The sequence below is a fragment of the Actinomycetospora sp. TBRC 11914 genome (genome assembly GCF_012933465.1).
In the GTDB taxonomy this organism is placed as follows: domain Bacteria; phylum Actinomycetota; class Actinomycetes; order Mycobacteriales; family Pseudonocardiaceae; genus Actinomycetospora.
In genome coordinates, this window is record NZ_JABBND010000016.1 from 115,343 (window position 1) to 172,544 (window position 57,202).

Below are 57,202 nucleotides of genomic sequence, written 5' to 3' on the forward strand. Positions count from 1 at the left end.
ACCTGCGGGTCATCCGACGGGGGTGATCCGGCGGGGTAGGAGCCGGGTCACCCGTCGCTGCGTGCCACGATGCGGCGACGCCGCGTCCACGCCCCGGACCGGCCGCTCGGGAAGGGGAGACGCACGAGGTGACCCGTGACCTGGCGGTGCTGATCGTGTCGTACCGGCGGGCGGACCTGCTCGAGGCCGCCCTGCGCAGCGTCGAGAAGCACCTGCCGGACACCCCGGTCCACGTCTGGGACAACGCCTCGTCGGGCTCGGAGCAGGTGCGCGAGCTCGCCCACGCGTGGCCGGAGGTCCACTGGACGTTCTCCGACACCAACGTCGGCTACATCACCGCGATGAACCAGCTCGCGGCGCAGGTGCCCGACGCGGACATGCTCCACCTCAACCCGGACGCCGAGCTGCTCGGGCCGCTCACGGCGGCCCGGGCCGCCCTCGCGCAGCCGCGGGTCGCGGCCGTCTCGCCGACGGTGGTCGACCCGGAGGGGCGGGAGCGGCCGTGGGACGTGGCGCACCGGGCGCCGTCGGTGCTGCGGACCCTGGCCGACGCCGCCGGATACGCCCGCCGGCTCAGCGACCACCGCTGGCTCTCGGGGCTCTCGGACCTCTACCCCCGCCCGCCGCACGAGGTGGACGGCTTCATGGCCGGCTGCTGCCTGCTGATCTCCCGCGAGGCCTGGACGGCGCTGGGTCCGTTCGACGAGCGGTTCTTCGTCTACGGCGAGGACGCGACCTGGCAGCCCTCGGCCCGCCGGGCCGGATGGCGGCTCCTGCTGGTGGACGACGACGGCCCGCAGGTCGTCCACACCCCCGCCGGGACCCAGACCGACGACCCCCTGACCGCGCAGCGCGGCACCGACCTGCTGAAGGCCTCCCAGATCATGTTCCTGGGCAACGCGCACAACCGCGGCCCCGGCACGGTGTTCTCGCTCGGCTCGGCGACCCTGGAGCGGGTGCAGCGCTCGAAGCGGTCCGTGCGCCGCACGCGGCTCACCCTCCAGCGCGACCGCGCCGCGGGCCGGCCCGGGGTCCTCGTGACGACCAACGACCTCGACCTCGGCGGCGCGGAGCGCCAGCGGGTGCTGCTGGCCAACGCCCTGGTCGACCGCGGCCACCCGGTCACCGTGGTGTGCCTGCAGGGACTCGGCCTCTACACCGCGGAGCTCGACCCGCGCGTGCGCCTCGAGTTCTCGCCGTGGTGGCAGCCGGTGGTGGACGTCGCCGGCGACGAGGCCGTCGTCGTCGGGGGCGTGACGAACACCGAGGTCGGCTTCGCGACGACGTGGCGGGCGCTGGGCCGCGGGAACCGCGGCCTCGGTGGGCAGCGGCGCTGGTGGATGCCGGCGACGCACGACCCCGCCGAGCTCGACCGCCCCACGTACTCCGGGGCGCTCGCCGCGGCCCTGCGCCGCGCCGACGGGCTGCTCGTCCTGTCCGCGCAGCACCACACCGACCTGACCCGCCACCAGCGGCTCACCGACCTCGTCCTGACCGCGCCGAACGGCATCCCGGCCGCCGACCCGCGGCCCTTCCGCCCGGCGGCCGACCCGGCGATGCCGGTGCGGTTCGCGATGCTGACCCGCCTCGTCGAGTACAAGAACCCGCTGCTGCTCATCGAGGCCCTCGACGCGCTGGACCGCGAGGACTGGACGCTCGACGTCTTCGGCGACGGGCCCGACCGCGACCGGCTCGTGGCGGCGACGCCCGCGCACCTGCGCGACCGCGTCCGCTGGCCGGGCCAGGTGGCCGGCCCCGACGCCGCGTTCGCCGAGACCGACGTGCTCTGCGTGCCGAGCGGCTTCGAGGCGTTCCCGCTCGTCATGGTCGAGGCGATGACCCGCGCGGTGCCGGTGATGGCGTCCGCGAGCGGGACGGTCCCGGAGATGCTCGACGACGGCGCGGCCGGCGTCGTGGTCCACCCGACCACCGTCGAGGCCTGGACCGCGGCCCTGCGCGGCGTCCTCGACGACCGCGACGGGCTCGCGGCCCTCGGCGAGGCCGGGCGGGTGCGGGCCCTCGCGCACTACACCGACGCCGCGATGGCCGACGCCTACCAGCAGGCCATCGCCCGCCTCGTCGGGCACTCCTTCCCGGGCGCCCCCGACGAGCCCGCCCGGGAGATCGGAGCCGCCCGATGAGGATCCTCTGGCTCTCGCCCTGGCTGCGGACGCTGACGCGGGTACAGGTCGACGCGCTCCGGGCCGCCGGGCACACCGCGCTCGTCGTCACGACCGACCAGCACTACGAGAAGGTCACCGCGCGGCCCGACGAGCGCGTCCTCGACCCGGCCATCAAGGACCCCCGGACGCTGCCCGCGCTGGCGCGGGTCACGGCCGAGGCCCGGCGGTTCGCGCCCGACGTCGTCGTGTCGGAGCTGATGCACGACCCGCGCTGGCTGCCGATGACGCGGCTCGCGCCGCTCGTGCAGGTCGTCCACGACGACCGGCCGCACGGCGCCGACGAGGAGCGGCCCTGGTACCGCGACGCCGTCCTCGACCACCAGACGCGCGCCGCGGCGGCCGTCGTCGCCCCCAGCGCCCACGTGGCGGCCGTCCTGTCCGCGCGCTTCGGGCGCCGGGTCGACGTCGTCCCGCTGACCTCCGACGTGCCGGAGTCGGACCTGCCGCCGGTCCCGGTGCCGGCCGCGGAGCGCCGCGACGTCGTGCTCCTCGGGCGGATGTCGCCCTACAAGAACGTCGACGTGGCGCTCCGGGCGTGGGCGGCGCACACGGCCTCGCCCTCCTACGCGGGCGACCGCCTGCTCCTGCTCGGCGACGGCCCCCTGGACCGGATGGCGCTGCCCGAGCACGTCGAGTGGCGGCGCGAGCGGTTCACCTACGCCGACGTGCTGCCGGTGCTGGCGCGGGCCAAGGCCTCGCTCGCGCACTACCGGCTCGCCACGCAGAGCGGCGTGCAGGTCCTCTCCATGCAGCTCGGTATCCCGACGGTCGTCTCCGACTCCGGCGGGCTCCCCGAGTTCGCGCCGCCCGACCTGCCCCCGCTCGGGATCGACGACGTCGAGGGCCTCACCGCGGTGCTCGGCAAGCTCGCCGACCCGGTGACCGCCGCGGGACTCGGGGCGTCGGCGCGGGAGCACTACGGGCGCCACTTCTCGGCCGACCTGGCGGCGTCGGCGTGGACCGAGGTCTTCACGCGGATGGGGCGGCGCTGACGCGGCGCGGTGTGGCTGGGGTCGGGCCGAGTGGGACACCAGGCAGGCCCACCGTCCGGTGGAGCTGCCCCACGTACTCCTGATCAGCGGCCTGGTCGGGCGCCGCTCGTCGTCCATGCGACGGATCCCGGGCCGGACACACCTCCGCCCGGCCCCGGACCCGCGAGGGCCCGGTGACCGGGCGGTGAGGCGGGGCGGGGGCTCAGCCGTCGCGGGAGCCGCGGTCGGTGTCGGTCGAGGCCGACGAGCCCACGCGGTTCGGGGCGCCGTTGGTGCGGGGCCGCGGTGTGGGGCTCGGGCCGCCCTTGCGGCGCATATCGACGGCGACCGTGTCGGCGTCGAGGCCACCCGGGCGCGCCGGGGGCGTCCCGCCCTTCGGGGCGGGCGTGCCGGCGGGGGTGCCCTTCGGCTTGATCGACACCGGCTTCCCGGGCGCGGGGAACCGCGGGGTCGGCGAGGCGGCGCCCGCCGTCCCGACGGTCGTGGTCGGGGCGTCCGAGCCGGCGGCCGAGGCCGACGAGGCGGCCGGGCCGGGCTTCGCGCCCGGGCTCGGCTTCGCGCCCGGGCTCGGCTTCGCGCCCGGGCTGGGCTTCGCGCCGGGGCTCGGCGCTCCGGTGCGGGACCCGTTCTGCGCGGAGCCGTTGCGGTTCGCCGCCGAGCCGTTCTGGGCCGAGCCGTTCTGGGCCGAGCCGCTCTGGGCCGAGCCGTTCTGGGCCGAGCCGTTCTGCGGGGATCCCTTCTGCGGCGGCCCGTTCTGCGCGGACGCATTCTGGGGCGAGCCGTTCTGCCCCGAGCCGGCCGACGCCGGGCTCTTGGGAGCCGGACCACCCTGCGACGGGCCACCCTGCGACGGACCACCCTGCGACGGGCCCTTGCCCGCGGCGGGGCCCGCCTGGCCCGAGCTCTTCGGCGCGGCGGCCCCCGGCGGCTTCGGCCCGGCCGGCTGTGCCGGGGAGCCGTTCTGCGCGGGCTTGGCGTTGGCGGGGCCGCCGGCGGCGGAACCGCCGCCCGAGGGCCCACCCGTGCTCCGCGCGGCGGCCGCACCCGCGGCACCCGCCGCACCCGCGGCAGCGCCGGCCGCCCCCGCGGCCTTCGCGGGTGCGGACGACGGACCACCCTTCGGCGCACCGGAGCTGCCCGGGCCGGGCGACGGACGGCCGTTCTGGCCCGACGGCGAGGGGCTCGGCTTCGCGGGCCCGGCGGCGGGCTGCGCGCCGGCCGAGCCGGAGGACCCGGAGCCGCTCTGCGGGGTCGGCGAGGAGGGGGTCGGCTTCTGCGCGCCGCCGGCGCCCCCGGAGGACGCGGGCTTCGGGCCCGGCTGCCCGTTCTGCTGTTGGGACCCCTGGCCGGGTCCCGAGCTCGCGGACTTCGCCGCGGCGGCGGCCGCTGCCGCCGCGCCGCCCGCGGTAGCGGCCGCGGCGGCGTCCTTGCCGGAGGTCCCGCCGGGCTTGCCGGCCTGCTGGCCCGACGACTGCCCCGGAGCGTTCGCGGGCTTCGGACCGCTCCCCTGCCCGGAGCCGGAGCCCGGGCCACCCTGGCCCGACCCGCCGGCGTTCGGTCCGGCACCGGACCCGCCCGCCGAGGCACCGGCCGACGCGGCGGCCGCCCCGGACGAGGAGCCCTCGCCGTCGCGCGCCACCCGCTGCGTGGCCTCCGACGACCCCGGACCGCCCGTTCCCAGCGAGCCCAGGGCGACGGGGGTGGTCGGCGTCGGGTCGATCGCGGGCCCGGGAGGCGGCGGCCCCATCGGGCGGGGCGGCGGGGGCAGTGGGCGTCCCGGCGGCGGGTAGTAGCCGGGCGGCGGCGCCATCATCGGGTTCGCGCCCGTGGGCGGTCCGACCACGCGGGGCGCGCTGCCCGGGTCGCTATTGATCCAGGAGCGCACCCGGCCCCAGAGACGGCGCAGGAACGGCGCGAAGAAGAGGGCCACCGCGAGCAGCACGAGCAGCAGCCCGACGACCGCGCCGACCAGCACGAACACCACCGCCGGCGGCATCGGCCGCTCGGTGGGCGTCGACGGGTCGGAGATGACCTGGGTGTTGACGCGCGGCGGCTGCCCCGGGGGCGTCTCGAGCGCGCCGATCGCCTGGGTGAAGGCCTGGGTCTCGGCCTGACCGGCCCGCACCGCGTCCTGGGGGCTCGAGCCCTTGACGCTCAGCGTGATGACGGTGGTGTCGCCGTCGATGCTGCCCGTGACCCGCTGCGCCAGGTCGGTGCTGTCGATGCCGAGCTGCCGGGCGGCGGGGACGACCACCTGGTCGCTCGACGCGAGCTGCGCGTACGTCGACATCCGCTGGTTGATGTACTGGTTGGTGTTGTAGGCGCTGTCCGACGAGTCCGAGGACCCGCCTCCGGAGATCAGCACCTGTGAGCTCGAGGTGTAGTCGGCCCCGGCGAGCCGGAGGTCGACGACGAGCCCGACGACGGCACCGAGCACGGCACCGAGCACGAGCACCCACCACGCCTTGCGCAGTGCGGACGACACGGTCATCGGTGAGCTCACTCCTCCATGGTGCCCGCGCGGGCCGCGGGCCTTCTCGGGGGGCTCGGTACGGGGCCGGACCGGGGTCGGCGATCGGGACCGGGACCGGGACCGCCCGCCCCGACCCCGGGGCGGCGTGGTGCGGGGGCGCCGGGCACGGGCCAGGGCGTCCACGTCGCGAAGGCCGACGCGGCCGCCATGAGCGTGACGACGATGATGATCGACGGCCGGTCCACGAGCATGGTCTGCAGGCTCGCCTGCGCCGCGAGGCACGCGATCCCCATGCCCAGGACCACGACCATCGGCGCGCCCGGTGTCCGGCGTCTCCACGAGGTCACGACCACGGAGAGCACGCGGACCCCGGCGAAGGCGTACGCGAGCAGGCCGAACACGCCCATGTAGAGCCAGATCCGCAGGTACTGGTTGTGGATGTAGGGCCGCGGGTCGACGACGGTGCGGCTGTGCTCGTCGTCGTAGGTGATGAGCTCGCCGCCGTAGTACTGGCCGACGCCGACGCCCAGCCACGGCTGTCTCTCGAGCGTCGCGTACGCGGCGGCGTTTTCCCGCAGCCGGTCCGGGAGGCTGTCCTCGCCGTACGCCTGCCCGGTCACGACACTGGAGGCGCGCAGGGCGATCTGCTTGGCCTGGCCGCCGGCCAGCCCGGTGAGGGCGATGCTGAAGCCGATCGCGCCGATGACGACGAGCACGGCCGCGCGCCGCACCAGGCCCTTGGGCCCGTGGGTGACGGCGGCGACGGCCACGATGAGCAGGACCAGCGGTGCCCAGGTGGACCGGTTGAAGCTCGCGGCCTCGTGCGCGATGCCGATGAGCAGCAGGCCCAGCCAGACCCACCGCGGCTTGCGCGGCATGAGCGCCGAGAGCAGCAGGACGAGCAGCGGGGCCCAGAGGTTCAGGGTCGGGCCGGAGAGCCGGGCGACGTCCGACGTCGACGAGCCGGTGATCACCGAGCTGCGCTCGTCGACCAGCAGCCGGCTCCAGCCCGCGGCCGCCGCGACCAGCACCACCGCGCTGCAGACGCCCGCGAGGTAGAGGAGCACGGACACCAGCTGGTGCGGGCGGCGGGCGAAGGCGAAGTAGACCGGGAAGAACGCCGCCACCATGAGCAGCGCCCGGTAGTTGTCGATCATCAGGCCGAACTCGCCGCCGAGCGCCAGCGCCGCGACCGCGCCGATGGTGGCCGCGACGAGGATCGCACCGGCCGGGCCCGCGAACACCGAGCGCGGGGCGAACCCGACGCTGCGTCCGCGCAGGGTCAGCAGCAGCGCGAGCAGCAGGGCGACCTCGAGCACCGTCGGGGTGACGGGTCCGAGCTTGACGACGTCGACCTTCTCCGGGAACACGCCGACGCCGGTGAACAGCAGGGCGACCGCGGACCAGCGCGGGTCGGCGGTCCGCCACGACCACACCGCCGCGGCCAGCACCGCGAACAGCGGGAACACCATGGAGCCGGTGATGCCGTACCCGGCGATCGCCACGGCGGCGACCCCGACGGTGATCTTGCCCTCGGGACGGCGGAGACCGGCCAGGAGCCCCCGCATCTCGTCGCCCATCACGGTGGCGTTGAGCTCGACCATCCGGCGCCGCGACCGCACGGTGTGCGGCGGGAGGTCGCGTGCCCAGCGCCCGGGGCGCAGCAGGGAGCAGGCCAGCAGCGACACGATGAACCCGGCGACGCCGCCGAGGACGCCCCACCAGCGCGCCTCCTGCACGCCGTGGTCGACCACCGGCCCGCCCGGGTTCACCAGGGTCCCGGCGATCTTCGACTGCTGGGTGCCGGGGTAGCGCTCGCTCGCGACGATGACGTCGATCGTCGCGCGCGCCGCGGTGGTCGCGTCGGCCGCGACCGTCGCCCGGTCGTTCGACGTGGCGGTGACCTGGAGGACCTCGGTGCCCGACAGGTGCTTGCCGGTGACGGTCACGGTGGCCGGGTCGAACGGGGTACCCCCGCCGGTCGCGGCGATCTGGACGGCGCGCTGCGCGACGGCCTCGCTGCCGGCGACGCCCTCCCAGCTGGTGATGCGGTCCTGCACGTACCGCGAGCCCTTCGCGATGTTGTCGTCCGTCGTCATCGTGTTGTTGAAGACGATCTCGGCGGTGCTCTGGTAGTGCCCCACCGTGCTGAGGAAGGCCGCGAAGGTGGCCAGCCCGGCGACGAGGGTGGTGACCACGACGACGAGGGCGGCGACCCGGACGTGCGAGGAGGGGCGTCGCGGGGGCGTGGGCGGATTCCCGCCCGGTCGGCCCGGACCACCGGGACCGGGCTGCGCGCCCGTCGCCCGGGGGGCCTCGACTGCCGTCATGCTGCCCATCCCATCGCTCGCTCGGGGCCATCCTGGTCGTCGCGCGTCCAGGCGCTGTCAGATCCTGCTCCCCGGTCCGGGGTCCTCATCGGATCCCGGGCCTCCACGGTCCCCACGGACGACCACCCGCCCCGGGAGTCTAGGGCGGCCGTCCGACGGCCGAGGCACCCGCCGTCGTCGGGAGCAGTCCCGCCCGTCCACCACAAGACGCCGCGCCGCGTGGCGCGGTGCGCCCCGAGTGAGACGTGCCTCAGCTCACGCCCGTCTCATGGACGGGGTCCGCGACCTTCACCACCGGGTCGACGACGACCCAGCGCCCGCCCGACGATTCCACCTCCGGCATGCGGGAACGCATCTCGCCGAGCAGGTCGGTGACGAACAGGACCACCTCGTCCGGGCGGCGCCGGACGACCTCGTCGGGCGCCACGATCGGCACGCCGACGCCGGGGAAGCGCCTGCCCTGCTTGCCCGGGGAGCCGTCCGCGACGGCGGGCAGCAGGTCGGGGCCGATGCGGGCCCGGTTGAGCAGCGGCACGGCCCGCGAGGCCGCCGCGTACCCGATCACCGACCGGCCCGCCTCCGCGCCCTCGGCGAGGTGCGCGCGGAGCGCGTCGGCGCTGGCGGCGGTGGCCGCATCGAGCCCCGCGACCACGGCGGGGTCGAGCACACCGGCTTCGAGCTCGCGGGTGACGAGCCCCTCGACCGACGGCACGTCGGCGGGGCCCGGCACCCCGCTCCGGCGCGCGGCGAGGAGCACGGTGCCGCCGTAGAGGTCGAACCAGAAGGCGTGGGTGGCCTCGAAGCCGACGGCCGCGAGCATGCGCACCAGCACCGGCGTGGAGTAGTAGGCGAAGTGGCCGTGCCGCAGCGCGTTCCACCCGCCGTCGGCGACGATCGCGGCGAGGCTGTGGAACTGCAGCAGCAGCGTGCCGCCCGGCGCGGTCGCGGCCGCCCGCTCGGCGAGCCCGGCCGTCTGGTCGGCGGCGTGCATCAGCCCGAAGCAGTCGACGACGACGTCGGCCGGCTCGCTCGACGGGGCCTCGGTGAGCCCGACGGCCGCGAGCAGGTCCAGCCACGACCCGCCGTGCGGGCTGCCGAACTCGGTGACGGTGCGCCGTGGCGCACCGTCCGGTCCGGCGAGCAGGCCCGCGGCCTGCACCCGGGCGACGGCGTCGCGGGCCTGCTCGACCATCGCGGCCGGCTCGGCGCCGCGCGGCTCCTCGGGCGTCGTGGGGTCCTCCGCGAGGTTCCCCAGCCCGCACTGCGCGCACAGCCACATCCGGAGCGGGTGCACCGGGTCGGGGCCCGGGTCGTCCGCGGCGGGGAAGTGGTCGGCCGCGGGCTGGTCACCGAGGTCGAGGACGACGCTGCCGTCGGTGCTCCCGCACCAGCGGCAGGTCACGGGCTGGGGGCTCGGCACGGGTCGGGGTCCTCTCGGGCGGTGGTGGGAGGCTTGCGGGCATGGAGGTTCGCACGAGCGCGATCGACGGTGTCCTGGTGTTCGTCCCCACCCCGCACCGCGACGACCGGGGACTGTTCACCCGCACGTTCGACACCGCGATCGCCGCCGAGCACGGCGTCGACCTCGGGCCGGTCGCGCAGGACAGCCAGTCCCGGTCGCGGGCCGGGACGATCCGGGGCATGCACGGCCGCCGCGGAGCCGGCGAGGCGAAGCTGGTGCGGGTGGCGCACGGCGCGGTCCACGACGTCCTCGTCGACGCCCGGCCGACGTCGCCGACGTTCGGCACCGTGGCGGGCTTCCGGCTCGACGACGTCGACTTCCACCACCTCTACGTGCCCGCCGGCCTGCTGCACGGGTTCCAGGCCCTCACCGACGCCGACGTCTGCTACCGGATCGACACCCCGCACGCGCCGGGCGAGGACGTCGGGGTGGCGTACGACGACCCGGACCTCGCGATCTCCTGGCCCCTCGAGGTCACCGCGATCTCCGAGCGCGACCGGACGGCGGGCTCCTGGAAGGACCTGCGGGCCCAGCTCGGCGCCTGACCCGACGCCGCGAGGGGAGGATCCGGCCGCTCTTGTCGACCGAGGGTTCCCCGCGCGCGGCGGGCCGTCAGGAGACCGGGCGCAGCGTGGCGTCGAGCGTCCCCGCCGCCTGGCGGTGGGCCAGCACCGCGAGGCGGGTGAAGCGCTGGTCGAACGCCTCCTGGGTGAGTCCGCGCTCCCGGTACTCCCGCAGCAGCTCGGCGGCGCCGTCGGCCACCGACCACGCGCACCGGAACTCGGGCAGCATCTTCTCGATCTTGGTGAAGTCCACGCGGTAGGAGCGCGGGTCGCCGCCGGTCTCGCCGGTGACCAGCAGCTCCGCCTCCGGTACGACGACCTTGACGGCCTCGGCGATGTCGCGGACCTGCACGTTGTTCTCGGTGCTCCCGACGTTGAACGCCTGCCCGCGCACGACGTCGGCCGGCGCCTCCATGGCGGTGATCGCGGCGGAGACGATGTCGCGGCCGTGGCAGAGCGGGCGCCACGGGGTGCCGTCGCTCATCACCTTGATGACCCCGGAGAGCACCGCGTGCCCGACGAGGTTGTTCAGCACGATGTCGGCGCGCAGTCGCGGCGAGAAGCCGAACGCGGTGGCGTTGCGCATCGACACCGGCACGAAGTCGTCGTCGGCCAGGTCGACCAGGTCGGCCTCCACCCGCACCTTCGACTCCGCGTACGGCGTCACCGGCTTCATCGGCGCGTGCTCGTCGAGGATGTCGTCGGTGCCCGAGGCGCCGTAGACCGAGCACGTCGAGGCGTAGACGAAGCGCCCGACCCCGGCCTCCTTGGCCAGGCGGGCGAGACGCGTCGAGGCGTGGTGGTTGATGTCGTAGGTGTGCTCGGGGGCGAGGGAGCCGAGCGGGTCGTTCGACAGCGCCGCCAGGTGGATCACCGCGTCGAACCCGCGGAGCGCCTCCACGGTGACGTCGCGCAGGTCGACCTCGAGCGCCGGCGGGTCGGGCTGCTCGAGCGACCCGAGGACGCAGTCGGCGTAGAGGCCGGAGTCCAGCCCGGTGACCTCGTGGCCGGCGGCGGCCAGCATCGGCGTGGCGAGCGTGCCCAGGTACCCCTGGTGGCCGGTGAGCAGGACGCGCATGGCGCGGTCTCCCTTCGTCGTGGGCGGTACCAGCGTGGCTCAGGCCGGTGCACCCACGAGCAGGCGGGTCGGGTGGAAGCCCTCGGCGTAGCGGCGGCCGGCCTGGACCCCGCGGATCCGCGCGAGACCGCGGAAGGCCTCGTCGTCGAACCAGGTCCGGCCGGTCTGCGAGGGGTAGTGCGCGTGGAGCAGCCGGATCTTCTCGTCGACGACGTCGGGCTCCAGCGGCCAGAGCACGGCCGGCTGGGCCAGGTCGGGCTCGGCCTTGAGGATCTCGTAGCCGAGCGCGAGGTGGTCGCGGAAGACGGTGGGGACGAGGCGGGCCAGCTCCCGGTGGTCCTGGTGGTCGTCGCCGCGGTGGCCCGCCAGCACGAGGTCGGGCTCGCAGGTCCGCCGGAACGCCTCGAGCGCCTCCTTGGCCCACTCCCAGTGGGTGGGCAGGCGGCCGTCGGGCATGTCGAGCACCGTCACCTCGAGGTCCGCGCCCGGGCAGAACGCCGCCAGCGCGGCGCGTTCCTCGGCCTCGCGCGGGGTGCCGCCGCCGGCGAGCACCAGCGCCCGCACGCGCAGCCCGGGCCGGGCCCGGCACAGGGTCAGCACGGTGCCGCCGGCCCCGATGGGGATGTCGTCGCAGTGCGCGCCGAGCAGGACCAGCTCGTCGAGCCGGGCCGGGACGAGGGCGTGCATCAGCTCAGCAGCTGCTGCTCGACGAGCCGCTCCAGCGGGGCCACGTCGGGCTTCTGCTCCCAGAGCATCCACGGGCGGGTACCGGCGCGGAACGACGCCTCGAGCTCGTTGCGCTCCTTGAGCGTGTCCGCGGGCTGCCAGAAGCCCTCGTGCGGGTAGCCCAGGAGCTTGCCCTCCTTGGCGAGGGCGGTGCAGGCGTCGCCGACGAGGTCGCCGCCCTCGGGGATCCGGTCGATGACCGACGGGCGCAGCACGAAGTAGCCGCCGTTCTCGCGGACGCCCATGTCCGTGACCGGGTGGATCGAGGTGATCCGGTCGTCCGGGCCCGGCTCCACGATGTGGAACACCGCGGTCGGCGACACCGCGAGCAGCGCGGCCTCGGCGTCGGAGGCGGTGAACCGCTTGACCATGTCGTCGAGGGGGGCGTCGGTGAGGACGTCGGCGTAGTTGGCGAGGAACATCTCGTCGCCGTCCACGAGGTGGCGCACCCGGCGCAGCCGCTCACCGATCGGCGACTCGAGGCCGGTGTGGACGAAGTGGATCGTCCAGTCGCCGATGTCCGAGCCGTTGAGCTGGATCTCGCCCTGGCGCAGGACGAAGTCGTTCGACTCGGTCTCGCGGTAGTTGAGGAAGTAGTTCTTGATGTGGTGCGCGCCGTAGCCCAGGCACAGGACGAACTCCTTGTGCCCGAAGTGCGCGTAGTACCGCATCACGTGCCAGATCAGCGGCCGCGGGCCGACCATCTGCATGGGCTTGGGGACGTCGGAGTCCCCCTCGCGCATGCGCATGCCGAAACCACCGCAGAACAGGACGACCTTCACGCCGGATTCCTCACACCATGGGGGACGGGGTCACCGCGCGGCCGTCGCCGCGGGCGAGCCCCCGACGACCGTCCCCGTCGCGGGGTCGACGATCTCGAGGGTCGGGATCGGGAAGACGAGCCGCCCGCCCCACGCGGCCACCGGGGCGAGCTGGGCGGTGATCTCGTCGCGCAGGTTCCACGGCAGCACGAGCACGTGGTCCGGCCGGTCGGCGTCGATGCGCTCCGGCGGGTGGATCGGGATCCGCGTCCCCGGGGTGTAGCGGCCGTGCTTGTAGGGGTTGCGGTCCACCGTGTACGCGAGCAGGTCGGGCCGGATGCCGCAGTAGTTCAGCAGCGTGTTGCCCTTGCCCGGCGCGCCGTACCCGACGACGGTCTCGCCGCGGTCGGCCGCGTCGATGAGGAAGCGCACGAGGTCGTTGCGGATGCGCGAGACGTCGCGGGCGAACCCGGCGTGGCCCTCGACGGTGTCCAGCCCGGCGGCGGCCTCGCGGGCCAGCACGTCGGCGACGGCGGGCGACGCGGGCTCGTGCAGCCCGCTCGGCCGCGCCCACAGCCGGATCGAGCCGCCGTGGGTGGGCACCAGCTCGACGTCGACGAGGTCCAGCCCGCCGGTGGCGAGGGCCCGGATCGCCGTGCCGACCGTGTAGTACTGGAAGTGCTCGTGGTAGATCGTGTCGAACTGGCCCAGCTGCACCAGCGTGAGCAGGTGCTGCACCTCGATCGACACCCAGCCGTCGTCGGCGACCATGGCGCGCAGGCCCCGGGTGAAGCCGACGACGTCGGGGATGTGCGCGTAGACGTTGTTCGCGACGACGAGGTCGGCCGGCCCGTGCTCGGCGCGCACCGCCGCCCCGGTCTCCTCGGAGAGGAACGCGGTGACGGTCGGGACGCCCTTGGCGCGGGCGGCGTCGCCGACGTTGACGCTGGGCTCGACCCCGAGCGCGCGCATGCCGTCGGCGACCACGTGCTGGAGGAGGTAGCCGTCGTTGCTGGCGGCCTCGACGACGAGCGAGTCCGCCGTCAGCCCGGCGCGCTTCGTCGCTGCGGTGACGAACCGGCGCGCGTGCTCCACCCACGAGGTCGAGAACGACGAGAAGTAGGCGTACTCGGTGAACGTCTCGTCGGGGTCGATCAGCGGCGGCAGCTGCACCAGCAGGCAGTTCCGGCAGACCCGTGGGTGCAGCGGGAACGTCGGCTCCGGGGCCTCGAGGGCGTCGGCGGTGAGGAAGAGCTCGCAGGGTGGCGTGGCCCCGAGGTCGACGAAGCTCTCGAGCTCGACCGACCCGCAGAGCCGGCAGGTCAGCGGGGGCGCTCCGGCCATCAGCAGCCTCCCGTCGCTTCGCTCGCCCCCATCAGTAGGCCCCGTCGCCGCGGAAGACGGCCGACACCGTCTTCCACAGGATGACCAGGTCCATGGCGGGCGACCAGTTCTCCACGTAGCGCAGGTCCAACCGGACCGACTCCTCCCACGACAGATCCGAGCGGCCGCTGACCTGCCACAGACCCGTCATGCCCGGCCGCACCAGGAACTTGCGCTTGGCGGCGTCGGAGTAGGCGTCGACCTCTCCGGGCAGCGGCGGGCGGGGCCCGACCAGCGACATCGAGCCCCCGACGACGTTGAACAGCTGCGGGAGCTCGTCCAGAGAGTAGCGGCGCAGCAGCGAGCCGATGCGGGTCACCCGGGGGTCGCGGCGCAGCTTGAACAGCGGGCCGGACCCGTCGTTGCCGGTCGCGACCAGACCGTCGCGCAGCCGGTCGGCGTTCGGCACCATCGAGCGGAACTTGACCATCTCGAAGGTCCGGCCGCGCTGCCCGACGCGGGTCTGCCGGTAGAACACCGGGCCGCCGTCGAGCTTGACGAACAGCGCGACCAGCAGGAACACCGGCGCGAGGCAGAGCACGAGCGTCGCCGAGGCGACGCGGTCGAAGAGCAGCTTCCCGATGCGCGGGACGCCGGACAGGCGCGGCTCGGTGAGGCGCAGCAGCGGCAGCCCGTCGACCGGGGCGACGTGCAGGCGGGGCCCCGCGACCTCCATGAGGCCGGGGTCGACGACGAGCTCGGAGCCGGTGCCCTCGAGGTCCCAGGCCAGGCGGTGCAGGCGCTTCGGGCTCCAGCCCGGGGTGGGCGCCACGGCGACGACGCCGAAGCGGCCGCTGCGCACGCTGGAGGGCAGCGAGTCGAGGTCGCCGAGCACCGGCACGCCGGCCACGTGGCCCTGACCGTCCTCGCCGAGGCCGGTCGGGGTGCAGGCGCCGGTGACGACCCAGCCGATGTGCGGGACGCGGCGGGTGCGCTCGATGAGGTCGCGCACGGACTCCTCGGTGCCGATCGCGAGGACCGGCAGCAGACCCCGGCCGCGCTTGCGGGCCTGGTGCAGCCAGCGGCGCAGCGTGTAGCGGCCGGCCATCGACAGCAGCCCGGCCACGGGCAGGATGCCGAACACCCACGGCCGCACGCCGGTGCGCTCGAGCACGAGGCCGGCGAGGGCGAGCACGATCGCCGCGCTGACGTACGCGCGCATCAGCCGGCTCCACTCCTCGGAGCCCTGGCCGAGCACGCGCGGGTCCCAGGCGCGGGCGGCGCCGATGGCGATCGGCACCAGCAGCATGCAGACGAGGGCGAGGCCCCAGGGGTTGGTCCCGTCGTCGCCGCTGCCGGCCCCGAAGCCGATGAGCGCGCCCAGCAGGGCGCAGACCGCGAGGACGAGCAGGTCGGACGCGGCGACGGCGAGCGCGAACTTGGACTGCCAGCTCGTCGCGACGGCGACGCTGCCGGGCTGGCCCGGGCCCTCGTCGTCCCAGATCCGGATGAAGCCCGGCGCGGTGGGGTCCGGGTCGACGAACGGGGCCGCGTCGGCCTCCGGGGCGCGCCCGGCCGGGGTGCCCGGCGTCGCGGGCGGTACCGAGGCGCGCGACGGGGCCGGCCCGCCGTGCGCCGGGATCTCGCCGGTGTCGCCCGGGTCGGTCCTGCCCTCGAGCTCGGTGCCGCTCACGCGTTCGCCCCTGTTCTGAGCGCTCCGGCGACGTGGCCCTGGGGCCGCGTCCCGGACGCCCGACGTCGCTCGTCGCCCGTACGCGGCAGTGGTCCGGGACGGCTCACGTGCCGCGGAGGGATCTCCGCGGGCCCGGTCGCAGCTCGGTCGACCACTGCCACCTCCCCTCGTACGGCGTCCGCCCGGCGGCGGATCGGCTTCTCCACCACGTTGGACGCGTGCGTCGCGGGCAGGTTGCGTGCCGGTCACGGGTGACACGCAGCACGGCCCCGCCACACGCGCATCCGCCGCACATCCCGACGACGTCCAACGAGGTCGCCGTCACACGGTCACGGGCCGTCCCGGGGGCGCCGGCCCGCCGCCGGGGGTTCGTGCAGGTCGGGGCGCCGGGCGGGCGTCATGTCACCATGGTCGGCAGCGGGACCACCCGCGATCCGCCGTGGTGTAAGGGCAACACCTCGGATTTTGGTTCCGATGATCCAGGTTCGAATCCTGGCGGCGGAGCTCGCCGGCGGCCCGGGGGGAGAGGTCGGTCGGTGGCCAGGGTGCTCGCGGCCGGGGCGGTCGTCCGGGACGCCGCGGGGCGGCTGCTGCTCGTGCAGCGCGGCCACGACCCCGAGGCGGGGCGCTGGACGCTGCCGGGGGGCCGGGTCGAGGCCGGGGAGTCCCCGGCGGAGGCGGTGGTCCGCGAGGTCGCCGAGGAGACCGGGCTCGAGGTGGTGGTCGGCCGCGAGTGGCTGGTGCTCGAACGCCCCGCCGGCGCGGCCTCGGTGTTCGAGATCCACGACTTCGTCGCGGAGCCCGTCGGCGGTCATCTGCGTGCCGGGGACGACGCCGCGGACGCCGGCTGGTTCACCCCCGACGAGCTCGTCGCGCTGCCGCTGACGACGGGGCTGCTCGGTCACCTCGAGACGGCCGGGTTCGTGCCGCCCGCGACGACGCTGCGTGGTCGTCCGGAGGCGCACGGTGAGTCCGCCCCATGACCGCGCCATCCCGTTTACGCTGGGGGGATGACCGCGGCTGAGGTGACCCCGAGCAGCCAGCCCTTCACGATCGACGGGCAGCTGTGCTTCGCGCTGCACTCGGCGTCCCGGGCCATGACGGCCTGTTACCGGCAGGGGCTCGAGGAGCTGGGGCTCACCTACAGCCAGTACGCCGTGATGCTCGTCCTCTGGCAGCAGGACGCCGTGTCCATGGGGTCGCTCTGCGAGCAGCTCCACCTCGACTCCGGGACCCTCTCGCCGCTGCTCAAGCGCCTGGAGAAGCAGGGCCGGGTCACCCGCCGACGCCGCCCCGAGGACGAGCGGACCCTCGAGATCGCCTGTACCGAGCAGGGTCGGGCGCTGCGGGAGCGGGCGCGGGGCGTGCAGCGGGACGTCGAGCTCGCCACCGGGATGGACGGCCCCGAGATCACCGCGCTGCGCGACCAGCTCGCCGGGCTCGCCGAGCGGCTGCGCACCGCGACCGCGCTCGGCGAGGGCCGGCTCTGAGGCATCCCGACGCCGCCGAGGACTTGCCCGGCAGTCCGATTGAGAGCAATCTGATCGGGCACGACACCCGATCCTCCGGACCGGGCCGTCCCCACCTCGCGCCGGGAGCCACCGCCGATGACCCCACCGAGGTGTCGGCGCCCTCCCGCCGCCCGCGCCGCGGCGGCGTCGTGCGCGGTGTGCGGGCGGCCGGTGGCGCCGGACGCCGACGGGACGGTCCGGATCGTCGGGCTGGCGCCGCGCGAGGCGCCGCGGCTGTGGGTGTGGGGGCCGGCGGTGGTGCACGACGAATGCCGGTACGACGTCCGCACTCCCCTGGACGACAGCACCGGTTACCTGCCGGTGGAGCAGCGAATACCGACGACTGGTCCTGCTGCGACGTCGCGAGGAGCCGGCTCCGCCGACTGAACCAGCCCCGACGGGTTTGCCTCCCCCGGGGCAGGGGAACATGGCGAGGTCATCTCGTCGTCGTGTCCGGGAGCGGGTGTCCGTGAGTCCTCACGCTGCGCTCGACCTCGTCGCCGAGGCCGCTCCTCCCCGCGTGGGGGCCTTCCGCCGCTCGCTGCGGCGGTGGCTGGGCGACGCCCTGGAGGCGCGGCAGACGGCGACGGGCGAGGCACCGGACCTGGACGACGAACTCGAGGACCTCGCCGACGACCTCGTGCTCGCGACCAGCGAGGCCCTGGAGAACGTGGTCGACCACGCGTTCGCCGACGCGACGAACCCCGGGACGATGACGCTGCGTGCCGACCTCGTCGACGACGTGGTCACGATCGTGGTCGCCGACGACGGCCGATGGCGCGAGCCGACGACCGGCCCGACCTCCCGCGGACGCGGCCTCACCCTGATGGAGAGCCTCACCGAGGTCGAGGTGGACCACGGACGCACGGGCACGACGGTGACCATGCGCCGCCCGCTGCCCGTGAACGACCGCCGCAGCGCCCAGGCCTGACGCGGGCGCGACCCGGCCCCGGGTCAGGACCTCCCCGGGGTCAGGACCTCCCGGGGTCAGGACGCGGCGCGGAACCGCTGGGTCGGTGCCTCCGCGAGGACGTCGCCGGCGGGCTCCGACGGACCCGTCGCGACGACGTCCCCGACCGCGCCGTCCCCGACCGCGCCCTCCTCGTCGCCCAGCTCCGCGAACGCGTCGACCACCAGGGCCGTCGGGGGCACCACGGCGGCGACGACGCCGAGGGCGCCGAGCACGTCGGTCGGGTAGTGGTAGCCGCGGCCGACCAGGCACACCCCCACCACCACGACGAGCAGGCCGAGGGCCGCGGCGACCGCCCGCCGCAGCCGCACGGCGACGGCGGGCGTCGTGAGCACGAGGATCGCGGCCGTCGCCGCGAGCGAGGCGACCGCGGTGGTGTGGCCGCTCGGGAAGGCCAGCTCGTGGCCCCGGGTGCGCGCGACGATCGGCTTGAGCACCAGTGAGGTGGTGATCATCGCGGCGCCGGGCGCCACGAGCGCCACGGCGAGCCCGCGGCCGCGGCGCCACCACCACCCCGCCGCGGCGAGCGCCGCCATCAGCACCGCCACGGGCACCGGGTCCCCCAGGTCGGAGAACGCCTCGCCGAGGACCGCGACGGGACCGTGGTGCATCGGCACGAGGGCGGCGAGGGTGCCGTCGAGACGCCCGGTGTGAGCGGTCCCCGCGTACCGCACGGCGAGCAGGACGACCAGCGCCGCGCCGGTCAGGACGACCGGGAGGACGAGGCGGCGTCGCGGCCGCGGGACGAGCGGGTCGGCTCCTCGGCCGCGCGTGTCCTCGACTGCTCCCACCGGCGTACCTCCCGACCCGCGACCCGACCCCGAGGGGGCCGCCCGCATCCGCATGTGCAGAATCCCCGTGACGCCCAGCAACGACCTCGGCGCTGCCGGTGACCGACAGTGTGCACACGGGTCGCCCGGGCGGGGCCGTGAGGGGGTGAGGGGTGGGACGACCGGAGCAGCGTGACGACGACGCCGGGCGGGACGGGGTGTCCGCCCGTTCCGCCGGACACGGGCTGATGACGGGCGCGGCGCTGACCCGCCCCGAAGGGGCGCCGCGCGAGACCGTCCTCGCGCTGGCGCGCGCCGCCGCCGCCCGTGCGACGCGGGTACCGCTCGCGGGCGCCGCCGGGCCGGCCGCCGACCTCACCGCGCTGGGCGACCTCGTGGCGCGCACGCGCGCGACGTCCGACCCCGCCACCCGCGCGGTGCTCCTCCGCGAGGCCGCCGCCGCGCACCTGGCCGTCCGGGGTGCCGGGTGCACCCCGGACGGCGTCGAGCCCACGGCCGCCACGGACGGGGCCGAGCGGCTCCTCGACGAGCTCGTCGGGCTCGTCGCCGAGCACGGGCTGACGCTCTTCGCGGTCGACGCCGAGGCCCTGCTGGCCCGGCGGGCGCTGCTCGCCGACGACGAGGAGTCCGCCCTCGCCGCCGCGACCCGGGCGCTCACGCAGCTCGACGAGCAGTCCGTCGTCGACGACGCCCCGACCCAGCGCGAGCACCGCGGCAACCTGCAGGACACCTACCGGCTCGTGGCGGCCACGCTCACCTCGCTGGGGCTCAACGAGGTCGCCCAGCCGCTGCTCACCCGCGCCCGCGTGATCGCCGAGGACGACGGCGACGTCCTCGCGGCCGCCCGCTGCGACCACGAGCACGTGCGGGTGCTCGTCTCCTGGGGCCTGCGCCTGCAGCGCGCCCGGCGCGACGGCCTGCCCCACCTCGACGACGCCGCCCGGCGGGCCGGCTCGCTGCACGCCGAGCCGGCGCTGCTCCCGCCGGACCACCGGCTGCTGCTGCGCGCGGCCGTTTCGCTCGCCCGGCGGCCGGCGGGCACCCCCGACGGCCACGGCCGCGTCCGGGCCCCCGAGGAGGTCGCGTCGCTCGCGCGCGGGGACGCGGAGGCCCTGGGGCCCGACGAGCGGGTGTGCCCGACGCTGGCCGACCACCTGCTCGGGCGCCTCGCCCGGGCGCGCGCCCTCGCCCTCGCCGACCGCGGCGACGAGGCGGCCGCGCTGCTCGACCGCGTCCGCGCCCGACGGCCTCGCGGTGAGCCGAACCTGCTGCTGGCGGTGAGCCGCGAGCTCGCCCACGTGATCGCCGACCGCCGGGGCACCGCGGGACTGGCGGCCCGGCGGGCGCTGCGCGACTACACGAGCGACCTCGAGCACGAGCTGTGGACCCTGCAGCGGGCCCGGGTGCTCTCGCTGACCACGCGCCTGGCGCACGAGCAGCTGCGCCGCGAGCACGGCGAGGCCACCGCCCAGGCGCGGACCGACCCGCTGACCGGGCTGCCGAACCGGCGCGCGCTCGACGACGTGCTCGCCGACCACCTCACGACGCTCGCGGGCCGCGGCGGGACGGCGCTCGCGATCGCCATGGTCGACGTCGACCGCTTCAAGACGATCAACGACCGGATGTCGCACGCCCACGGCGACCACGTGCTGCGCCAGGTCGCCGACACGCTGCGCCGCTGCCTGCGCGCCGACGACGTCGTCGCCCGGTACGGCGGCGACGAGTTCGTCGTGGTGCTGCCCGGCAGCTCCGAGATCGCCGCGCGCGCCGCCCTCGAGCGGGCCGCGCTCGCGGTGGCGGGCGTGCCGGTCGGGGACGGCTCGTGCGTGTCGCTCTCGATCGGGGTGGCCGGCACCGAGCACTCCGGGGTCACCCCGGGGACGCTGCTCGCCCGGGCGGACCGCGCGATGTACGAGGCCAAGCGGTCCGGGGGCGGGGCCGTCGTCCTCGACGCGGGGACCGACACCCCGGCGGAGGGCCTCGCCGTCGGCGGGTGACCTGGCGGTCAAACCCCGCGCACCGCCGGGCCGCCGCGGGTGGGACACTCGCGGTGCACTGTGCGTCCGACGTCGAACCCCGGGAGCGAGAAGAGCCGATGCCGTCGACCCCCACCGCGGTCGTCGTCCTCGCCGCGGGAGAGGGCACCCGCATGCGGTCGGCCACGCCCAAGGTCCTCCACCCGGTCGGCGGCCGCAGCCTGCTCGGGCACGCGCTCCACGCCGCCGCCGGGACCGACCCGGCCCACCTCGTCGTCGTCGTCGGGCACGGGCGCGAGGAGGTCGGCACCCACTGCCAGCAGGTCGGCGCCGAGCTGGGCCGCGCGGTCCGCACCGCCGTGCAGGACCGCCGGCGCGGGACCGGCCACGCGGTCGCGTGCGGGGTCGACGGGCTGCCGACGGACGCCACCGGCACCGTGCTCGTCTCCTACGGCGACGTCCCGCTGCTGGACGCGCCGACGCTGCGCGCGCTGGTCGCCGAGCACGACGACGCCGGGAACGCCGTCACCCTGCTGACCGCCGAGATGGACGACCCCACCGGCTACGGCCGCGTCGTGCGCGACGACGAGGGCGGCGTCACCGCCATCGTCGAGCAGGCCGACGCGTCGCTGCACCAGCTGGCGATCACCGAGGTCAACTCGGGGGTGTACGCCTTCGACCTCGCGGTCCTGCGCGCCGCCCTCGCCGGGCTGGGGACCGACAACGCCCAGGGCGAGCTCTACCTCACCGACGTCGTGGCCACCGCGCACCGCGACGGCCTCCGCGTCGGGGCCGTCGAGCTCGCCGACCCGTGGCTCGTCGCCGGGGTGAACGACCGGGTGCAGCTGGCCGCGATGGGCGCCGAGATCAACCGCCGGGTGCTCGAGCGCTGGATGCGGGCCGGCGTCACCGTCGTCGACCCCCGCTCGACGTGGGTCGACGTCGGGGTGCGCCTGGAGCGCGACGTGACGCTGCTGCCCGGCACGCAGCTGCACGGCACGACCAGCGTGGCCGAGGCGGCCACCGTCGGGCCGGACAGCACGCTGACCGACGTGGCCGTCGGCGCCCGGGCGAGCGTCGTGCGCACGCACGGCAGCAACTCCGTCGTCGGGCCCGAGACCTCGGTCGGCCCCTTCGCGTACCTGCGGCCCGGCGTCGAGCTGGCGGCCCGCGGCAAGATCGGGACGTTCGTCGAGGTCAAGAACTCGCGGATCGGGACCGGCAGCAAAGTGCCGCACCTGACCTACGTCGGCGACGCCACGATCGGCGAGAGCAGCAACATCGGTGCCTCCAGCGTGTTCGTGAACTACGACGGGGTGACCAAGCACCGCAGCGTCGTCGGCGACCACGTGCGCACCGGCAGCGACAACACGTTCGTGGCGCCGGTCACCATCGGGGACGGGGCCTACACGGGAGCGGGCACGGTGGTCCGCGAGGACGTACCGCCTGGTGCGCTCGCCGTGTCCTCGGGCCCGCAGCGGACGATCGAGGGCTGGGTGGCGCGCAAGCGACCGGGCACCGCGGCGGCCGACGCCGCGGCCCGGGCGGCGGGCCCGCCCGACGGGGGCTCAGCCGACGCAGGACGGGACGACGCGCCGCGCTCGTCCGACCGGCGCGACCAGGAGGAGCAGTGACCGTGAGCGCAGTGTCGTCGACCCCCAAGAAGAGCCTCATGCTCTTCTCCGGCCGGGCCCACCCCGAGCTGGCCGAGGAGGTCGCCAAGGAGCTCGACGTCACGATCACCCCGCAGGCGGCCTACGACTTCGCCAACGGCGAGATCTTCGTGCGGTTCGAGGAGTCGGTCCGCGGCTCCGACGCCTTCGTCATCCAGAGCCACACCGCGCCGATCAACCAGTGGCTCATGGAGCAGCTCATCATGATCGACGCCCTCAAGCGGGCGTCGGCCAAGCGGATCACCGCGGTCGTCCCGTTCTACGGGTACGCCCGGCAGGACAAGAAGCACCGCGGCCGCGAGCCGATCTCGGCGCGGCTGGTGGCCGACCTGCTCAAGACGGCCGGCGCGCACCGGATCATGACGATCGACCTGCACACCGACCAGATCCAGGGCTTCTTCGACGGCCCGGTCGACCACCTGCTCGCCAACAAGGTCCTCGCCGAGCACCTGCGCGACGCCTACGCCGGCGAGGACCTCGCCGTCGTCGCCCCCGACTCCGGCCGCGTGCGCGTCGCGGAGAAGTGGGCCGACATGATGGGCGGCGTCCCGCTGGCCTTCATCCACAAGAGCCGCGACAAGACCAAGCCGAACGAGGTCGTCGCCAACCGCGTGGTGGGCGAGGTCGAGGGCCGCTGCTGCATCCTCGTCGACGACATGATCGACACCGGCGGCACCATCGCGAAGGCCACCGAGGCGCTGCTCGCCGACGGTGCCAGCGACGTCGTCATCGCCGCCACGCACGGCGTGCTCTCCGGCCCCGCGGTCGAGCGGCTCTCGACGTGCGGGGCCCGCGAGGTCATCGTCACCAACACCTTGCCGATCCCCGACGAGAAGCGGTTCCCGCAGCTCACGGTGCTCTCGATCGCCCCGGTGATCGCCCGCGCGGTCCGCGAGGTGTTCGAGGACGGCTCGGTCACCAACCTGTTCGACGGCAACGCCTGAGGTTCTCGACGGCCCGCCACCCCTGGTCCGCACGAACGGCCGGTTCGTGACCTTCGATGGTCATGAACCGGCCGTTCGTGCGTCGGGCCGGGCCCGTCGCCGGCGTGGACGGGTGTCTCGGTAGACTCGGCGGCGATCCACTTCGGCGAGGGCGGCCGTTCGCACCGGTTGCCGTGATCGACGCGGTGGGCATCGCGGTGCGACACGCTCCGGGTGCCGGCCGAGCCCTCGCCGACCCGCACCACGCAGGAGAACCCCACCGTCATGGCCGACGTCAAGATCACCGCAGAGCCCCGCACCGAGTTCGGCAAGGGTGCGGCGCGCCGCACCCGGCGCGCGGGCCGCGTCCCCGCCGTCCTCTACGGCCACGGCACCGACCCGGTGCACCTCTCGTTCGACACCGTCGAGTTCGCCGCCGTGATGCGCGAGAACGGCCGCAACGCCGTCCTCACCGTCACCGGCGTCGGCTCCCAGCAGCTCGCGCTCACCAAGAGTGTGGTGCGCGACCCGATCAAGGGCTTCATCGAGCACGTCGACCTCGTGGTCGTCCGCCGCGGCGAGAAGGTCCAGGTCGACGTCCGGGTCGTCACCCTCGGCGAGGCCGCGTCCGGCACGCTGGTCTTCCAGAACGAGGACACGCTGACGATCGAGGCCGACGCGCTGAACATCCCCGAGGAGATCAGCGTCGTCATCGACGGGGCCGAGATCGGCACCCAGTTCCTCGCGGGCGACATCCGGCTGCCCGACGGCGCCGAGCTCGTCTCCGACCCGGAGCTCCTGGTCGTCAACGTCACCGAGGCGCCGACCGAGGAGGCCCTCGAGGAGGAGATCGACACCGAGGGCGCCGGCGTCGAGGAGGACGCGCCGGAGTCCGAGGACGGCGAGGGCTCCGAGCGGGGCGAGGGCTCCGAGGGCGGCGCGCCCGAGGACCCCGAGGCCGCCGCCGAGGGCGAGACCCCCGGCAAGGAGGACTGACGTGTCGGCTCCCGGGTCGCCCGGCACCGGCCCCGTCGTGGTCGCCGGGCTGGGCAACCCGGGGGCCGAGTACGAGGGGACCCGGCACAACGTCGGGTTCGCGGTCGCCGACGTGCTCGCCGGACGCGTCGGCGCCCGGTTCTCCGCGCACCGCAAGTCGGGCGCGGACGTCGCCGAGGGCCGCCTGGCCGGGCGCAAGGCGTACGTGGTCAAGCCGCGCGGCTACATGAACCTCTCCGGCGGCCCGGTCGCGAACGCGCTGCGCTTCTTCTCGGTGCCGGTCGACGACCTCGTCGTGGTGCACGACGACCTCGACCTCGAGTTCGGCGTCGTCCGGCTCAAGCGCTGCGGCGGGGAGGGCGGGCACAACGGCCTGCGCTCGATCTCGAAGTCCCTCGGCACCAAGGACTACCTGCGGGTGCGGTTCGGCATCGGCCGGCCGCCCGGGCGCCAGGACCCCGCCGACTACGTGCTCAAGCGGTGGACCTCGGCCGAGCGCCGGGAGCTGGACGTGTCGCTCGAGCTCGCCGCCGACGCCGTCGAGTCCCTGCTCACCGAGGGCCTGGAGGCGGCGCAGAACCGGGTGCACTAGGTGGCCTCCGGCCTTGTGAGCACTAATCCGTGCTATAGCACCGAAAAGTGCTCACATTCGAGAGGCATGGTGGCGCCGCCAACTGGCGGCTGCTCTGTTGTGAGCACTTTTCGGTGCTATAGCACGGATTAGTGCTCACATGCGCGAAGCGCACCTAGCCACCTCAGGTGGTCCGCCGCCCACTCGTGGTGCAGCGTCGGCAGGTGCTCGGCGAGCAGCTCGGCGGCCTCCGGGCCGACGCCCGTGTCGCGCCACCGGGCCGCCGCGGCCACCAGCGGTGACGCCGGGCCGCGGTGCTCCTCGACGTACCACCGCACCGCGTCGGCGTTGGCGCCCGCGCGCCCGGTGTGCAGCGTCGCGAGGAAGCGCACCGGGAAGAGGACGTTCTTGGTGACGGTGCGGGCGTCGGCGGACGCGAGGGCCGCCGGGTCGCGCAGCGTCGCGAGCCGGGCGTCGTCGTACCAGCCGATCGCGAAGCGGGCCCCGTCGAGCACCAGCTCCTCGTGCGACGGCGGCACCGCCCCGGCCCGGCGGTCCGTGCCCGCGAGCAGCCGGCCGTGCTCGAGGAGGTCCAGCCGGTCGATCGCCGGCAGGCGCACCCCGCCGGACGCGCCGGCCCGCACGTCGCGCCACCGGCCCCAGAACACCGAGAGCCGGTCGGCCGGCCCGGGCCCGCGGCGCCACCGCGTCAGCACGCGCACCGCCCGCATCCGCGCCCGCGACCACGGCCCGGCCGCGCGCACCACCAGCGCCAGGTCGACGTCGCTCACCCCGGGCGCGTAGCCCCCGTGCGCGAGGCTGCCGATCGCGTAGGCGGCCCGGAACCCGCGGCCGAAGAGCCGCCGGGCCCACCGGACGGCCTCGGTGAGCACGGCCTCGGCCTCGTCGGTGCCCGAAGGTTCAGTCGACACTGGCCTCGAGCCACGCCTCTTCGAGCTCGCCGCGCTCGGTCAGCAGCGCCCGCAGCTCGGCGTCGAGCGCCAGGAGGCGGCCGGGGTCGGTCGCGGCGTCGGCGAGCAGCGTGTGCAGCTCGGACTCCCGGGACTCCAGCCGTTCCAGGCGCCGCTCGATCCGCTGCGCCTCCTTCCGCGCCGCCCGCCTGTCGCCCTCGGAGCGCCCCGCCGGTACCGGGCGAGGGGAGGATCCGGTCGCTCTAGCCGCCTGAGGGGTCCCCTCGCGCACGGAGGTGGGGCGGGCGCCCAGAACGGCGTCCTGCTCATCGCGGCGGCGCAGGTACTCCTCGATCCCGCCGGGCAGGTCGGTGATGCGCCCGTCGCCGAAGAGGGCCACCACGCGGTCGCACACCCGCTCGGTGAGGTAGCGGTCGTGACTGACCAGCACCAGCGTGCCCGGCCAGCCGTCGAGCAGGTCCTCGAGCTGCTGGAGGGTGTCGACGTCGAGGTCGTTGGTGGGCTCGTCGAGCAGCAGCACGTTGGGCTCGGTCATGAGCAGGCGCACGAGCTGCAGCCGGCGCCGCTCCCCGCCGGAGAGGTCGGACACCGGCGTCCACTGCCGCGCCGGCGCGAACCCGAAGCGCTCGGCGAGCTGGGAGGCGGTCTGCTCGTAGCGCCCGATCGTCACGCGCTCCGCGATGTCCTCGACGGCCTGGAGGACGCGCCGGTGCATCGGCAGGTCGGACAGGTCCTGCGAGAGGTGCGCCATCCGCACCGTCGTGCCCTGCACCCGCCGGCCGTCGTCGAGCGGCCGCTCCCCCGCCACCGCCCGCAGCAGCGTCGTCTTCCCCGACCCGTTGATCCCGACGATGCCGATCCGGTCGCCGGGGCCGATGCGCCAGGTCTGGCGGTCGACGATCGTGCGGGGCGGGTCCGACGGCACGGTCAGCGTCGCGTCCTCGAGCTCGACGACGGTGCGTCCCAGCCGGTGCTTGGCCATCGTCACCAGCTCGACCGAGTCGCGGGGCTCGGGCACGTCGGCGATCAGCGCCTCGGCCGCCTCCACGCGGTAGCGCGGCTTCGACGTCCGCGCCTGCGGCCCGCGCCGCAACCACGCCAGCTCCTTGCGGGCGAGGTTGCGACGACGCTGCTCGGCGGCGTCCGCGAGCCGCGCCCGCTCCGCCCGGGCGAAGATCCAGTCGTTGTAGCCGCCCTCGTACTGCTCCACGTGCCCGTCCACGACCTCCCAGGTGCGGGACGCGACGGTGTCGAGGAACCACCGGTCGTGGGTCACGACGACGAGGGCGGTCCGCCGGGCGAGCAGGTGCTCGGCCAGCCACCGGACCCCCTCGACGTCGAGGTGGTTGGTCGGCTCGTCGAGCACGAGCAGGTCGAGCTCCTGCACGAGGGCCGCGGCGAGCGCGATGCGCTGCCGCTCCCCGCCCGAGAGCCCCTCCACCGACGCGTCCAGGCCGCGGTCCCCGCCGGGGCGCAGCCCCTCGACGACCGCCCGGGAGCGCGGGTCCGCGGCCCACTCGTGGTCGGGGACGTATCTCGGGGTCGAGCTCCGCTCCGCTTCGTCTCCCGACCATCCGAGGACGCTCTCCCGGACCGTGGCGCCGACCGGCTGCGACTGCTGGGTCACCGACGCCATCCGCAGCCCGCGCACCGGGCTGACGCGCCCGGCGTCGGGCTCGAGCCGCCCCGCGAGGATCGAGACCAGCGTCGACTTCCCCCCGCCGTTGCGCCCGACGACGCCGACGCGGTCGCCGGCGTCGACGCCGAGCGACACCCCGTCGAGCACGGGTCTCGGGCCGCCGAAGGAGATGGCGACGTTCTCGAGGTTGACGAGGTTGGGCACGGCTCTCCGGGGACGACGGGGTCAGGCGTACATGTTCGGGCCGGGGTCGGTGGTCGGGGGACCGCCGGGGCCGCGCGGCGGGCGGGCCGGGTCGCCGTCGATCACCCGCGCACCGGGCACCGGACCGTGGGCGACGCGCACCGTCCGGCACACCCCGGCCCCCGAGAGCTCCGCGGCCACCCGCACCGCGGCGGGCCCGTCGCCGCACAGGAAGACGCAGGTCGGGCCGGAGCCCGACACCACCCCGGCGAGCGCGCCTGCGGCCACCCCGGCGCGCAGGGTGCGGCGCAGGCCGGGGTCGAGGCTCACCGCGGCGGCCTGCAGGTCGTTGCCCAGCAGCAGCGCGAGGGAGCGGGCCTCGCCGGACGCGACGGCCTCGAGGACCGGTTCGACGCTGCCGAGGCGGCGGACGGGGGCCGTTCCGCTCCCGTTCGCCCCGGCCGCGGCCCGGAGCCGGTCGAGCTCGCCGAACACCGACGGCGTCGAGAGCCCGTGGTCCTGCAGCGCGATCACCCAGTGGAACGTGTGCCGGGAGAGCACCGGGACGAGGTTCTCGCCGCGGCCGGTCCCGAGCGCCGTCCCGCCGTGCAGGGCGAACGCCACGTCGCTGCCGACCGTCGCCGCGATCTCCATGAGCGCCTCGCGGCCGAGGTCGAGCCGCCAGAGCGAGGCCAGCGCGAGCAGGGTGCCGGCCGCGTCGGCGCTGCCGCCGGCCATGCCGCCCGCCACCGGGATCGCCTTGCGGAGCCCGATCCGGACGTCCGGTTCCCGCCCCACGGCCTCCGCGAGCGCGACGGCGGCCTTCCACGCCAGGTTGGAGGCGTCGACCGGGACGGCCGCCCGGTCGGCCTCGGTGACGTCGCCGAGCAGCTCCACGCCGGGGGCGCCGGCGCCGATCGTCGCGAGCCGGTCCCGGGGGCCGTTCGCGCGGGCGGTGTGGGCGGAGACGACGGAGACCTCGTCGAACAGGTTGAGGGCCTGGAACACGGTCACGAGGTCGTGGTAGCCGTCCGGGCGGGTGTCCCCCACCGCGAGGTGGAGGTTGATCTTGGCCGGGACGCGGACGGTCACCGGGGGCCCGACGGCGGAGAGCACCCGTCCAGGGTAATGACCACCGCCGTGGTGCCCGGACGGCGAGGTGTCAGGGTGTGGCGGCGATCGCCGCGAAGGTCCCGATGTCGAGCTGCTCGCCCCGCTGTGCGGGGTCGACACCCGCGGCCCGCAGCCGCTCCTCGGCCCGGGCGGGCGAGCCGGCCCAGCCCGCGAGGGCGCCCCGCAGCGACTTGCGGCGCTGGGCGAACGCGGCGTCGACGACGGCGAAGGTGGCACGGCGGGCCGCCTCGTCACCGAGGTCGCCGTCGGGACGGCGGGTGAAGGCCACCAGCGCGGAGTCGACGCCGGGCACGGGCCAGAACACCCCGCGCGGCACCGGGCCGGCCCGGCGGGCCTCGGCGTACCACGCGAGCTTCGCGCTCGGCGCCCCGTAGGCCCGCTCGCCCGGGCGGGCGGCCAACCGGTCGGCGACCTCGGACTGCACCATCACCAGCCCGCGGCGCAGCGCGGGCAGCTCGGCGAGCAGGTGCAGCACGACGGGCACGGCGACGTTGTAGGGCAGGTTGGCGACGAGGGCCGAGGGAGCCGTTCCCGTCGGGGACGCGGGCAGGTCGGCCGGGCGGAGCCGCAGGGCGTCGGCGGTGACGGCGTGCAGGACCCGTCCGGGCGCCCGCTCGGCCGCCGTCGCGGGCAGCCGCGCGGCGAGGACGGGGTCGACCTCGACGGCGACCACGGACCCGTCGGGACCCACCGCGTCGAGCAGGGCCAGCGTGAGCGACCCGAGGCCGGGACCGACCTCGAGCACCGTCTCGCCGGGCTCGACGTCGGCGAGGCGCACGATGCGGCGCACGGTGTTGGCGTCGTGGACGAAGTTCTGGCCGAGCTTCTTCGTCGGCCGCACCCCGAGCTCGTCGGCCAGGGCGCGGACGTCGGAGGCGCCGAACAGACGCACGGGCCCCGGGATCACGTCGTCCATGATCCCAGGGCCCGTGGTGTGCTCCTGCGGGTGCGTCAGCCCTTCGAGCCGCAGACCGGCCAGGCGCCGTAGCCGCCGCGCGAGTCGCGGACCTTCTCCGCGACCGCGATCTGCTCGGCCTTCGAGGCCAGGTCCGGCCGCGGGGCGTACTGGCTGCCGCCGAAGGCGTTCCAGGTCTGCTTGTCGAACTGGATGCCGCCGTAGTAGCCGTTGCCGGTGTTGATCGACCAGTCGCCGCCGGACTCGCACTTGGCGATGGCGTCCCACTTGCTGGTGTCGCCGATGGCCGGCTGGGCCTTCTTGGTGCCCTTGTGGATCACCCCGCCGACGGCGGCCTTGGTGACGGTGGCCGGGCCGAGCGCGGTGCGCCCGACCTCCTTGCCGTTGCTGGTGCTCACCGAGAAGTTCTGCACCTGCTCGCCGGCCTGGCCGGGCTGGACCACCTTCGTCGTGCCCGCGTTCATCGTCGGGTCGCTGACGGTCTGCATCGGCGGCGCGATCGGCGAGGTCTCGCTGACCTGGGTCACCGCGTTGCGGGTGATCGAGATCGTGGCGCCGTTGACGAGGCCGTTGGGCCCGAGCGGAGCGATCGTGTCGGCCGCGCCCATCCCCACACCGTGCTGGGAGAGGAACTGCTGGACCGAGGTGGCGGTCGTCGTCAGCGTCTGCGGCGCGCCGGCACCGTCGATGAACGTCACCGTCTTCGGCAGCTGGACCGAGAGGTTCATCCCGTCCGCGGGGATGAGCGAGCCGGTCGGCACCGAGGACGCGAGCCCGGCCGGCAGGCCGATCTGCGCGAGGGCCTGCCCGACGGTGCTGGCCGTCGTCGTGATGGTCTGCGGCTTGCCGTCGACCATGAGGTTGACCTGCCGCGAGTGGTTCACGACGAGGTGGTCGCCGTCGTGGATCGCGGCAGTCGGCGACGGGGACATCTGGTCGTTCGGGCCGACCTCGATGTCGCCGGAGGAGAGCGCGCCCTCGACGGTGCCGGAGAAGGTGTGCACGGTCTGGTCGACGCCGTCGACGGTGACCGTGACCTCCTTGTCCATCGCGACCGCGGTGCTGCCCCCGGCAGCCACCGCGATCAGCGCCGCGGCGACGCCGCCCTTGACGGCCAGCGAGTAGCGGCCGGTGTCGGTGAGGTCGCGCTCGCGGTAAGTCTCCGGGTCGAGCCCGGCCGGGGCCGGGGCGCCCTCGGGCGCGAGGGCGGTGTCCGTACCGCCGGCGAGCCCGGTGCGCTGCTCGAGGTCGTTCCAGTCGTCGAGGTCGGGGAGCGCGTAGGCGCTCTCGGCGTCGACGGTGCCCGTCCCCCCGGCGCCGTTCGCGGAGCCGGGACCTGCCCAGCCCGGCCCCGCGACCGGCAGCGGGCCGGTGATGTCATCGGCCCAGGTGGGGAGCGGACCAGTCCGGTTCTCGCGGAGGTCGGCGACGGTGGTGCCGTGGCGGCGCGCCTGCCACTCGGCGGTGCTGGCGTCGAGGCCGTCCCAGCCGTCGTCGGTCCAGCGGTTCTCGAGGTCGTCGAACCAGCCGGCGTCGGCCGTGGTGGTCGCGCCGGTGGTCCCGCGCTCGGTGTCGGCGCTCATCGGGTGACCGCCACGCACGCGAGGCCGGTCAGGGAGCGGCGGAACGGGGAGCGTGCCGCTGGGGAGCAGAGCAGAGCCACGAAGGAATCCACATCGTCCGTACCTCCGGGCAGGGACCGCGTCCGGGGGAGCGACCGGCGGGCCCCTGGGGGAGGTCCGATCCGGTCCCGGACGCCGGGGGTGGTCCCATCCCGGCGAGTCACAGCACGGTAACGACCCGGGTGTCAGGACCATCAAGCCGACACGAACGTGGTGCGCCGAGCGGCAGGCCCGCCACGACGAACGCGTTCACCGGACGCACATTCGGGTCACGCTCGGTCACGGTTGAGGCTGCTCGGCCAGTCGGAAGGTCCGCTGGGCGTTCCGGGTGGCGGCGGCGGCGAGCTCGTCCACCGGTTGGTCGCGGAGCTCCGCGAGATCTCGCACCGTGTGGGGGACGCAGTAGGGCTCGTTCGGCCGACCGCGGTACGGGTGCGGTGTCAGGAACGGGGCGTCGGTCTCGGTCAGCACGAGGTCCTCGGGGGCCTCCGCGGCCGCTCTCCGTAGCTCGGCGGCGTTCGCGTTGCGGAAGGTGGCCGTCCCGGAGAACGACATCAGCCAGCCCTCGTCGGCGCAGACGCGGGCGAGGTCGGGCCCGCCGGAGAAGCAGTGGAAGACCACCGTCCCGGGCGCCCCCTCGGCCCGCAGGACGTCGACGATGGCGTCGTGGGCGTCCCGGTCGTGGACCACCAGCGGCAGCCCGGTGCGCCGGGCGAGGTCGATGTGCCAGGCGAAGGCCTCCCGCTGGACGTCCAGCGGCGCGCAGTCGTCCCGGCGGGTGGTCCAGTAGTCGTCGAGGCCGGACTCGCCGATCGCGACGACCCGGGGCCGGGCGGCCAGGGCCTCGATCTCGGCGCGCGCGGCGTCGTCGAGGTCGCGACTGCGGGTGGGGTGCAGCCCGACGGCGGCGAACACCCGGGGGTCCTTCCCGGCGGTGTCCGCCGCCCAGCGCGCGGAGACGAGGTCGTCCGCCGTCGTCACCATCGCCGTGACGCCGGCCGTCGTGGCGCGGTCGAGGACCGCGGCCAGGATGTCCGGGTCGGTCGCCCCGCAGGCGTCGAGGTGGGTGTGGCTGTCGACCACGCCCCCCGGGATCGGCTCCGGGACCGGCGGCGGGACGGCGTGCTTGCTACCCATCGTGGTGGATGGGTGCCCAGGACGGCCCCGTCTCCCCCAGCGAGGTGTCGAGCTTCGCGAACAGCGGCGTGGGGCGCGCGAGCGGCCGCCCGACCGGGACCGGCGTGGACTCCCAGCGGGCCTGCTCGTGCGCGTAGTCGCCGGTGAGGACGCTGTGGGTCGTGCCCAGGCCCGTCGTCCCGGCGTCCTGCCGCTCCGGCTGCGCCGCCCAGACCCCGGTGCCGCCGAGGGCCTCGTGGACCTTCTGCGCGGCGTGGGGCAGGAACGGCGTCAGCAGCGTGTTGGCGTCCTGCACCACCTGCAGCGCGGTGTGCAGGATCGTGTCGCGCCGCGCCACCTTCTCAGCATCGTCCTTCAGCTTCCAGGGCTCCTGCTGGGAGAGATAGGCGTTGGCCGCGCCCACCACGCGCATCGCCTCGCCCGAGGCGGCCTTGAACCGGGAGCGCTGCAGGTGGGCGCCCACGGTGGAGAACGCGGCCCGGGACTGCGCGAGCAGCTCGGCGTCGGCGGCCTCGGGCCGGGTGGGCTCGGGGATCGCGCCGACGTTCTTGGCCGCCAGCGAGATCGAGCGGTTGACGAGGTTGCCCCACTCGTTGGCCAGCTCGAAGTTGGTGCGGCGGACGAACTCGTCCCAGGTGAAGTCGGTGTCCTGGTTCTCGGGCCCGGCGACCGCGATGAAGTACCGCAGCGCGTCCGGACCGAACTCGCGCAGGAAGTCCCCGACGTAGATGACGGTGCCGCGGCTCGTCGAGAACTTCGACCCGGACATCGTCAGGAACTCGCTGGAGACGACCTCCGTCGGGAGGTTCAGCGTCCCGAAGACGCCGGGCTCGCCGCCCTTGTCGCCCGCCCCGTTCTGGCCGAGCAGCATCGCGGGCCAGATGAGCGAGTGGAAGACGATGTTGTCCTTGCCCATGAAGTAGTAGGCGCTCGCCTGCGGGTCGCACCACCACTCCTTCCAGGCGTCGGGCCGCCCGGAGCGCTCGGCCCACTCGACGGAGGCCGACAGGTAGCCGACGACCGCGTCGAACCAGACGTAGAAGCGCTTCATCGGCGCGTCGCGCCAGCCGTCGAGGGGGACCTTGACGCCCCAGTCGAGGTCCCGCGTGATCGCCCGGGGGCGCAGGTCCTCGAGCAGGTTGCGGCTGAAGTTCAGGACGTTCGGCCGCCAGTTCGTGCGGGTGTCGAGCCAGGCGGAGAGGGACTGGGAGAACGCCGGGAGGTCGAGCATGAGGTGCTCGGTCTCGCGGAACTCCGGGATCTCGCCGTTGATGCGGCTGCGAGGGTTGCCCAGGTCGGCCGGGTCGAGCTGGTTCCCGCAGTTGTCGCACTGGTCGCCGCGCGCGTTCGGGTAGCCGCAGATCGGGCACGTGCCCTCGATGTAGCGGTCGGGCAGCGTGCGGCCGGTGGACGGGCTGATCGCCCCGAGGGTCTTCTCGCCGAAGACGTACCCGTTGCGGTGCAGCGCCGTGAACAGGTCCTGGACGACGCGGTGGTGGTTGTCGGTGCTCGTGCGGGTGAAGAGGTCGTAGGAGAGCCCGAGGCCCACCAGGTCGTCCTGGATCACGCGGGAGTAGCGGTCGACGAGCTCGCGGGGAGTGGTGCCCTCGGCGTCGGCCTGGACCTGGATGGGCGTGCCGTGCTCGTCGGTGCCCGAGACCATGAGCACCCGGTTGCCGACCATCCGCTGGTAGCGGGAGAAGACGTCGGAGGGCACACCGAAGCCGGACACGTGGCCGATGTGCCGGGGGCCGTTCGCGTAGGGCCACGCGACGGCGGTCAGCACGGACTCGCTCATGGTGTCCATCATCCCGGTCACGTCGAGGTGCTCCCGCACGGGCTCGTGCGCCTCGCCACGGCCGGGCGCGAGGGGAACCCTCGTGCGGATAGAGCGGCCGAATCTTCCCCTCGCACGGGACGGCAGTTCGGCGCGAGGGGAGGAAACGGTCGCTCTTGGCTGCCGAGGGGTCCCCTCGCGCGGGGAGGCACGCGGGGAGGCACGGGAGGACGACGGCCGACCGCGCTACATCGCGCCGAACTGCCGGTCCCCCGCGTCGCCGAGCCCCGGGACGATGTAGCCGAACTCGTTGAGCCGGTCGTCCACGGTCGCGGTCACCACCCGCACCGTCGGGTGCTGGTCCCCGAGGCGGGCCACGCCCTCCGGGGCCGCGACCACGCACACCGCGGTGACGTCGTCCGCGCCGCGCGCGGCGAGCAGGTCGATGGTGTGGGCCATCGAGCCGCCGGTGGCGAGCATCGGGTCGAGGACGAGGACCGGGCGGCCGGCGAGGTCGGCGGGCAGGGACTCCATGTACGGCGTGGGCTGCAGCGTCTCCTCGTCGCGGGCGACGCCGACGAAGCCCATGAGCGCGCCGGGCACCTGGGCGTGGGCCGCCTCGGCCATCCCCAGGCCGGCGCGCAGCACCGGGACGAGGACCGGCGGCGCCGCGAGCTCGGCGCCCACGGTGTCGGCGACGGGGGTGGTGATCGGGTACTCGGTCACGGGCGCGTCCCGCAGGGCCTCGTAGACGAGCATCGTCGTGAGGTCGGCGACGGCGCCGCGGAACGCGGGGCGGTCGGTCCGGGAGTCGCGCAGGGTGGTCAGCCGAGCCCGGGCGAGCGGATGGTCGACGACGAGCAGCATGTCGGCGGAACCTAGCGGCCCGCGTCGTCTGGCACGCTGCGGCCGTGTTCGACGATGCCTATCGCTCCGGTCACGCCCGTGTCGCCGCGCTGGTGGCGGGGCTCGGTGAGGCCGACCTGGCGCGGACGGTGCCGGCGTGCCCGGAGTGGACGGTGCACGACCTCGTCGCCCACCTCGCCGGGACAGCCGCCGACGTCGCGGCCCGCCACACCGCGGGGATGCCCGGGCCCGCCTGGGCCGCGGCGCAGATCACCCGGCGGGCCGGCCGGACGGTGGCGGAGCTGCTCGCCGAGTGGGACGAGCACGCGGCCGCCACGGCGGCGGCGATCGAGGACCGGCGCGTCCCGGCCCGCGTCCTGCACGACCTGCTGGTGCACGAGGGCGACCTCGTGGAGGCGCTCGGCGCCGAGCAGCCGCCGTGGGACGGCTGGGCGGGTGCCGCGCGGCTCGTCGTGCGCCAGGTGGTGCGTGGGATCCGCGGGCCCCACAGCCTCGTCGTGCGCTCGGCGGGCACCGAGTGGCGCAGTCCCGACGACGCCGGCGAGCGCCGGGGCGCGTCGGCGGCGCCCGCCGCGCAGCGCAGCACGGTGACGGTCGACTTCTACGAGCTCTACCGGGGCCTGCACAGCCGGCGCAGCCGCGCCCAGATGCGCGGATGGCAGTGGGACGGGAGCCCGGAACCGTGGGTGGACGCCCTGCCGATGTTCGGTCCGCGCGATGACGAACAACCGGTGCCCGCGCCCGGCTGAGAACCGTTCCCGACATCGCGGGAATGGCAGCGAAAAAGCCGGTGTCCCGATCCGGCGATGACCGGACCGGGACACCGGCTTCGTCCGTGCGCGCCTGGTGTCAGACCGTCGGGAAGGTCGGCAGCTCGCCCGAGCCGCCGAAGTCCGGGAACTCGGGCAGCTCGCCCCCGGGGAGCGTGAACCCGGTGTCGCCGATGCCGACCGAGATGCCGTTCAGGAGGTGGTTGTCGTTGGCCACGTCGCAGACGTTGACCGGGATGGCGCCGTTGTCGCCGCCGAGGACGTCGATCGGGCCGCGACCCTCGGTCTTCTGGGACTGCTTCACGACGTTCGTGCAGCTGCCGTTGTGCTGGTACGAGTGCTTGCCGTGGGAGTCGTCGCCGTGGTGGGAGGTGTTGGCGAAGGCCGCGCCCGACATCGAGGCCAGGCCGGCCCCCGCGATCGCGACGGTGACGGCGGACTTGCGGAGCATGCTCATGTTCTTCCTGTTCCCCCGATGGGCAGTGACGTCGACCGTGGGCGCGGAATGGTCCCGACCCGGCGGACACACAACCAACGGGAAGTTCTCCGGGGAGGTCACGGGGAAATCACGATGATCGCCCGTTCGTGAATTTCTCTAGAAAGCGACCGCATAGCCGGAACGCGTTGTCGAACGCATTCCACGAAAGAGTCGGGGAGCGGGCCGTCTCATCGACCCCGGACGTGCGACGGCCGGATCACCAGCGCGTCACGCGGACGCGCCGTGATCCGGCCGGCGACGGTCGGCGAGATCAGGGAATGATGCCGTCGAGCGCCGAGACGCTGATGTCGTTCAGCACGTGGTTGTCGTTCAGCACGTGGCAGACGTTGACCGGCACGGCCACGTTGTCGCCACCGGCGACGCTGGCGAGGGAGAACCCGCCGCCCTTGGTCGCGCTCTTCTGGTCGACGGCGTTGAGGCAGCTCGTCGAGCCGCCGTGCGAGTCGTCGTGGCCGTGGCCGTGGCCGCTCTGGGTCGCCATCGCGACGCCGGACGTGGAGGCGAGCCCGGCGCCGAGAACGACGACGCCGACGGCGGCCCTACGGATCTTCGACATGAATCCCCCGATGCAGTGTCGAGTACGGGTCCGGACCGGGATGGCTCCCAGCGTCCGGTTGGTGACACCGCCTCAACGCCCTCAGCGGAACGCGGGTCACGGGACCGTCACGACGTTCGCCCGTTCGGGGACGACGGGCGTGGACGACGACGGCCGGCCCCGGGGCCTCCCACGAGGGGAGGCCGGGGCCGGCCGTGGTGTCGGAGCAGGAACTCAGAGGACCTTGAGGTGGTTGTCGTTGAGCACGTTGTTGTGCGACAGCACGTCGCAGACGTTGAGCCCGATCGCGCCCTGGGCGTCGTTGAGCAGCCCGCCGACGTTCTTCGAGCTGCCGGTCTCGCCCTGGAAGCTGTTGGAGCAGCCCGACGAGTCCTTCGACGCGTGCCACGAGTGGTGGTGCGACGAGGAGGAGTGGCTCTGGTGGTCGCCGCCGTTGCCGCCGTCGCCGGGGTCGTCGCCCGCGAACGCGGCGCCCGCGGTCGAGGCCAGACCGGCGCCGATGATCGCGGTGGTCAGCACGGTCTTACGGATCATGGACACGCTGCGCTTCTTTCTCCTGCTCGCGATAGATGGGTGGTGCTGCCGCCCGTGTCGGGCGGGGCCGCCCCGCCGGCCGGACCTGGGAGGGGTCCGGCCGGCGTGGCGAGCGCTCGAACGTCAGGTCGACGTGCTCCCCGCCACCACGTCCCGGCATCCGGGGGTCGCCGGGGCCTGGTGGCTCGGGGGTCGACCGACGGCGTCGATCAGAGGCCGCCGAGGAGGTCGATCGAGTTGCCGTTCGCGATGTTGTTGTGCGACAGGACGTCGCAGACGTTCGCGCCGATCGCGCCCTGGCTGTCGTTCAGGGCCCCGATGAAGTTCTTCGAGTTGCCGGTCTTGCCCTGGAACGAGTTGCTGCAGCCGCTGCTGCTGCTCTTGTGCTCGCTCTTGTGGCTGTCGTGGCCGCAGTCGGTGGCGAACGCCGAGCCGGCGGTCGTCGCGAGGCCCGCGCCGATGATGGCGGTCGTCAGGACGGTCTTGCGGAAGGTCGACACGCTTACTCCCCTGTGGTCGATCGCGCGATCGGGTCGGATCGCACTGTGCGTCGGTCGCGGCGCACGGGCGGCGGCACGACTCGGTGACATCAACGCCTCGATCGAGTGAAGGTCACGGTCGGGTCGCGGAGTTTGCGTCACCGGCCGACGGAATCGACGCTGAGCAGGAGAAATACGGCAGAGGACCACCCGTTCGGAGCAGTGGGCCGGCCCCGGACACACGAACGGGTCGGTGCACCGGGACGAGGAGTCCCGGCCGCACCGACCCGTGGTGGGGCGTCGGAGCTGCGCTCAGCCCACGCCGCCGGGCAGCTCGGGCGCCGTCGGCGGCGCGGGCAGCGTGGTGGTGCTCCCGCCGACGCGCAGGGTGTTGCCGTTGAGGACGTTGTTGTGGCTCAGCACGTCGCAGACGTTCAGCCCGATCGCGCCCTGGCTGTCGTTGAGGAGGCTGAAGGCGTTCGCCGAGTCGCCGGTCTCGCCGACGAAGGAGTTGCTGCAGCCGCCGCCGGCGGAGTGCGAGGACTTCTCGTGGCCGCCGTGGCTCTCGTGCTGGCTGTCGTGCGCGAGCGCGGAGCCGGCGGTGGAGGCGAGGCCCGCGCCGATGATCGCGGTCGTGAGGACGGTCTTGCGGAAGGTCGACACCTGGGTACCCCCTGATCGGTGGCGCGCGGCCGAATCCACCGCACGCTGCGTCGGTCGGACGCAGTGGTTGCGCCCCGACCCGGTGAGACCAACGGCCCGATCGGGTGAAGGTCACGGCCAGATCACAAAAAAGACGGATCGGGCCGTGCACAGACGACGACGGGCCGGCACCCGCGCGGGACGTCGTGTCCCGTGGGGTGCCGGCCCGTGGTCGGCGTGGGGCGGAGGCCCCGTGACCGTCAGGTCACAGCGGCAGCCCGGCGTCCGGCGTGGACGACAGCAGCGACACGTGGATGTTGTTGAGCAGCTTGTTGTCGTCGAGCACGTGGCAGACGTTGACCGGCACGGCCACGTTGTCGCCGCCGGCGACGTCCGCGAGGGCCCCGCCCTTCGTCGCGCTGAACTGCTTGACGCCGTTGTCGCAGGACGTCGACTTGTCGTGGTCCCACGAGCCGTGGTGGCCGTGGCTGTGGCTGTGGCCGTCGTCCCAGTTGTGGCCGCCGTCGCCCGGGTCGTCGCCCGCGAAGGCGGCGCCCGTCATGGAGCCGAGGCCGGCACCGACGATGGCGGTCGCCAGGACGGTCTTGCGCAACATCGACACGATCTTCTCTCCAGGGGTCCCAGGTGTTCCGGACCCGCGCACGGATCCGACTGTCACGAGGGCCCCAACGGGGCCGTCCGGGGCAGGTCACGGCCGCCGGCGATACTTCATTCGTTCGAGCGGTTCGAGCTGTACGGACTCAAGCATTAGGCCGAATGCCCTAACGGGTGACCCGCCGGACCACCCCGACGACGACCGACGCCAGCTCGCTCCCCGCGTCCTCCTGGAGGAAGTGGCCCGCCCCGCGCAGGACCGCGTGGCCGGGATCGTCACCTCCACCCGCCCCGGCCCCGCGCACGTGCTCGCGCAGCGCGGGCGCCATCGGGCCGGTGATCGGGTCGGAGTCGGAGAACGCCACGACGAAGGGCCGGGGGTAGTCGGCCAGGGCCGCCCATGCCGCCCGGTTGGCCTCGGTCTCCGGGTCGTCGGGGCGCGTGGGGACCAGCAGCGGCATCGCCCGCGGGCCCGCCTTGTACGACTCGTCGGGGAAGGGGGCGTCGTAGGCCGCGCGGGCGCCCGGGGTGAGGCCGCGGGCGCACCCGGCGGCGACGAGACGCCCGACGTCGAGGGTCTCGGCCCGTTCCACGGCGCGGCGGAAGCGCCACCACGGCTCGGGCATGTCGGTGTCGCCGGTCGGCAGCCCGGTGTTGGCCGCGACGACCGCCCGGAAGCGCTCGGGCGCCGACGCCACCAGCCGCAGCCCGATCAGCCCGCCCCAGTCCTGCCCGAGGAGGACGAGGTCGTCGAGACCCAGGCCCTCGAACACGGTCTCGCGCACCCACTCGACGTGGCGGGCGTAGGAGTGGTCGGCGACCTCGGCGGGCTTGTCCGAGCGCCCGAAGCCCACGAGGTCGACCGCGACCGCCCGCACCCCGGCGCCGGCCAGCGCGTCGAGGACGTGGCGGTACAGGTAGGACCACGTCGGCTCGCCGTGGAGCAGCAGCACCGTCGGGCCGGCGTCGGGACCGTCCGGCCCGATCCCGTAGGTGGCCACCCGGAGCCGCTCCGGGCCGCCGTCGGGATCGGCGACCTCGACGTGGCGGGGAGGATGGCCGAAGCCCTCGAGGTCGGAGAACCGCTCGTCCGGGGTCCGCAGCACGCGCACGGGTCGAGCGTGCCAGCCGCGGGCCGCCCGCGCTCCCGGAGACCCGGGCGGGCGTCCCCGAACGGCCTGGTCACCCCGTCACCCCTAGGGTGGGCCGCCCGTACGTGATCACCCGCAGGAGACCCGGAGGCCGACCGTGGCCCAGGACATCGTCCCGATCACCCTCGCGCTCACCGACGGGGACCTGGTCACCCTCTGGGCTCCGCGCTGGCGCGAGGACGGCGAGGAGTGGGAGGCGTTCCTCGGCGACGACGACCACGTCTTCGCCTTCGCCGACGCCGCCGACCTCGCGGCGTGGATCCGCACGAGCGACGCCGACGGGACCCCGCACGACCTCGCCGACCACCCCGCGTGGGCGGTGGTCGGTGGCCTGTCGGTCGACGAGCTGACCCCCGAGGACATCCAGCGCTACGACGTGATCGGCGCCCCCGAGCTCGTCGCCGACGAGCCCGACACCTGGTCGGTCGACGACCTCGCCGAGATCACCGCGATGGTCCGGTCGCTCGCCGACGTGTGCGACCTGACCGCGGTCACCGGGATCCTCGACTCCACCCCGGCGTTCGCCGCCCTGGGCCACGGCGTGGCGGCCTTCGGCGGGCGGGACGGCGCCGCGCTGTGGACCGAGCTCGCGGACGTCGTGGCCGAGCGCTGGGACGACGTGCTCGACGCCCTCGACGCCCTGGTCCGCGTGCCCGAGGTCGACGCCGAGCTGGCCGCGAAGCTGCGGGCGACGGCGACCCCGCCCGAGGAGGGCGACCTCGACGCGGCCACCGACGACACCGCCGGCGACACCGGGGACGAGGACGCCCCGCACTCGGGCAGCCGGGAGGACGCCGAGAACCTCCCCGCCGACCCGGAGGCGGTCGCCACCGACCCGCAGGACTCCGCGGTCGCCGGCCCGCTCGCCGACGCTCCCGACGACGTCCGCGCCGACACGGCGGGCGAGTCGCTGCGCAGCGACCTCGTCGACGCCGACGAGGAGCCGGCACCCGGGTTCTGGGAGGAGGTGGGGATCGACCCCATCTCGATCCTGTCGAACGAGGGCGAGGTCGTCACCCTGCGCTGCTTCCTCGACGACGAGCCGGTCTTCCTCGGCCGCGACGGGCGCATCGACGTCTTCCCCAGCGCCCGCGCCCTGCGCACCTGGATCGCCGGTGACGGCGCCGACGGCCACGACCTCGCCGAGGTGTCGACCTGGTCCGACGTGATGACGGCGGCCGTGGGCGGCGACCTGGAGATCGAGGTCGCCCCGGAGAACACCTACGTGCTGCCCGGGCTCGCCGAGGACCTGCTCGAGGGGCCCGAGGCGGTGGACCCCGGCCAGCTCGAGCTCGCCGTCGAACTGCTCCTCGACGCCGCCGACTGGGCGGGCGACGAGACGACCCGCGACGCGCTCGCCCCGTCGGAGGCGCTCGGGTGGTTGGTCTCGTTCGTCCTGCGCCCCGACCCCAACCGGCTCACCCCGTCACCGCCCTTCCAGCGCGAATCCACCCGCTGGCGTGAGCTCGAGGACCGATTCCTGGGGCGTCTGCGCCATCCGTGACCCGTGTGACGGACGGGGCATCCGGTCGCCTCCTGTTGCCAGGGGCGCGTCCGAACGGGTCATCCGCCCTGGCTAGCCTGCCGGTGCGACGAGTCGGGGTCGACCTCATCGCCACCCCGAACCCGGACCTGGCCGTCCCCGCAGAGAGTGGGCTCCGCGTGATCGACACGAACCAGACCATGTCCTTCGATCGGATGCGCAGCATGCTCGTCCGGGCCGCGGAGGTCAGGGACAGCGAGCAGCAGCAGATCTTCGACTCGCTCGACGAGATCCACGGCCGGCTCGCCGCGCTCGACGCCCTCGGCGCCATGCGCAAGCGGCTCGCCGAGGTGCCGGACCGCACCGAGATGAGCGTGCTCGCCGAGCGGCTGGACGAGACGGTCGCGAAGCTCGACGCGCAGGACTCCGCGGTCTCGTCGCTGGCGCGCCTGGTCGAGGGCCTCGTGGACCGGGTGGCCGACCGGCTCGCCACGCCGTTCGCCCAGCTCGACGGCCGGCTCGACGGCGTCGCGGGGCGCTTCGAGGGTGTGGCCGGGCGCATGGACGGCCTCGAGGACCGCATCGCCGGGCTGCACAAGCGCCTCGACGACCTCGACAACCGCCTCGACCGCCACGAGATGCGCCTCGACCAGCTCCCGGCCTCGATCACCGGCCCGATGCGCGAGCGGCTCGAGTCGACCGAGGCGTCGCTGCGCGGGCAGCTCGAGGAGACCTCGCAGGCGCTCGCCGCCACGACGCGCTCGCTCTCCGAGGAGATCTCGGGATCGCGCGAGGCGGCGCGGACCGACGCCGAGGCGCTGCGCGGGCGGTCCGACGAGGGCCTGCGCGACCTCACCGGCCGGCTCGAGGCGCTGACCGACCGGCTCGACGGTGTCGGCGCCCGCGTCGAGGGCGTCGAGAACTCGCTCACCGGCCGCGTGGACCACGTGCACGGCAGCGTGACCGCCGCCGTCGAGGGGCTGGACACCGCGCTGTCGGGCAAGGTCGAGGGGGTCGAGCGCAGCGTCGCCGGCCTGCAGGCGCGCGTCGACGGCGTCGAGTCCGCCCTCTCCGACCGGGTCTCCACGGTGGCGTCCTCGCTCGAGGCCTCCCTGGACAAGCTGGACGGCACCCTGGTCAACCGGCCCGACCACGAGGCCGTCGTCGCGCTGGTCAACCGCTCCAACGAGGAGTCCGAGCGCCGCCAGGCCGGCCAGCTCGACGAGGCGCTGTCGACCTTCGCCGAGATCATCCTGGGCTCGGGCGGCCAGCAGCAGGGCCCCGCGCCGCGCCCGGCCGCCCGCCGCAGCTCCCGCAAGCCCGCCCTGACCGCGGGGCCCAGCCTCAACGGCCACGAGCACCCCGCCGACGACGAGGGCGCGGACGCCTGAGTCCCCGCGCACGCGCCGAGGGCCCGTCCACCCGACACCGGGTGGGCGGGCCCTCGTCGTCGCGGGGCGGGAGCTGGCTAGTGTCGGTGCCCGATGTCCGCGTCGCTGCGCCTCCCGCTCGCCGTCGTCGTCAGCACGGTGCTGCTGCTCCTCGGCGCGCTCACCGGCGCCGCGAGCGCCTCGGCCGCCCCCGCCGCGCAGGCGTGCCCCGGCGTGGCCGCGCCCGCACCGCCGGTCGACGAGTCCGAGGCCCCGCAGCCGGGGCAGTCCGCCCCGGCGCCGCTGCCCGTGCCCGCCCGTCCCGTCGGGGGCGACGCGATGGGGACGTGCGGCACCGTCGTCCCGAGCGGCGCCCCGGCCCCGCCCGCGGTGGGCGTGCAGTCCTACGTCGTCGCCGACCTCGACTCCGGGGCCGTGCTCGCGGCCCGCGTCCCCCACGCCCGGCTGCGCCCCGCCTCGCTGCTCAAGACCCTGACCGGCCTGCTCGTCGCGCAGGACCTGCCGATGGACCAGGTCGTCGTCGGCACCCAGGACGACGCGAACCAGGAGGGCACGCGGGTCGGGATCGGGCCGCGCGGGCAGTACACGGTCCGCCAGCTGCTCGACGGCATGCTCATGGCCTCCGGCAACGACATCGCGCACGCGCTCGCGCTGCGGCTCACCGGCTCCGTCCCGGCCACCGTCGCCCTCATGAACCGCACCGCCACCCAGATCGGGGCGCTGGACACCCGGGCCGCGACGCCGTCGGGGCTCGACGGGCCGGGCCAGTCCTCGTCGGCCTACGACCTCGCCAGCATCTTCCGGCTCGGCATGCAGCACGAGCCGTTCGCGACGGCGGTCGGCACCCGGCAGATCACGCTGCCCGGCTGGGGGCCGAACCCGCCGTTCGCGGTGGACAACGACAACAAGCTGCTCGGCGCCTACCCCGGCGCCATCGGCGGCAAGACCGGGTTCACCGACGACGCCCGCCACACCTACATCGGCGCGGCCCAGCGCGACGGCCGCCGGCTCGTCGTCGTCCTCATGCACGGCGAGCAGCAGCCCGTGCTCATGTACAAGCAGGGCGAGGCGCTGCTCGACTACGGGTTCTCGCTGCCCCGGGGCGCGTCCGTCGGGCAGCTCACCGCGCCCCCGCCCGGGACGGCCCTGGGATCGACGGCGGCGGCCGCGTCGCCGGCCGGCACCGCCGCGGCCGACGACGGCGCCGCCTCCCCGACCACCGGCACCACGAACTGGGAGACGCCGGTCGCGATCGGCGCCGTCGTCGTGCTCGGCCTGGTCGTCCTCGCCGCCCGCGCCCGCCGCCGCTCCCGCTGAGGACTCAGCGGCGGTTCCGCCGCATCCCGTTGACGCCGAGGATGCTCCCGACGACGCCGAGCACGGCCCCGGCGCCGAGCAGACCGGCCGTCGCCCCCACGCCCGGCGAGCGGCCGACCGTGACCGCGGGCCGTACGACGACCGGCGCGGGCTCGGGGATCTCCTCACGCTCGTTCTCCTTCATCGTGGCCGCCCAGGCGGTGACGAAGAGGATGAACCGCGAGACGAAGTTGGCGAACACCAGCAGCCCGATGATGGGGCCGAACGCGGCGCCGGCCGGCGAGTTGGTGACGCTCGCGATGTAGACCGTCATGACCTGCTGGAGCACGACGAACCCGACCGAGGCGAGGATCGCGGCGCGGCCGGCCGAGCGCAGCGTCACCGGCTCGCGCGGCAGCCGCGCGATCACCCAGAGGAAGACCAGCCAGTTCGCGGCGAGCGTGACGACGATGCCCGCGATCGTCAGGAGCACCTGCACCCAGGCCTGGCCCTCCAGGCCGAGCGCGCGGGCGATGCCGTGCGAGGCGCCGGTCGCGACCGCGGTGATCGCGAAGGAGAGCGCGAGGGCGACGCCCAGGCCGATCATGGCGACGAGGTCGCCGCCGTAGCGCTTGAGCAGCGCCGGCGGGTCGTCGCGCTGGTCCCACTGCTCGGAGAGGGCCTCGCGCAGGTTCGCCATCCAGCCGAGCCCGGAGTACAGCGCGCCGAGCAGGCCGAGGATCCCGACGGCGCCGCGCTGCTCGATCGCCTGCTGGATGACCTTGTTGAGCAGCTCGCCGAGCCCGGGCGGGGCGGCGTTCGTGATGCCCGTCGAGAGCTGGTTGAGCAGGTCCTGGTTGTTCGCCAGCACGAACCCCGCGGCGGCGAACGCGATCATCAGCAGCGGGACCAGCGCGAGGATCGAGAAGTACGTGATGGCCGCGGCGTAGTGGTCGCCGTGCTTCTCGGTGTAGCGCCCGCCGGCCCGCACGAGGTGGTCGAGCCACGGGTGGCGCGCCTTGAGCTGCTCGAACTTCGACGACGGCTCCGCGGTGCCCTCGCTGGTGCCGTCGGCCCTGGTGTCGACGGTGCTGGTGGTCATGGCGCGCTCGCCCCTCTCGCCGCCCCCGGGATTCCCGGCGGACGTGGTCCCCGACGAGGTACTGCTACCCGCGGACCCGGGACGTCACGCCGAGCCGACCTCAGCCGGTGTACGGCGCCGGGTCGAAGCGGGCGTTGCGCTCGCGGAAGGAGCGCGCCGAGCCCGGCCAGAGCAGCGTCAACCGCCCGCTGGTCTCGTCGAGGTACCAGCTGCGGCACCCGCCCGCGAGCCACACGGTGCCGCGGGCGGCGGCGTCGACGTCGCGGACGTAGTCCCGCTCGGCGGCCGCGGTGACCTCCAGCGGCCCCCCGGCCCGGGCGAGGTGGTCCAGCGCGCCCAGGACGTACTCGATCTGGGTCTCGATCATGTAGATCGCGGAGTTGTGCCCGAGGCTCGCGTTCGGCCCGTCGAGCACGAACATGTTGGGGAAGCCGTGCACGCTGGTCGACGCGAAGGCGGTCATCCCGCCCGCCCAGTGGTCGGCGAGGGTGCCCCGGCGGCCCTGGACCCGGGGCGCGTAGGGCTGCCGCGCGGCGTGGAAGCCGGTGGCCAGGACGAGCGCGTCGAGGTCGTGGCGGGCGCCGGAGGCCGCGACGGCGGTGCGCCCCTCGACGCGGGCGAGCGCCGAGCCCTCGAGCTCGACGTCGTCGCGGGCGAGCGCCGGGTAGAGCTCGTCGGAGAGCACGATGCGCTTGCAGCCGATCTCGTAGCCGGGCGCGAGGCGGGCGCGCAGACCGGGGTCGTCGATCTGCTCGTGCAGGTGGCGCCGCGCCCGTTCCCGCAGCTCGTCGATCGCCGGCCGCACCCGCCGCCGGGCGTCGACGGCGCGCTCGGCGTCGTCGAAGATCTCTTCGCGGAGCGCCCGGGCGGCCTCGGGGTGCCGGGCGAGCCGACGGCGCTCGCCGGCGGAGTACGGCCGGTCGCCGCGCGGGACCACCCAGGTCGGGGTCCGCTGGAAGACGACGAGCTCCGCGGCCCGCTCGGCCAGCCGCGGGATCACCTGGGCCGCGGACGCCCCGGTCCCGACGACGCCGACCCGGAGCCCGTCGAGCGCGACGTCGTCGTCCCAGCGCGAGGTGTGCATGACCGGACCGGGGAAGTCGGCGAGGCCCTCGACGTCGGGGATGCGCGGCTCGGTCAGGCGGCCCGCCGCGAGGACGAGGACACGGGCCCACCAGGTGCCCGCCGTCGTCGTCACCTCCCAGCGGCCGTGCGGCGCCGACCAGCGGGTGCGGACCATCTCGGCGCCGTAGCGCACGTGCGGCTCGACGCCCTCCTCGACGGCGGCGCGGCGCAGGTAGTCGTGGATCTCCTCGCCCGGGGCGAACACGCGCGACCACTCCGGCGCCGGGCGGAACGAGTACGAGTAGAGGTGCGAGGGGACGTCGCAGGAGACCCCGGGGTAGCGGTTGTCCCGCCAGGTCCCGCCGACGTCGCCGGCCCGCTCGAGGACGACGAAGTCGGCGCCGCGGCGCGCGAGCCGGATCGCCAGGCCCAGCCCGGCGAAGCCCGCGCCGACGATCGCGACGTCGACGCGCCCGTCGCCGTCGCTCACGACGGGCGCCCCACCGTGACGCGCTCGGCCGGGACCTCCCCGTAGAGCGTGGTCCGCTGGCGCACCGGCCGGCCGAGCGCGGCGGCGATCGCGGTGACGTCGTCCGCGGTCAGCACCCGGCCCGCCTCGGGCCCAGCGTCGGGGTCGAGGGCCCCGTCGAGCAGGAGCCCGCCGAGGTCGTCGGCGCCCCCGCGCAGCACGTCGAGCACCGTGGCGCGGTCGAGCTTGGGCCACGCGGCCTGGACGTGGTCGATCCGGCCGTGCAGCAGGAGGCGGGCGACGGCGTGCAGGGCGCGGGTCTCCCGCCGTGACGCGCCGCGGACCCGGCCGACGAGACCGTCGGGCACGTCGACCAGCGGCATCGCGATGAGCTCGGTGAACCCGCCGGTCCGGTCCTGGACCGCGGCGAGGGCCCGGAGGTGGGCGACCTGCTGGGCGGGGGTCTCGACGTGGCCGTAGACGATCGTGGCGGTCGAGCGCAGCCCCACCTCGTGGGCCGTGGTGACCAGTTCGATCCACCGGGCGGCGGAGATGTCGGTGCCGCCGGTGAGCAGGCGCCGCACGTCGTCGTCGAGGATGCGGGCGGCGGTGCCGGGCACCGAGCCGAGGCCCGCCTCGCGCGCCGCCTCGAGGAACTCCCGCGGCGTCAGGCCCGCACGGGCGGCGGCCTGGGCGACCTCGGCCGGGCGGAAGGCGTGCAGGTGCAGCGGCTGTCGCGCGGTGATGCGGCGGACCAGCTCCAGCGGGGCGTCCGGGCCGGCGTCCTCCGGGACCGGGCCCTGCACGCAGACCTCGGTCGCGCCGAGCTCGAAGGCCTCGTCGACCAGGGCGTCGAGGTGGTCGGGCTCGGCGACGAGGGTCGGGGCGAGGTTGCGGTTCACGACGACGGTCAGCGCCGAGCCCACGGTGTCGCGGCGCAGCGAGTCCGCGAGCGCGCAGAGCGCCTCGAGCTCGTCGTCGGTGGCCCCGAGCAGCTCGACGTAGCCCTCGTCGGGCAGGCCGGCGGGGTCGCGCTCGGCGGCCGACAGGCGCGACCGGACGGCGGCGGGGGCCGGGGCCGGGGCGGTCACCGCGCCCCCACCCGGTCGCGGGACGCCACCAGCCCGTCCGCCCCGGCGAGCGCCTCGACGGCGGGGGCGACGGCCGGGTCGATCCAGTCCGGGTCCCCGACGTAGCGCGGGTAGACGGTGAGCCGCGGCCGCAGCGCGAACCCGGCGCCGGCGGTGACCGCGGCGAGGTCGTCGAGGCCGGGCCACGGGCGCTCGGGGTTGACGTGGTCCGGCGTCACCGGGGAGACGCCGCCCCAGTCGTCGATGCCGGCGCGGAGCAGCAGGGCCTGGTCGTCATGGGCGCTGTGGGCGGTGGCGCCGTCCCCCAGCTCACCCGCCAGGTTCGGCGGCGCCTGGACGCTCACGCCGAGCGGCATGAGCAGGCGCGCGACGGCCACCGCCGCGACGAACTCGTCGAACTCGGCGTCCGGCTCGCCGCGCATCGCGGTGTCCGGTTTGGCCCGGAAGTTCTGCACGATCACCTCCTGGAGGTGGCCGTGCTCCTCGGCGAGGCGGGCGAGCGCGAGCAGCGACTCGGCCCGGTCGCGCCGGGTCTCGCCGATCCCGACGAGGATGCCGCTGGTGAACGGCACGCGGGCCCGGCCGGCGTCGGCGAGCGCGCGCAGCCGCACCGCGGGGTCCTTGTCCGGCGAGCCGAAGTGGGCCCCGCCCGGCGCGATCAGCAGCGAGGACGTCGACTCGAGCATCATCCCCATCGAGGGCGCGACGGGGCGCAGCGCGGCGAGCTCCTCGGGGCTCATGACCCCCGGGTTGAGGTGGGGCAGCAGCCCGGTCTCGGTGAGCACCGCCTGGGCGCCCGCCCGGACGTAGTCGATCGTCGAGACGTAGCCGCGCGCGTCGAGCCACTCCCGCGCGGCGCGCCAGCGGGCCTCCGGCCGGTCGCCGAGGGTGAAGAGCACCTCGGTGCAGCCCTGGGCGGCGCCGTCGCGGGCGATGTCGAGGACCTCGTCGAGCTCCAGGAACGCCGCTGGCAGCCGGCCCGGCACGGTGGCGAAGGTGCAGTAGTGGCACCGGTCGCGGCAGAGCCGGGTGAGCGGGACGAACACCTTGGGGCTGTAGGTCACCACGCCGGGGCGCCCCTGCTCGGCGAGGTGGTCGTCGCGACGGGCGGCGGCGCGGGCGAGCAGGTCGTCGAGCCGCGGGCCCCGGGCGGAGAGCAGGTCGACGAGCGTGTCGGCGTCGGCCACGTGATCAGCCACGGCCCGAACGTACGCCCGGGTCGGCGGGGGCGGCCACGTCCGGCGAACCCGCCCGGGGCAGCCGCACCGTCACCGTCGTCCCCTCGCCCGGCGTGCTGTCGACCGTCACCGTGCCCGCCATCGCCTCCGCCAGCCCGCGGACCAGCGCCAGCCCGAGGCCGGTGCCGGCGTCGTCGGCCCCGTCGAGCTGGGCGAACGGCTCGAAGAGCCGGGGAACCAGCGCGGCCGGGATGCCGGGGCCGCCGTCGCGGACCGCGAGGACGGCCGCGTCGGGGTCGGGCGCGTCGGGGTCGGGTGCGTCGGGGTCGGGCGCGTCGGGGTCGGGCGCGTCGGGGTCGGGCGCGGACTCCACCCGCACCCAGCCGTCGACGTGGTTGTGCCGCACCCCGTTGGTGACGAGGTTGATGAGGACCTGCCGCACCCGGCGGGGGTCGGCGCAGGCCGCCGGGCCGCCGGTGACCGGCAGGTCGGTGCCCAGCCGGATCCCGCGGCGCGCGGCCACCGGCTCGAGCAGGTCGAGCACCTCGTGGACCAGCGGCCCCAGGTCGACCGTGCCCGGCGCCAGCGGCAGCGCCCGCGCCTCGATCCGGGCGAGGTCGAGGACGTCCCCGACCAGGTCGAGCACGTGGCGCGCCGCGGCGTCGATGTGACCGAGCGCCGCCTCCCGGCGCGCGGGCGGCAGCTCGAGGGTGCCGAGGATCTCCGAGAACCCGATGATCGCCTGCAGCGGTGTCCGCAGCTCGTGGCTCAGCGTCGAGAGCAGCTCCGACTTGGCCCGGCTCGCGTCCTCGGCGACCCGCGCGGCCAGCTCGGCCTCGCGCCGCGCGTCCCGGTCGCGCTGCGCCGCCCGCCGCGCGGTGACGTCGACGACGTTGAGGCTCACGTAGCGCCCCTGCCCGCCGCCCACGACGGAGGCCGTCAGCGCGGCCTCGACGGTCCGCCCGTCGCCGCGCACCAGCGCCACCTCGAGCGGCTCGGCCGGTGCGGTCCCGGCCGCGAGGTCGCGCAGCAGCAGGCGGGCACCGAGCCGGTCGTCGGGGCGCAGCACGGTGTCGAGGTCGGCGGCGAGCAGCGCCGCCGCCGGGTGGCCCACCATCGCGGCGAGCGCGTCGTTGACCTTGAGGAACCGCCCCCCGAGGTCGGTGAGCGCCATCCCGACGGCGTTGTCCTCGAACGCCCGGCGGAACCGCTCCTCGCTCTCGGCGAGGGCGCCGTAGAGCCGGTCGTGCTCCAGCGCCACCGCCGCGAGGTCGGTGAACCGCGCGACGAGACGGCGCTCGCGGGCGTCCGGGCGGTGCGGGCGCGCGTGGTAGACCGCGAACGTGCCCAGGACGCCGTCGTGCCCGCGGATCGGGCTCGACCAGCACGAGCCGAGCCCGTGCGGCAGCGCCAGCGTGCGGAACCGGTCCCACCGCGCGTCGGCCGCGATGTCCTCGGCGACGACGGCCTCGTCGAGGTAGGCCGCGGTGCCGCACGACCCGGCGTCGTCGCCGATGGCCAGCCCGTCGATCGCGGCGGAGTACGCGGCGGGCAGCGACGGGGCGGCGCCGTGGTGCAGGGTGCCGCGGGCCTGGTCGAGCACCAGCACCGAGCAGCGGCTGCCCGGGATGAGCTCCTCGAGGGCGAGCGTGACCGCGCCGAGCACCTCCCCGCGGCCGGCCCCGCCCGCCAGGAGCTCCAGGATCCGGTGCTGGCGGTCGAGCAGCCCGGCGGTGTCGGCCGCGCCGAGCGCCTCCTGCGGTGCGTGCGCCTGGGTGGTCACGGGTCGAGCTGGTAGCCCACGCCGCGCACGGTGCGGATCCGCGGCCGGGCCTCCGGGTCGAGGCCGAGCTTGCCGCGCAGCCGGTGGACGTGCTCGGTCACGGTCGCCTCGCCCTGCCAGCCCTCGCTGCGCCACACCTGCGCGAGGAGCTGGGCCCGGCTGAAGACCTGGCGGGGGTGGGCGACCAGGAAGGCGAGCAGGTCGAACTCGCGGGCGGTGAGCTCGACCGGCTCGCCGGCGACGGTGATCTCCCGCGCCGCGGCGTCGAGGGCCAGGTGCCCGCAGACGACCGCCGGGCCGGTGCCCGCGACGGGCCGGGTCCGGCGCAGCACCGACCGGACCCGCGCCGCCAGCTCGCCCGGCGAGAACGGCTTGACCAGGTAGTCGTCGGCGCCCAGGTCGAGGCCCACGATGCGGTCGGTCTCCCCGCTGCGGCCCGAGAGCACGATCACCGGTAGCGCCTCGGTGGCGGTTGCGCCGCGGACGCGGCGGAGGACGTCGAGGCCGCCGACACCGGGCATCGTCAGGTCGAGGACCACGAGGTCGGGCCGGTCGGCGTCGATCGCGGTGAGCGCCTCCTCGCCGTCGCCCGCCTGGTCGACCGCGAAGCCGTCCGACTCGAGCTGCCAGGACGCGAGGGTCCGCACGGCCTCGTCGTCGTCGACGACGAGCACCCTCGGTGCGCTCGGGTCCACGGCGACCCCCTCCCCGGTCACCGGGCATCGTGCCCGCGCCGTGACCCGGCCCACAAGGCCGTGTCCGGCCGAGCACGCTCCGTTGTGCGGCCGTTGAGGGGACGTTGTGGACGTTGTGAGGCGGATCACCCAAGGTGGGCGGGTGCCCGCCGCGCCGTCCGACCGTGTGCAGGACCCGTGTGTCCTCGACCGGGTCCGGGCGGCTGCGGCGACCGGCGGCGCCCGCTGCGCCGCTCCGTGCCGCTGGAGAACAGCACCGACCACGACCCCACGGTCAGGAGGCCCTTCGTGAAGCTCGCTCTCTACCTGCCGAACTTCCGCACGCAGATCACCGTCAAGGAGCTCGAGGACCTCACCGAGCTCGCCGAGGAGCTCGACTTCGACTCGGTCTGGACGCTCGACCGCATCATCGTCCCGGAGGCGTCGGACCGGGAGCAGCTGCAGTACACGTTCGGGATGATGGACGGGCTGCCGCACGCCCTGCCGGTGGAGTCGAGGGGCAACTGGCTGCAGGGCTTCCCGCTGATCCCGTGGCTCGCGGCGAAGACGTCGAAGGTGCGGATCGGGATGAGCATCATCGACACCCCGTTCCGAGCGCCCGGGGTCCTGGCCGCGGAGCTGGCCACGATCGACCACCTGTCGAACGGCCGGCTCAACGTCGGCGTCGGTTCCGGCTGGATGCCCGAGGAGTTCGCGGCCGCGAGCGCCGCGCACATCTTCCCGAAGCGCCACAAGCACGTGCGCGAGTCGATCGAGATCATGCAGGGCATCTGGGCCAACGAGCTCTTCGAGTACCACGGTGAGTTCGCCGACTTCGAGCCCGCGGGCTTCGGCGCGAAGCCGCTCCAGCAGCCGCGCCCGCCGATCTTCATGAGCGGCCTCAAGGACCCGCTGCGCTCGGCGAAGCGCATCACCAAGTACGACCTCGACGGCTGGATCGGGATCCAGGACTCGCCCGAGGGCCTCGCGAAGTGGCGGACGGCCATCGACGAGCAGTTCGAGGAGATCGGGAGCCCGAAGCGGTCGAAGGACCTCGAGATCTGCAGCATGATCTGGACGGTCATCACCGACGAGGAGGTCGACCAGACCGTCAACGGTGTCGCGTCGAACCTGCTGGTGGGCACCGAGAAGCAGCTCACCGACCGGCTCAAGGCCTACAAGGAGGCCGGGATGACGATGCCGCTCATCTGGCCGCCGTTCACCGACGTGCCGACGTCGAAGACGCTGGACGACCTCAAGCGGATCAAGAACGACATCATGCCGCAGGTCGAGGCCTCCTGATCCCGGCCTGACCGCATCCGGGCGGGCTGCCGCGACTGCTGGCAGCCTGCCCGGATGGTCCGGCTCCCCTCCGACGTCCGCGGCCGGGCCCTCGCCGCGCTCTGCGTCACCGAGATCACCAGCTGGGGGTCGCTCTACTACGCGTTCCCGGTGCTGCTCGGCCCGATCTCCGCCCAGACCGGCTGGTCGGCGACGGCGACCGTGGGCGCCTTCTCGACCGGGGCCGTGGTGTCCGCGCTCGCCGGGATCGGCGTGGGGCGGCTGATCGACGCCCGGGGCCCGCGACCCGTGATGACGACCGGATCGATCCTCGGGGTCGCCGCCCTGCTGGCGGTGGCCGCGGCGCCGTCGTTGCCGTGGTTCTACCTCGCGTGGGCACTCGCCGGGGTCGCGCAGGCCGCGACGTTCTACCCGCCGGCCTTCGCGGCGATCACCGGCTGGTACGGCGAGGACCGGCTGCGCCCGCTGACCACGGTGACGCTCGTGGCCGGGTTCGCGTCCACGGTGTTCGCGCCACTGACGGCGGCCCTGGTCTCCCACCTGACGTGGCGTGGCAGCTATGTGGTGCTCGCGCTGCTCCTCGGGGTGGTGACGATCCCGCTGCACCTGCTGCTGCTCACCCCGCCCTGGCGCCCGGCGGGCCGGAGCGAGGTCGAGGGGGCCGACGTCGTGCGGGCCCGGTCGGTGGTGCGCTCGGCCCGATTCGTGGCGCTGGCCGTGGTGATGACCGCGTCCGGGTTCGCCCTGTACGCCGCGACGATCAACCTGGTGCCGCTGCTCGTCGCGCGGGGCGCCTCGTTGTCGACGGCCGCGGTGGGGCTGGGGCTGGTCGGGGTCGGGCAGGTCTCCGGACGGCTGGTGTTCGGCCCGCTCGCGCGCGCGACGTCGCCGGGTGGGCGGGTGGCGCTCGTCGTGGTGGTGGGCGGGGTCGGCGTCGCCGTGCTCGGCCTGCTCCCCGGGCCGGTGGCGCTGCTCGTGGCGGTGGCCGTCGCGGCCGGGGCGGCGCGGGGGCTGCACACGCTGCTGCAGGCGTCCGCGGTCTCCGACCGCTGGGGCGTGGCGTCGTTCGGCCGGATCAACGGCGTGTTCTCCGCGCCGACGACGGTGGCCGTCGCCCTCGCCCCGGCCGGCGGGGTGGTGCTGGCCGGCCTGGTGGGCGGGTTCGGGGCGGCGTTCGTGGTGCTGGGCGCGGTGGCCGTGGTGGTCGGGGTGGTGGCGGTGCGGCTGTAGGTGTCGGCCCGGGCCCCCGACTGGGCTCCCATGGCTGTTGCGCGAACCGTGGAGGTCCACTCGGCCGCGCGGCGACCCGCCCACCCCACCGAGTGGGCTCCCATGGCTGCCGCGCGAACCGTGGAGGCCCACTCGGCCCCGCGGCGACCCGCCCACCCCCGCCGAGTGGGCTTGGAGACCCACTCGGCGACCGGCCTTCCACCCTGCCCCGCCGAGTGGGCTCGCATGGCAGCCGCGGGAACCCTGGACGTCCACTCGGCCCCGCGGCGCCCCGCCCACGCCCGCCGACTGGGCGCCCATGGCAGCCGCGGGAGCCCTCACCGTCCACTCGGCGACCGGATGGAGCCGAACCTCGCCGGGCCGCGTCGGAACGGCATGGAGACCTTCGACGATGGCCGACCCTTCCGCGGCTCCGAGGCGGTGGCGGCGGGGCGGATCACCCGCGGCGCGTTGCGCGGGCCGCATTTCCGGAAGCTCGGCGCCGACACCTACGTCCGCGCCGACGTCCCCGACGATCCCCGCCTCGCCGTCCACGCGGCGGCGGTCCGGGCCGGGCCCGACGCCGTGCTCACCGGGTGGTCCGCCTGCATCTGGTGGGAGTGCGACGTCCTCCCCTGGCCACCACCGCCCGTGGAGCTCGCCGCGCCGGACCGACGCCTTCGGGCGGCACCCGGCGTGACGGTCAACCGGGCCCGGATCCGTGACGACGACATCGTGGTGGAGGACGGCGTCCGGGTCACCACGCCGCTGCGGACGGCCTACGACCTCGCGGTCCGGGAAGACCTCGACACCGCCGTCGTGGCGGCCGACGGTCTCGGCCACCTCGGGAAGTTCTCGGCCTCCGACCTCACGGCGCTGGCCTCGGACCTGGGTCCACGACGCGGGTGCCGACGCGTTCCCGAGGTCGCCGCGCTGATGGACCCGAAGGCCGAGTCCCCCCAGGAGACCCGGGTCCGACTACGGCTCCTCCGCGCCCGGCTCCCGCACCCGATCACGCAGTACGAGGTGTGGGACGGGCCGTGGCAGGTCGCCCGCGTCGACTTCGCGTGGCCGGAACGGAAGCTCGCCCTCGAGTACGACGGCCGGGACCACACGACCGACGACCGGCGCGGCATCGACGTGGACCGCATCGACGAGCTGCGCCGGCTCGGGTGGACGGTGATCGTCGTGACGGGCCGCCAGTACCGGCGCCCGAGATGGATCGAGGGCCGGGTCCGCGAGGAGCTGGGGCTCTGACCGGGCCCGGGCCCCACCGAGTGGGCACCCACGGCTGCACCGGCGACCCTCAAGGCCCACTCGGTCAACGCCACGACCCCCGGGCCCCACCGAGTGGGCGCCTACAGCTGCCACGGCGACCATCAAGGCCCACTCGGCGCCGGTCAGTGCAGCAGCGCCCACACCCGGTCGCGGGTCATGGGCAACCGGTACGGCCGGACCCCGACGGCGTCGCGGATCGCGTTGGCGAGCGCCGGGGCCACCGGGTTGTAGGGCGACTCGCTCATCGACTTCGCGCCGTACGGCCCCAGCGCGTCGACGGTGTCGGCGAAGAACACCTCGGTGCGCGGGACGTCGGCGTACTGGGGCAGGTGGTAGTCGCGCAGCACGCGGGTGGTCACGCGCCCCGAGGAGTCGAGCCGGACCTCCTCGTACAGCGCCGTCCCGATGCCCTGGGCGACCCCGCCCTCGACCTGCCCGCGGCACTGCTGCGGGTTGACCACGACCCCGGCGTCGGCGGCGTGCACCGAGCGCAGGATCCGGACCTCGCCGGTGGCGGTGTCGACGGCCACGCGCACCGCGTGCACGTTGAACGCCACCGACCGGGGCGACCCGTCGTGCGAGCCCTCCCCCCGGGCGCCCGCGAGCTCCACCAGCCCGACCGTCGACCCGTCCGGCGCCACCACCCCGGACGGCCCCAGCCGGCACTCCTCCGGGGCCGCCCCCAGCCGGGCCGCGGCCTTCTCCCGCAGCTCGCGGGCCAGCGCCTCGGCCGCCCGCGCCACGGCCGTCCCCGCCACGACGGTGCCGGTGGACCCGAACGCGCCGGTGTCCAGCGCGACGGCGTCGGTGTCGGCGCCGGTCACGGCGACGCGGTCGAGCGGGGCGGCCAGCGTGGTCGCCGCGATCTGGGCGTGGACCGTCGCGGTCCCGTTGCCGAACTCGGCGGTCCCGACCCGCACCCGGAACGAACCGTCCGGCTCCACCGTGACCGAGGCCCGCGACCGGTGCCCGCGCGGCGGGATCGTCGCGATCATCGCCACCGCCATCCCCTGCCCCACCCGCCAGGAGGGGCCGTCCGGCACCGGGTCGCCGTCACGGGTCACCGCGGCCTGCGCGAGGTCCAGGCACTGCGGCAGGCCGTCGGAGCCGAAGCGCAGGTCGTCGGGGTGCTCGGTGGGGTCGTGGGAGGCGACGAACTCCTCGCCGGGCCGCACGACGGTCTGTCGTCGCAGGTCGAACGGGTCGATCCCCAGCTCGCGGGCGAGGTCGTCGAGGGCGGACTCGATCGCGAACTGCACCTGCCCGAGGCCGTAGCCGCGGAACGCGCCCGACGGGGGCGTCGTGGTGTACACCGCCTCGGCGTCGACCCGCTTGTTCGGGCACCGGTAGAGCGCCATCGACTCGTGGCAGCCGTGGAACATCACGCCCGGCGAGTGGTTGCCGTAGGCCCCGGCGTCGGAGAGCACGTCGAT

Annotated in this window: 50 protein-coding genes and 1 tRNA gene (2 of these 51 cut by a window edge); 20 read left to right on the forward strand and 31 right to left on the reverse strand. The window is 75.1% G+C overall.

All coding sequences use genetic code 11. From position 1 onward, the window contains the following. The 3 genes from HH311_RS22470 to HH311_RS22480 all read left to right on the forward strand — a co-directional run. Window positions 1-26, forward strand: partial view of a flippase gene (locus tag HH311_RS22470; RefSeq protein WP_169185923.1) — the 3' portion only. Its footprint begins 1,768 nt before the window's first position; 26 of the gene's 1,794 nt are visible here — the last part of the coding sequence; its start codon lies off the left edge, out of view; it ends in the stop codon at window positions 24-26. Window positions 27-128: 102 nt separating this feature from the next. Then, window positions 129-2,141 carry a glycosyltransferase gene (locus HH311_RS22475; protein WP_312030329.1) on the forward strand — a complete coding sequence of 671 codons (2,013 nt, stop codon included), beginning with the start codon at window positions 129-131 and terminating at the stop codon, window positions 2,139-2,141. Next, a complete protein-coding gene (locus HH311_RS22480; RefSeq protein WP_211190636.1) occupies window positions 2,138-3,175 on the forward strand; it encodes a glycosyltransferase family 4 protein in 1,038 nt (345 codons plus the stop codon). The genes HH311_RS22475 and HH311_RS22480 overlap by 4 nt, the downstream gene beginning before the upstream one ends. A 202-nt stretch (window positions 3,176-3,377) precedes the next feature. On the opposite strand, the gene HH311_RS22485 is transcribed toward HH311_RS22480, so the two are convergent. The 3 genes from HH311_RS22485 to HH311_RS33520 form a co-directional block, all read right to left on the reverse strand. Then, window positions 3,378-5,666, reverse strand: a complete 2,289-nt coding sequence (locus HH311_RS22485) for a YveK family protein (RefSeq protein ID WP_169185924.1) — start codon at window positions 5,664-5,666, stop codon at window positions 3,378-3,380. Between the two features lie 8 nt (window positions 5,667-5,674). Continuing rightward, the gene (locus tag HH311_RS22490) at window positions 5,675-7,978 is read right to left on the reverse strand and encodes an O-antigen ligase (RefSeq protein WP_169185925.1); all 2,304 of its coding nucleotides are present in this window, start codon (window positions 7,976-7,978) and stop codon (window positions 5,675-5,677) included. A 250-nt stretch (window positions 7,979-8,228) separates the two neighbouring features. Then, complete coding sequence (locus HH311_RS33520; protein ID WP_169185926.1) at window positions 8,229-9,398, reverse strand: class I SAM-dependent methyltransferase; 1,170 nt, start codon at window positions 9,396-9,398, stop codon at window positions 8,229-8,231. Between the two features lie 41 nt (window positions 9,399-9,439). Here HH311_RS33520 and HH311_RS22500 point away from each other — a divergent pair, with 41 nt between their 5' ends. Then, window positions 9,440-9,985, forward strand: a complete 546-nt coding sequence (locus tag HH311_RS22500; protein WP_169185927.1) for a dTDP-4-dehydrorhamnose 3,5-epimerase family protein — start codon at window positions 9,440-9,442, stop codon at window positions 9,983-9,985. Between the two features lie 67 nt (window positions 9,986-10,052). On the opposite strand, the gene HH311_RS22505 is transcribed toward HH311_RS22500, so the two are convergent. Genes HH311_RS22505 through HH311_RS22525 form a run of 5 tightly spaced genes read right to left on the reverse strand, consistent with a single transcriptional unit; the run spans window position 10,053 to window position 15,584 of the window. Next, window positions 10,053-11,081: an NAD(P)-dependent oxidoreductase gene (locus HH311_RS22505; protein ID WP_169185928.1), complete on the reverse strand. Its 1,029-nt coding sequence runs from the start codon at window positions 11,079-11,081 to the stop codon at window positions 10,053-10,055. 39 nt (window positions 11,082-11,120) lie between these two features. Continuing rightward, complete coding sequence (locus HH311_RS22510; protein ID WP_169185929.1) at window positions 11,121-11,768, reverse strand: PIG-L deacetylase family protein; 648 nt, start codon at window positions 11,766-11,768, stop codon at window positions 11,121-11,123. Then, on the reverse strand, window positions 11,768-12,589 hold the full coding sequence (locus tag HH311_RS22515; protein ID WP_169185930.1) for a glucose-1-phosphate cytidylyltransferase: 822 nt from the start codon (window positions 12,587-12,589) through the stop codon (window positions 11,768-11,770). The genes HH311_RS22510 and HH311_RS22515 overlap by 1 nt, the downstream gene beginning before the upstream one ends. A 30-nt stretch (window positions 12,590-12,619) precedes the next feature. Then, the gene (locus tag HH311_RS22520; RefSeq protein ID WP_211190637.1) at window positions 12,620-13,912 is read right to left on the reverse strand and encodes a class I SAM-dependent methyltransferase; all 1,293 of its coding nucleotides are present in this window, start codon (window positions 13,910-13,912) and stop codon (window positions 12,620-12,622) included. A 31-nt stretch (window positions 13,913-13,943) separates the two neighbouring features. Further along, window positions 13,944-15,584: a sugar transferase gene (locus HH311_RS22525; RefSeq protein WP_169185931.1), complete on the reverse strand. Its 1,641-nt coding sequence runs from the start codon at window positions 15,582-15,584 to the stop codon at window positions 13,944-13,946. A 433-nt stretch (window positions 15,585-16,017) separates the two neighbouring features. Here HH311_RS22525 and HH311_RS22530 point away from each other — a divergent pair. From HH311_RS22530 to HH311_RS22545, 4 genes are all read left to right on the forward strand, one after another. Beyond that, window positions 16,018-16,088, forward strand: a tRNA-Gln gene (locus HH311_RS22530). A gap of 32 nt (window positions 16,089-16,120) precedes the next feature. Continuing rightward, a complete protein-coding gene (locus tag HH311_RS22535; protein WP_312030330.1) occupies window positions 16,121-16,567 on the forward strand; it encodes an NUDIX domain-containing protein in 447 nt (148 codons plus the stop codon). Between the two features lie 27 nt (window positions 16,568-16,594). Beyond that, window positions 16,595-17,074 (forward strand): MarR family winged helix-turn-helix transcriptional regulator, encoded by a 480-nt coding sequence (locus HH311_RS22540; RefSeq protein WP_169185932.1) that lies wholly within the window; start codon window positions 16,595-16,597, stop codon window positions 17,072-17,074. Between the two features lie 490 nt (window positions 17,075-17,564). Continuing rightward, window positions 17,565-18,026: an ATP-binding protein gene (locus HH311_RS22545; RefSeq protein ID WP_169185933.1), complete on the forward strand. Its 462-nt coding sequence runs from the start codon at window positions 17,565-17,567 to the stop codon at window positions 18,024-18,026. 56 nt (window positions 18,027-18,082) lie between these two features. Here HH311_RS22545 and HH311_RS22550 read toward each other — a convergent pair whose 3' ends face one another. Then, on the reverse strand, window positions 18,083-18,856 hold the full coding sequence (locus HH311_RS22550) for a phosphatase PAP2 family protein (protein ID WP_169185934.1): 774 nt from the start codon (window positions 18,854-18,856) through the stop codon (window positions 18,083-18,085). A 152-nt stretch (window positions 18,857-19,008) separates the two neighbouring features. Here HH311_RS22550 and HH311_RS22555 point away from each other — a divergent pair, with 152 nt between their 5' ends. The 5 genes from HH311_RS22555 (at window position 19,009) to pth (ending at window position 25,016) form a co-directional block, all read left to right on the forward strand. Continuing rightward, window positions 19,009-20,853 carry a GGDEF domain-containing protein gene (locus tag HH311_RS22555; protein ID WP_169185935.1) on the forward strand — a complete coding sequence of 615 codons (1,845 nt, stop codon included), beginning with the start codon at window positions 19,009-19,011 and terminating at the stop codon, window positions 20,851-20,853. A 98-nt stretch (window positions 20,854-20,951) separates the two neighbouring features. After that, window positions 20,952-22,466 (forward strand): bifunctional UDP-N-acetylglucosamine diphosphorylase/glucosamine-1-phosphate N-acetyltransferase GlmU, encoded by a 1,515-nt coding sequence (gene glmU / locus HH311_RS22560; protein WP_248292918.1) that lies wholly within the window; start codon window positions 20,952-20,954, stop codon window positions 22,464-22,466. 2 nt (window positions 22,467-22,468) lie between these two features. Further along, window positions 22,469-23,449, forward strand: coding sequence for a ribose-phosphate diphosphokinase (locus tag HH311_RS22565; protein WP_312030331.1), 981 nt, complete (start codon window positions 22,469-22,471; stop codon window positions 23,447-23,449). 264 nt (window positions 23,450-23,713) lie between these two features. Next, window positions 23,714-24,424, forward strand: coding sequence for a 50S ribosomal protein L25/general stress protein Ctc (locus HH311_RS22570; protein WP_169185983.1), 711 nt, complete (start codon window positions 23,714-23,716; stop codon window positions 24,422-24,424). A gap of 1 nt (window position 24,425) precedes the next feature. After that, window positions 24,426-25,016, forward strand: coding sequence for an aminoacyl-tRNA hydrolase (pth, locus tag HH311_RS22575; RefSeq protein ID WP_169185937.1), 591 nt, complete (start codon window positions 24,426-24,428; stop codon window positions 25,014-25,016). 128 nt (window positions 25,017-25,144) lie between these two features. Here pth and HH311_RS22580 read toward each other — a convergent pair whose 3' ends face one another. The 8 genes from HH311_RS22580 to upp all read right to left on the reverse strand — a co-directional run bounded on the left by HH311_RS22580 (window position 25,145) and on the right by upp (window position 35,202). Next, window positions 25,145-25,927, reverse strand: coding sequence for a hypothetical protein (locus HH311_RS22580; RefSeq protein WP_169185938.1), 783 nt, complete (start codon window positions 25,925-25,927; stop codon window positions 25,145-25,147). Continuing rightward, window positions 25,917-27,770 carry an ABC-F family ATP-binding cassette domain-containing protein gene (locus HH311_RS22585; protein WP_169185939.1) on the reverse strand — a complete coding sequence of 618 codons (1,854 nt, stop codon included), beginning with the start codon at window positions 27,768-27,770 and terminating at the stop codon, window positions 25,917-25,919. Before HH311_RS22585 ends, HH311_RS22580 begins: the two co-directional genes overlap by 11 nt. Window positions 27,771-27,791: 21 nt before the next feature. After that, window positions 27,792-28,865, reverse strand: coding sequence for a 4-(cytidine 5'-diphospho)-2-C-methyl-D-erythritol kinase (locus tag HH311_RS22590; protein WP_169185940.1), 1,074 nt, complete (start codon window positions 28,863-28,865; stop codon window positions 27,792-27,794). Between the two features lie 46 nt (window positions 28,866-28,911). Further along, window positions 28,912-29,790 (reverse strand): 16S rRNA (adenine(1518)-N(6)/adenine(1519)-N(6))-dimethyltransferase RsmA, encoded by an 879-nt coding sequence (gene rsmA, locus HH311_RS22595; protein WP_312030332.1) that lies wholly within the window; start codon window positions 29,788-29,790, stop codon window positions 28,912-28,914. A 44-nt stretch (window positions 29,791-29,834) separates the two neighbouring features. Next, window positions 29,835-31,382 carry a resuscitation-promoting factor gene (locus HH311_RS32815; protein WP_169185942.1) on the reverse strand — a complete coding sequence of 516 codons (1,548 nt, stop codon included), beginning with the start codon at window positions 31,380-31,382 and terminating at the stop codon, window positions 29,835-29,837. A gap of 318 nt (window positions 31,383-31,700) precedes the next feature. Continuing rightward, entirely contained in the window at window positions 31,701-32,558 is an 858-nt protein-coding gene (locus HH311_RS22605; protein ID WP_169185943.1) for a TatD family hydrolase, read from the reverse strand. Further along, complete coding sequence (gene metG / locus HH311_RS22610; protein WP_211190638.1) at window positions 32,551-34,356, reverse strand: methionine--tRNA ligase; 1,806 nt, start codon at window positions 34,354-34,356, stop codon at window positions 32,551-32,553. The genes HH311_RS22605 and metG overlap by 8 nt, the downstream gene beginning before the upstream one ends. 225 nt (window positions 34,357-34,581) lie before the next feature. Continuing rightward, window positions 34,582-35,202, reverse strand: a complete 621-nt coding sequence (gene upp, locus HH311_RS22615) for a uracil phosphoribosyltransferase (protein ID WP_169185944.1) — start codon at window positions 35,200-35,202, stop codon at window positions 34,582-34,584. Between the two features lie 44 nt (window positions 35,203-35,246). Between upp and HH311_RS22620 the strand changes: the two genes are divergently transcribed. Beyond that, on the forward strand, window positions 35,247-35,951 hold the full coding sequence (locus HH311_RS22620; RefSeq protein WP_169185945.1) for a maleylpyruvate isomerase family mycothiol-dependent enzyme: 705 nt from the start codon (window positions 35,247-35,249) through the stop codon (window positions 35,949-35,951). Between the two features lie 100 nt (window positions 35,952-36,051). On the opposite strand, the gene HH311_RS22625 is transcribed toward HH311_RS22620, so the two are convergent. From HH311_RS22625 to HH311_RS22655, 7 genes are all read right to left on the reverse strand, one after another. Further along, a complete protein-coding gene (locus HH311_RS22625) occupies window positions 36,052-36,423 on the reverse strand; it encodes a hypothetical protein (protein ID WP_169185946.1) in 372 nt (123 codons plus the stop codon). 298 nt (window positions 36,424-36,721) lie between these two features. Then, a complete protein-coding gene (locus tag HH311_RS22630) occupies window positions 36,722-37,027 on the reverse strand; it encodes a hypothetical protein (protein ID WP_169185947.1) in 306 nt (101 codons plus the stop codon). 213 nt (window positions 37,028-37,240) lie between these two features. After that, window positions 37,241-37,567 (reverse strand): hypothetical protein, encoded by a 327-nt coding sequence (locus tag HH311_RS22635; protein ID WP_169185948.1) that lies wholly within the window; start codon window positions 37,565-37,567, stop codon window positions 37,241-37,243. A 203-nt stretch (window positions 37,568-37,770) separates the two neighbouring features. Beyond that, window positions 37,771-38,061 (reverse strand): hypothetical protein, encoded by a 291-nt coding sequence (locus HH311_RS22640; RefSeq protein ID WP_169185949.1) that lies wholly within the window; start codon window positions 38,059-38,061, stop codon window positions 37,771-37,773. 291 nt (window positions 38,062-38,352) lie between these two features. After that, window positions 38,353-38,703: a hypothetical protein gene (locus HH311_RS22645; RefSeq protein ID WP_169185950.1), complete on the reverse strand. Its 351-nt coding sequence runs from the start codon at window positions 38,701-38,703 to the stop codon at window positions 38,353-38,355. 244 nt (window positions 38,704-38,947) lie between these two features. Then, complete coding sequence (locus HH311_RS22650; RefSeq protein ID WP_169185836.1) at window positions 38,948-39,298, reverse strand: hypothetical protein; 351 nt, start codon at window positions 39,296-39,298, stop codon at window positions 38,948-38,950. 166 nt (window positions 39,299-39,464) lie between these two features. Beyond that, window positions 39,465-40,409: a haloalkane dehalogenase gene (locus HH311_RS22655; RefSeq protein WP_169185951.1), complete on the reverse strand. Its 945-nt coding sequence runs from the start codon at window positions 40,407-40,409 to the stop codon at window positions 39,465-39,467. Between the two features lie 136 nt (window positions 40,410-40,545). Here HH311_RS22655 and HH311_RS22660 point away from each other — a divergent pair, with 136 nt between their 5' ends. The 3 genes from HH311_RS22660 (at window position 40,546) to HH311_RS22670 (ending at window position 44,639) form a co-directional block, all read left to right on the forward strand. Beyond that, complete coding sequence (locus HH311_RS22660; protein WP_169185952.1) at window positions 40,546-41,952, forward strand: primosomal protein; 1,407 nt, start codon at window positions 40,546-40,548, stop codon at window positions 41,950-41,952. 179 nt (window positions 41,953-42,131) lie between these two features. Beyond that, window positions 42,132-43,322 (forward strand): PA containing protein, encoded by a 1,191-nt coding sequence (locus HH311_RS22665; RefSeq protein ID WP_211190639.1) that lies wholly within the window; start codon window positions 42,132-42,134, stop codon window positions 43,320-43,322. 93 nt (window positions 43,323-43,415) lie between these two features. Next, window positions 43,416-44,639 (forward strand): D-alanyl-D-alanine carboxypeptidase family protein, encoded by a 1,224-nt coding sequence (locus tag HH311_RS22670; RefSeq protein WP_169185953.1) that lies wholly within the window; start codon window positions 43,416-43,418, stop codon window positions 44,637-44,639. A gap of 4 nt (window positions 44,640-44,643) precedes the next feature. Here HH311_RS22670 and yhjD read toward each other — a convergent pair whose 3' ends face one another. The 6 genes from yhjD to HH311_RS22695 all read right to left on the reverse strand — a co-directional run bounded on the left by yhjD (window position 44,644) and on the right by HH311_RS22695 (window position 52,001). After that, window positions 44,644-45,720 (reverse strand): inner membrane protein YhjD, encoded by a 1,077-nt coding sequence (yhjD, locus tag HH311_RS22675; RefSeq protein WP_169185954.1) that lies wholly within the window; start codon window positions 45,718-45,720, stop codon window positions 44,644-44,646. 100 nt (window positions 45,721-45,820) lie between these two features. After that, the gene (locus HH311_RS22680; RefSeq protein ID WP_169185955.1) at window positions 45,821-47,275 is read right to left on the reverse strand and encodes an NAD(P)/FAD-dependent oxidoreductase; all 1,455 of its coding nucleotides are present in this window, start codon (window positions 47,273-47,275) and stop codon (window positions 45,821-45,823) included. After that, window positions 47,272-48,345: an FO synthase gene (locus tag HH311_RS32100; protein ID WP_312030333.1), complete on the reverse strand. Its 1,074-nt coding sequence runs from the start codon at window positions 48,343-48,345 to the stop codon at window positions 47,272-47,274. The genes HH311_RS22680 and HH311_RS32100 overlap by 4 nt, the downstream gene beginning before the upstream one ends. Beyond that, window positions 48,342-49,544 carry a 7,8-didemethyl-8-hydroxy-5-deazariboflavin synthase CofG gene (gene cofG, locus HH311_RS32105; RefSeq protein WP_312030334.1) on the reverse strand — a complete coding sequence of 401 codons (1,203 nt, stop codon included), beginning with the start codon at window positions 49,542-49,544 and terminating at the stop codon, window positions 48,342-48,344. Before cofG ends, HH311_RS32100 begins: the two co-directional genes overlap by 4 nt. Then, window positions 49,537-51,306, reverse strand: a complete 1,770-nt coding sequence (locus tag HH311_RS22690) for a GAF domain-containing sensor histidine kinase (protein WP_169185956.1) — start codon at window positions 51,304-51,306, stop codon at window positions 49,537-49,539. Before HH311_RS22690 ends, cofG begins: the two co-directional genes overlap by 8 nt. Continuing rightward, complete coding sequence (locus HH311_RS22695) at window positions 51,303-52,001, reverse strand: response regulator (protein WP_169185957.1); 699 nt, start codon at window positions 51,999-52,001, stop codon at window positions 51,303-51,305. The genes HH311_RS22690 and HH311_RS22695 overlap by 4 nt, the downstream gene beginning before the upstream one ends. Window positions 52,002-52,289: 288 nt before the next feature. Between HH311_RS22695 and HH311_RS22700 the strand changes: the two genes are divergently transcribed. The 3 genes from HH311_RS22700 to HH311_RS22710 all read left to right on the forward strand — a co-directional run bounded on the left by HH311_RS22700 (window position 52,290) and on the right by HH311_RS22710 (window position 55,748). Further along, on the forward strand, window positions 52,290-53,282 hold the full coding sequence (locus HH311_RS22700; protein WP_169185958.1) for an LLM class flavin-dependent oxidoreductase: 993 nt from the start codon (window positions 52,290-52,292) through the stop codon (window positions 53,280-53,282). A 54-nt stretch (window positions 53,283-53,336) separates the two neighbouring features. Then, the gene (locus HH311_RS22705; protein WP_169185959.1) at window positions 53,337-54,512 is read left to right on the forward strand and encodes an MFS transporter; all 1,176 of its coding nucleotides are present in this window, start codon (window positions 53,337-53,339) and stop codon (window positions 54,510-54,512) included. 339 nt (window positions 54,513-54,851) lie between these two features. After that, window positions 54,852-55,748 carry a hypothetical protein gene (locus HH311_RS22710; protein ID WP_169185960.1) on the forward strand — a complete coding sequence of 299 codons (897 nt, stop codon included), beginning with the start codon at window positions 54,852-54,854 and terminating at the stop codon, window positions 55,746-55,748. Window positions 55,749-55,891: 143 nt separating this feature from the next. Here the strand turns inward: HH311_RS22710 and HH311_RS22715 are convergent, their stop codons facing one another. Continuing rightward, window positions 55,892-57,202: the final stretch of a molybdopterin-dependent oxidoreductase gene (locus tag HH311_RS22715; protein ID WP_169185961.1), read on the reverse strand. Its footprint extends 1,380 nt past the window's final position; 1,311 of the gene's 2,691 nt are visible here — the last part of the coding sequence; its start codon lies beyond the right edge, outside the window; the stop codon is at window positions 55,892-55,894.

What these genes read in the sequence shown, in the direction of transcription:
- HH311_RS22570 (WP_169185983.1), top strand. Translation starts at nt 23,714, where the DNA reads ATGGCCGACGTCAAGATCACCGCAGAGCCCCGCACCGAGTTCGGCAAG.
- HH311_RS22505 (WP_169185928.1), bottom strand. Translation starts at nt 11,081, where the DNA reads ATGCGCGTCCTGCTCACCGGCCACCAGGGGTACCTGGGCACGCTCGCC.
- HH311_RS22500 (WP_169185927.1), top strand. Translation starts at nt 9,440, where the DNA reads ATGGAGGTTCGCACGAGCGCGATCGACGGTGTCCTGGTGTTCGTCCCC.
- glmU (WP_248292918.1), top strand. Translation starts at nt 20,952, where the DNA reads ATGCCGTCGACCCCCACCGCGGTCGTCGTCCTCGCCGCGGGAGAGGGC.
- metG (WP_211190638.1), bottom strand. Translation starts at nt 34,356, where the DNA reads ATGAGCGAGTCCGTGCTGACCGCCGTCGCGTGGCCCTACGCGAACGGC.
- HH311_RS22665 (WP_211190639.1), top strand. Translation starts at nt 42,132, where the DNA reads ATGTCCTTCGATCGGATGCGCAGCATGCTCGTCCGGGCCGCGGAGGTC.
- HH311_RS22520 (WP_211190637.1), bottom strand. Translation starts at nt 13,912, where the DNA reads ATGGCCGGAGCGCCCCCGCTGACCTGCCGGCTCTGCGGGTCGGTCGAG.
- HH311_RS22650 (WP_169185836.1), bottom strand. Translation starts at nt 39,298, where the DNA reads ATGTTGCGCAAGACCGTCCTGGCGACCGCCATCGTCGGTGCCGGCCTC.
- HH311_RS22490 (WP_169185925.1), bottom strand. Translation starts at nt 7,978, where the DNA reads ATGACGGCAGTCGAGGCCCCCCGGGCGACGGGCGCGCAGCCCGGTCCC.
- HH311_RS22540 (WP_169185932.1), top strand. Translation starts at nt 16,595, where the DNA reads ATGACCGCGGCTGAGGTGACCCCGAGCAGCCAGCCCTTCACGATCGAC.
- HH311_RS22480 (WP_211190636.1), top strand. Translation starts at nt 2,138, where the DNA reads ATGAGGATCCTCTGGCTCTCGCCCTGGCTGCGGACGCTGACGCGGGTA.
- HH311_RS22705 (WP_169185959.1), top strand. Translation starts at nt 53,337, where the DNA reads ATGGTCCGGCTCCCCTCCGACGTCCGCGGCCGGGCCCTCGCCGCGCTC.
- HH311_RS22630 (WP_169185947.1), bottom strand. Translation starts at nt 37,027, where the DNA reads ATGTCGAAGATCCGTAGGGCCGCCGTCGGCGTCGTCGTTCTCGGCGCC.
- HH311_RS32815 (WP_169185942.1), bottom strand. Translation starts at nt 31,382, where the DNA reads ATGAGCGCCGACACCGAGCGCGGGACCACCGGCGCGACCACCACGGCC.
- upp (WP_169185944.1), bottom strand. Translation starts at nt 35,202, where the DNA reads ATGCTGCTCGTCGTCGACCATCCGCTCGCCCGGGCTCGGCTGACCACC.
- yhjD (WP_169185954.1), bottom strand. Translation starts at nt 45,720, where the DNA reads ATGACCACCAGCACCGTCGACACCAGGGCCGACGGCACCAGCGAGGGC.
- HH311_RS22485 (WP_169185924.1), bottom strand. Translation starts at nt 5,666, where the DNA reads ATGACCGTGTCGTCCGCACTGCGCAAGGCGTGGTGGGTGCTCGTGCTC.
- HH311_RS22605 (WP_169185943.1), bottom strand. Translation starts at nt 32,558, where the DNA reads ATGGGTAGCAAGCACGCCGTCCCGCCGCCGGTCCCGGAGCCGATCCCG.
- HH311_RS22710 (WP_169185960.1), top strand. Translation starts at nt 54,852, where the DNA reads ATGGAGCCGAACCTCGCCGGGCCGCGTCGGAACGGCATGGAGACCTTC.
- HH311_RS22670 (WP_169185953.1), top strand. Translation starts at nt 43,416, where the DNA reads ATGTCCGCGTCGCTGCGCCTCCCGCTCGCCGTCGTCGTCAGCACGGTG.
- HH311_RS22510 (WP_169185929.1), bottom strand. Translation starts at nt 11,768, where the DNA reads ATGCACGCCCTCGTCCCGGCCCGGCTCGACGAGCTGGTCCTGCTCGGC.
- HH311_RS22625 (WP_169185946.1), bottom strand. Translation starts at nt 36,423, where the DNA reads ATGCTCCGCAAGTCCGCCGTCACCGTCGCGATCGCGGGGGCCGGCCTG.